Here is a 55,351-nt window from a genome sequence, read left to right as displayed (position 1 = left end):
CGGCGTCCACCGCCCGCTCGCCGGCGCGCTGCTGCGCGACGCGGTGCCTGCCTTCCTCACCCTGGTGATCTGGCCCGCGACCCTGCACCTGTTCACGTGGCTCCCGTGGTTCGCGGGCGAGAACTCCGTGTACCGGCACGCCGTCCCCGAGAAGGTCGCCGACACCTGGCTACCCGACGCACTGCAGTCGTGGCTGTACTACCAGTCGTCGGTCCTGGACTTCCACTCCTCGCTGACCACGTCCGCCGGCAACCGGCACCCCTGGGAGTCCAAGCCGTGGACCTGGCCCATGAGCCTCCGGCCGATGCTCTACTACGTCGAGCAGGGCGAGGGCGTGGTCGGGTGCGGTGAGACCACGTGCGTCCGCGCGATCATGCTGATCGGTACGCCCGCGATCTGGTGGCTGGCGATCCCGGTGCTGGCGTGGGCGTTCTGGCGCGCGGTCGTCTCCCGCGACGGGCGCTACGCTTTTCCGCTGGTCGGCTACATGGCCGGGTATCTGCCCTGGTTCTTCCAACACGACCGGCAGATGTACTTCTTCTACGCCTCCGTCATGGTGCCGTTCTTCGTCATGCTCATCGCGCTGGTGCTCGGCGAGATCGCCGGCAGCGCCACCGACTCCCGCCGGCGCCAACTCATCGGGCGCGGGATCGTGAGCGTGTACCTCGCCCTGGTGATCGTGAACTTCATCTACATGTTGCCGATACTCGCGGGGCTGCCGATCACGCAGACCGAGTGGAATCACCAGCTCTGGTTGCCGTCCTGGCGCTGATCGGCCGCCTCGGCCCGCCCCGGACGTCCTGAGCAGCCGCTGTGCATCGCGCCCGGGCCCCCATTTCGTGGTGACGGACCCGCCGGGCCGTCAGTAGCGTCGCGGAGGTGAACGAGCTACCCATTCCCTTCGCCGATCTCCCGATGAGCGACGTGACCCAGCAGTGGCTGGTCGAGAAACCGGTCACGATCGCCATCTACATCGTGCTGGCCCTGGTGGTGCGCTGGCTGCTGCACCGCGGCATCGACCGGGTCACCGCCCCCTCCGGAGATGGGTCGGTCTCCGGGTGGCGGCGACGCCGCCAGGAGAGGTCCGACCGGCGCGACGACGAGGCCGGATCGGCGCACGACACGGACGGCCACGACGGCGACGTCAGCGCGGACGAGAGCGGGGGCCTCACCGCCGCGAGCCTGAAGAAGCACAACCGCCGCCGCGACGCCGAGCACGTGCGGGCCGAGCAGCGCCGCGCGCAGCGGCGGGCCCAGCGGATGGCGACCATCGGCTCGGTGCTCAAGTCGCTCGTGTCGTTCGTCGTCCTGGTCTGGGTGGTCCTGCAGACCCTGGCGATACTCGGCGTCAACGTCGCGCCGTTCATCGCCTCCGCGGGGATCGTGGGCGTCGCCCTCGGCTTCGGCGCCCAGACCCTCGTCCGCGACTTCCTGTCCGGACTGTTCATGCTCTTCGAGGACCAGTACGGCGTCGGCGACTGGGTGGACCTCGGCGAGGCCGAGGGCACCGTCGAGCACGTCGGCCTGCGCATCACCTCGCTGCGCGACCTGCACGGCACCCTGTGGTACTGCCGCAACGGCGACATCGCCCGCGTCGGCAACTACAGCCAGGACTTCGGCGTGGCGTTCCTCGAGATCCCCGTGTCCTACACCGCCGACGTCGACCGAGCGTGCACCGTGGCGATCGAAACCGCCAAGCAGGCGGCGGCCGAGGAGCCCATCGCCTCGAACCTCATCTCCGGGCCGGAACTGCAGGGCGTCAACGCGCTGGACGCAGATTTCTGGTCGCTGCGGATGACCGCCGTGACGCAGGCCAACGCGCAGTGGGCCACCGAGCGGGAGTTGCGCCGCCGAATCCGCAAGGCCTTCGACGAGGCCGGGATCGACGCGCCCTACCCGGAGGGCCTGCCGGTCTCGGCGATGCGCGCGATGGCGGCCGAGTAAGGCACCGCTGAGCGACCTCCTGCGGCCGCGGCGGCGCCGGCGGCGGCGTCAGCCGCCCAGCACCCTGTCGATACTGAACCTGCCGGCGCCGACCGCGGCGATGAGCAGCGCCCCCACGCCGAGCGCCACGACGAGCTCCCAGCCGTTCTGGGTGACGAACGGGCCGTGGATTGCGTGGACGAAGTACAGGGCGCCGAACATGTCCACTCCGAGGAGGATCCCGGCGAGCGGGGTGAGCAGTCCCGCGACGAGAGCGACCCCGGCCACGAGTTCGACCCCGGCGACGATCGCCGCGGTGACCTCCGGCTGCGGGATGCCGTAGCCCGCGAACTGCTCCCCCACCCGCGCCAACCCGAGTGTGAAGAACTTCTGCCACCCGTGCGCGACGAAGACCACGCCGATGCCCACACGGGCCAGCAGGATGGCGGCGTCGCGGAGGGTCTCCATCCCCCTCACGGGAGGATGCCCTGTCCGACCTTGGTGATCCGGCGGTTGAGAAGCGTCATCGCCAGGTTGTACAGCGGCGGGGCGAACCTCTGGGCCGCGAACCCCACGCGGACGTCCGGCGAGGTGTAGACGATGTAGCGGCCCTTCCGCACCCCCTCGAGCATCTTCTCGGCGGCCTCGTCGGGGGTGACAGCGTGACGCCGGAACTGGTCGACTGTCTTGGCGACCTCAGGGGTGGAGCGGTCGACGCCCGCGATCTCGATAGTCTCGACCAGCGGGGTGTCGACGCCGCCGGGGCAGACCAGGTGGACCCCGATGTCGTAGGGCGCCAGGTCGAAGCGCAGCACCTCGGCGATCCCGCGGATGCCGAACTTGGCGGCGCTGTAGGCGGCGTGCCACGGCAGACCGAGCAGACCGGCGGCCGAGGAGACCAGGGCGAGGGCCGAGGGCTTACCGGCCGTCATCATGGCCGGCACGAACGCCTCCACCACGTGGACGGTGCCCATGAGGTTGACCTCGACCATCGACCGCCACACGCGGTGCTCGAGCAGGTCTGGTCGACCCCATGCCGAGTTGCCCGCGACGTGGAAGACCGCGTCGGGGGCCCCGTGCGCGGCGATGACGCGCTCGCCGAAGACGAGGACCGCGTCGTGGTCGGTGATGTCGAGCGCCTCGGCGGCCAGGACGGGCGCACCCGCGTCGCGGCAGGCCTGCTCGACCGATGCCAGCCCGTCGGCGTCACGGTCGGTGAGGACGAGACGGGCCCTCTCACGGGCGAGCCGGATCGCCGTCGACCGACCGATCCCGCTGGCCGCGCCCGTCACCACGCAGACCTTGCCTCTGTACTCCCTGATGCGTCGCCTCGACATCTGCTCCCCTGTCCCGGCCCGCGTCGTCGGCAGCGGACCGCCTGATGTGCTCACCGTAGCGGCCCGCGGGTGCCGTCGAGGCGGTGTCGGTCGGGCGCGTCCCCTCTCTCGGGCCTCCTCTCAGACCTGCTCTCTCAGGCCTGCGGCGTGAGCTTGGTCGCCTGGAGCGTGTCGTGGCCGCCGCGCGGCGGGATCGGCGGCACGTACTCGCGCAGCACGCACCGGCTCCCGCTGTAGATGGTGGCCATGCACCGGTTGCAGTGGACACACAGCGAGCGACGACGCTCGTCCTCCCTGAGCTTGTTGGGGAAGTCGGGCTCGCGCAGCAGAGCGCGGCCCATGGCGACGAACTCGAAGCCCGCGTTCATCGCCTTGTCGATGGACGGTCGGTCGACGATGCCGCCGAGCAGCATCATCGGCAGGTCGACGGCCTCGCGGATCTGGCGGGCGTCGTCGAACATGTACGCGTCGGTGTAGGGGTACTCCTTGAACATCTTCGGTCCGACGACCTTCATGCCCATCTTGATCACGGGCGGCTGGGTGGCGGCGAACTCCTCCAGCGGCGCGTCACCCTTGAACAGGTAGATCGGGTTGAGCAGGGAGCTGCCGACGGTCATCACCAGCGCGTCGGCCGAGCCGTCCTGCTCCAGCCACCTGGCGACCTGCCGCGCCTCGTCGATCCAGAAGCCGCCGGGCACGCCGTCGTCCATGTTGAGCTTCATGGTGACGGCGATCGTGTCGCCCATGGCGTCGCGGATGGCACGGCCGATGCGGCGGGCGAAGCGGGCGCGGTTCTCCAGCGACCCGCCGTACTCGTCCTTCCGGCGGTTGAGCCTCGGACTGAGGAACTCGCTGACGAGGTAGTTGTGACCGAAGTGCACCTCGATGGCGTCGAAACCGGCCTCGTAGGCGCCGCGCGCAGCCCGGACGTGGTCCTCGACGATCCGGTCGATATCGGCAAGGGTGCACGCCTTGGTGAGGGCCAGGCCGGTGGGCGCGGGGATGCGCGACGGACCGAGCGGGGTCATCCCGTTGGAGGCGCCGTTGGCGACCGCACCGGCGTGGCCGACCTGGGCGGAGATCGCGGCACCCTCGTTGTGGACCGAATCGGTGAGCTTGCGCAGCATCCCGCCGTCGTCCATACCCCAGTGATATTGGTGCTTATCGGTGCGACCCTCGGGCGACGTGGCGAGGTAGGCCACGGTCGTCATACCGACCCCGCCTCGGGCGTACTCGGTGTGGAACTCGATGAGCTCGTCGGTGATCCGCCCACGGGGACACCGGCCCTCGAAGGTGGCGGCCTTGACGATGCGGTTCCGCAGCGTGACGTTGCCGAGCTTTCCGGGGCTGAAGACGTCGGGGGCGGGGGTTCCGGGCGCGAGAGTCATGCGCATACTGTAACCCGTTCTAGTGGCGCAGTCACGGCCTTGGCCTGCGCTTATGCACACCGTGTGCAGGTTTCTCGACGGGCGCGTGCGGCACACCCCGCCTACCTGCGGGGGATAGGGTCGCCTAACCGCGGTCAGGCGTCCGCGCCGAGTTCGACGAGCAGCACGCCGCAGGCGATGAGGACGATCCCGGCACCCATCAGCGGCGTGAGCGGCTCGCGGAACAGCAGGCGGCTGAACACCGCGGCCAGGGCGACACCGGCGGCGGTCCAGATGCCGTAGGCCACGCCGAGCGGCATGCCGGCGGCCAGGGTGAGGGACAGGAACACGAACGCCACCAGGTACCCGGGCACGACGGCGGCGTACCACCGCGCGTCGTCGACGGCCTTGCGGAGGGAGAGGGTCGCCGCGAGCTCACAACAGATGGCGACGACGAGGTAACCCCACGCCATCACGCGGCCCCTACCGCTCGGGCGCGAGCCCGCTGGGATCCGAGTTCGACGCACAGGACGCCGGCGATGATGACCGCGATACCGGCCACCATCAGCGGGGTCAGTGGCTCGGCGAAGATCAGCGCGGACAGGCCCGCGGTGAGCGCGACGCCGGTGGCTCCCCAGATGCCGTAGGCCACGCCCAGCGGCAGCCCCGCCTTCAGGGTCCGGGCGAGGAACACGAAGGCGCCGAGGTAGCCGATCACCACCACGACGTAGAGCGCGGGCCTGTCCAGCGCGCCTTTGAGTGCGAGCGACCCCGCGACCTCGCAGACGATCGCCGCGGCCAGGTTCAGCCACTTACCGGTCGGTCGTCTCCCGGACGCGATAGTCCCCTCGGTCACGGGGGCCAACTGTATCGGCGTCCACCGCGGTCGCCGTCACCGCCGTGCGGATGTGTCCGGCCAGCACGGCGAGCGCCGACGCGCCCTCGGGCGTCCCGGCGACCACGGGGAAGCAGTGGACCATCCCGGGCCACACCCGCAGATCGACGGTCGCTCCCCGCGCGGTGCTCGCGTCGACGAAGCCGCGGACGTCGTCGACCACGAAGTCGTCTCCCCCGCAGACGATCGCGACCGCCGGCGCACTCGCGTCGAGCGGCCGGCGGGCCGGGGAGATCCCCGGGTCGTCGACCGGGGTGTCGCCCGCGTAGGCGTCGCGACAGTCGGCGGCGATGGACGGGGGCATGAGCGGATCGAGGGCACCGCCGGATCGCTCCCCGCCGAGGGGCTCGGTGAGGTCGACCCAAGGGCTGATCAGGGCCAGAGCAGCCGGTCGTTCGCCGCCTCCGCGAAGACGGTCGAGCAGTCCCAGCGCGAGGCCGCCGCCCGCCGAGTCGCCGGCGATCGCGACCCTCTCGGCGCCGCCGACGTGCTCGGCGAGGTGCCGGAACGCGGCCTCCGCGTCGTCGAGTGCCGCCGGGTACCGGTGCTCGGGCGCCAGCCGGTAGTCGGGCACGTACGTGGTCGCCCCGGCGAGGCGGGCCAACGCCTTCGCCATGGTGGCGTGCGTGTCCGACGAGCCGGCGACATAGCCGCCCCCGTGCAGCACGAGCAGGCCGGGCGCGTCGTCCGCCCCGTCGATCCACAGACCCGGCACCGGCGCACCGTGCGCGGGCCGCGTCCGCCGGCGCGCCCCCGTCGCCCGGGACGCGGTCGTCGCGACCGCCCGCAGCGCCCGGATCCACTTCTCGTCGAAGGGCGCGATGGTCAGGACGGGCCGGACGACCAGTTGCAGGCCGGCGCGCTGGAACCGTGCCGGCAGGCTGGGCCGACGGGTGACGGCGATCCGCCGGTCGGCCTCGGTGACGAGCCGCCGCGCGAGCAGTGAGAGGATGGCCCGTAGAACCGGCCGCGGGAGCCCAGCGGTGGGCCGCGCCGGCAGGCTCCACTCGAGTTCTCCGCCGCCGTCGGGACGCGCGCGGACCGTGACGCGGCCCAGGTGCCGGTGCACCCACCAGATCGGGATCGGGCCCGCCCATTCGCGCCACCGTGCGGGGTCGGCGGCGAGTGCGAGGACGTCGGCGGGGTCGGCCGAGAACCGCGCGCGGACCGGAGCCGCCCGGCCGACCGCACTGCCATCTCGACGTGCCACTACCGCACCTCCCCGGATAGCGGAAAGGCCGTCCCCGCTTGCGCGGAAACGGCCTCTGAACTCGAAGTCCTTGGGTGGAGCTAAGGGGAATCGAACCCCTGACCTTCTCGATGCGAACGAGACGCGCTACCAACTGCGCTATAGCCCCTCGCCGCCCTCGCGGGCCGCGATGCCCCTCTTCCGAACTCTTCCAAGAGGCTGTGCCGCCCTCTCGAGCAGCGTGGAATACCTTACCAGCATGGTCGGGCAGCCGACCAAATCGGGGGTCCGATCAGCCCACCGCGCGCCGCAGCGGCTCGCGGTGACGACGCCGCTGATCGTGGTGACCGGGGTCGGTGTCCAGGTCCTCGCGGTGGGTGTCGAGCACGTCGAACGCAGGGTCCTCGTCGTCGATCTCCAGCACCACCGCACCGGGCCGGCGCAGCCGCGGCGGCACGATCGACAGTTCATCGTCCTCGCGGGACTCCACGCCCAGCCGGGCGCGACGCATGCGCTCGATGCGGCGGCGGCGCAGGCTCTCCTCCAGCTTCACCTGACGGCGCAGGTACATGAGGTAGGCAGCGAGCAGCAGGACGGAGCCGCCGGCGAACCACCACACGGCGGGGACGGTGAGAAGGGCCAGGACCACGGCGACCACCGAGAGGCCCACGAGGATGAGGGCCGTACGCTGCCGGGCGTGCGCGCGCTGCTCGGCGGCCTGCCGGTCCGCCATCGGGTCGTAGGCCCCGCGCCCACGACGCCGCTCGGCGAAGTCCAGATCGGCGTCGGTGAGCTCCACCTCGGGCGCGGCGGGCCGCCGACGACCCCGGTGGGTGAGCACGGCCTCCTCGTCGATGCCCGCCGCGTCCTCGGCGTGACCCGTCGGCCCGGCCGGCCGCTCCCCCGCGGAGCGTTCGACCAGCTCGCCGTCGACGACCACGGGCCGCCGCGCGTCCTCGTCCGCGCCCTCGTCCACGCCGGCGTCTCCCGCACGGACGTCGGTTCCGACTCGCACGTCACCGACCTCGGCGGCCACCACCAACGCGCTCTGCTCCGACACGGAGGCCACCGCGCGCACGGAGTCGCTCTCGTCCGCCACCACGACCGCCGGGATCTCCGAGGTGATCTCCTCCGAGGTCTGCTCGCCGCCGTGGGCACGCTCGCCCGCGGTCGCGGCGGCGCGCCGCTCCTCCATGGCGCGGCGCACGGCCTCGCCACGGCGGCCCGCGGCCTCGCGGCGCAGGGTCTGCTCTAGCAGGTGCTCCCACGTCTCGGTGTCGAGCAGCTCGGCGTCCGTCGCGCCGGCCCCGGTCGGCAGTCCGAAAACGGACTCCTCGGATTCGGCCTGCACGGGATCGGCCGCGGCGCGCCCACGACTGGGCACCAGGCGGCGGGAACCGCCGGAGTACAGCGTGCGCGTCTGCGCCAGCGCGTCACCGGTGCGGCGGATGGGATTGCGCGACCGGATGAGCATTGGCGCGAGGACGAACAGCCAGACCACCACCAGCAGGATGATCAGCAGCGAGCTCGACATCGATCAGGCCTCCTCGAGCGTCTACCCCGACTCGGGACGTCGTGGTGAGGATCCAACCGTAACGGCGCGCGAGCCCCGTGAAGCGGCGGCGCGCCGCAGGTCACGATGCTCAGGACATCCTCAGGCGCGCCGGGCCCGGCCGGCCTCGACGAGCGCCGCCACCGCGCCCCGGCCGTGCTCCTCGCGGGTGCGGGCGACCAGGAGATGATCGCGCCACGCGCCGTCCACGTGGAGGTAGCGCCGCAGCAGCCCCTCCTCGCGGAATCCGCACCTCTCGAGCACCACGCGGCTGGCCGTGTTCTCCGGTCGGACGGTCGCGTCCACGCGGTGCAGAGCACCCGGCCCCAGGGCGTGGTCCACGCCCAGTGCCAGCGCCGCGGTGGCCACCCCGCCGCCGACGAACGGGCGGCCGACCCAGTAGCCGATCCACCCGGAGTGCAGGGCGCCGCGGACGATGCCGCCCACGGTGAGCTGCCCGCAGAAGCGGCCGTCGAGCTCGATGGCGGCGGGGAGGGTCGCTCCGGCGCGGGCGTAGCGTCGGAGCTGGGCGTGGATGGGAGGCCAGGCGCGCGGGGAGTTGTTCTCGTGCCACCGGCCCTCGACGGTCGGCTCCCACGGCTCGAGGTAGTCCCGCTCGAACAGCCGCAGCGCCGACCAGGCGCGCGCGTCCCGTCGGCGTACCGGCCTCAGGGTGACGACGCCCGCGGGCACGCGCAGCGGCCCCGCCTCGAGGGGCCACCCGGGGTGGGCGGCCGTGTCGGCGGTCAACGCGTCCCACACGCCGCTCACGCCCCGGTTCACCCCCGCTGGGCGAGGAACATCACGTCGACCTCGTCACCCGCCCTCACGGCGGTGACGCCGGGATCGATCACGACGAGGCAGTTGGCCTCCGCGAGCGACGCGAGCAGGTGCGTCGAGGACCCCTGGGCACCGCCGAGGGCGCGGACCAGGTACTCGCCCGTGTCCGTGTCGCGCATGAGCTGCCCGCGCAGGTAGCCGCGACGCCCCTCGACCGACGAGATCGGCGCCACCGTGCGGGCGCGGACGGTGCGGCGCATGGGCTGACGCTTGCCCAGCGCGATGCGGATGAGGGGCCGCACCATGATCTCGAAGACCACCAGCGCGCTCACCGGGTTGGACGGCAGCAGGAAGGTGGGGACCTCGTCGCGACCGAGCCGGCCGAAGCCCTGCACCGACCCGGGGTGCATGGCGACACGGTTGACCTCGATCTGCCCGAGCTCGGCCATGACCTGGCGGATCCGGGTGGTGGCCTCTCCGCCGGCGGCGCCGGAGACCACGACGAGTTCACTGCGGACGAGCTGACCCTCGAGCACCTCGCGCAGTCGTGACGGCTCGGTGCTGGCGATGCCCACCCGGTGGACGTCGGCACCGGCGTCACGGCCGGCGGCGGTGAGGGCGTAGGAGTTGACGTCGTAGACCTGCCCGGTGCCGGGTCGGCCGTCGACGTCCACGAGTTCGTCGCCCACGGAGATGACCGACATCCGCGGCTTGGGGTGCACGAGCACCTTGGCGCGGCCGACGGAGGCGAGAAGGCCGACCTGGGCGGGACCGATGATGCTGCCGGCGCGGACGGCCACGTCGCCGGGCTGGACGTCGTCGCCGATGCGGCGGACGTAGTCACCGGTGCGGACGGTGCGGGTCGGGACGATCTGCCGGCCGTCGGGGGCGGCCCAGCCGACCGGCAGGACCGCGTCGGCGAGGGTCGGCAGCGGCGCGCCGGTGTCGACGCGCACGGTCTGACCGGGCTGCAGCCGGATGGGCTGGCGGGAGCCGGCGGTGATCTGGCCGACCAAGGGCAGGGCCACGGGGCCGTCCGGCGCGTCACCGCCCCGGTCGCCGGGGCCGTCGGGCCGGACGTCGACGCTGCGCACCGCATAGCCGTCGATCGCGGCCTGGTCGAACGACGGGAGCGGGCGCTCGGCCACGACCTCCTCGGCACACAGCAGGCCCTGCGCCTCGGAGATGGCCACGCGCACGGGGCGCGGGGCGACCGCGGCCGCCGTCACCAGAGCAAGCTGTTCCTCGACGGAGCGCACCAGGTGCTCCTTTCCCGTACCCGTCACCCGCGCGAGCGGGCCCGCCTCACCAGTGAAAAAGGGGTTACGACCCCAGTCTGTCCGCGAGCCACTCGCGGAGGTCGTCCGTGTACGCCGGGTTGTCCAGCGCGAAGTCCACGCAGGCCTTGATGTAGCCGCCCGGGTTGCCCAGGTCGTGCCGCGTACCGTCGTGGACCACCACGTGCACGGGGTGTCCCTCGCCGATGAGCAGGTCGATCGCGTCGGTGAGCTGGATCTCCCCGCCCGCGCCCGGCTCGGTCCGACGCAGCGCGTCGAAGATCGCGCGATCCAGCACGTACCGCCCGGCCGCGGCGAGGTGGGAGGGCGCGTCCTCGGCGGCCGGCTTCTCGACCATCCCGAGCACCTTCTTCACCGACGGGTCGTCGGTGTCCTCCACCTCGAACACGCCGTAGGAGGAGACGTCGTCCGGGTCCACCTCGAACGCGCACAGCACGCTGCCGCCGCGCTCGGCGCGGACGGCGTTCATCCGGCCGAGGATCCCGAACGGCAGGACCAGGTCGTCCGGCAGCAGCACGGCCACGGCCTGCTCCTCGTCGCCGAGGACCGACTCGACTTGCGCGATCGCGTGTCCCAGCCCCAGGGGCTCGTCCTGACGGACGTCGACCACCTCGATGAGCCCGGGCGCGCGCTGGACCTTGTGCAGCAATACATCCTTGCCGCGGCCCTCGAGCGTGTCCTCGAGGACGGAGTCCTCGGCGAAGTGCGCCATCACGCCGACCTTCCGCTCTGAGGTGACGATCGCGAGCCGCCCGGCCCCCGCCTCGGTGGCCTCCTCGGCGATGAGCTCGATCCCCGGCGTGTCCACGACGGGCAGGAGCTCCTTGGGCACCGTTTTGGTGGCGGGCAGGAACCGGGTCCCGAGACCGGCCGCCGGGACGACGGCGGTCCGGAACTGCGGCGCGGGTGAGGTGTCGGACGTCATGGCGACCACCTTAGACCGCGTACCCGGCACCCACGTGTGACGCCACGCGCGGCAGACTGTGGCTCATGTCGCAGGACGACCCCGACGTCGGCGCGGGGCCCACCACCGACGCCACCGTGAAGGCACGGTTGCGCCGGGAGGTCCTCGCGCGCCGCGCTGCCGTGCCCGCGCCGGTGCGCGTCCGGCGGGACCGGGCGATCCTCGACCACCTGGCGGGGATCGTCACCGCGGGGATGGTCGTCTGTGCGTACGTGCCCGACGACGACGAGGCCGGCGGACGGGGTCTGCCGGAGGAGCTGGCGCGCCGCGGTGCGCGGGTGCTGCTGCCCGGCTCCCCGGCGCGCGGCCCGGTGGAGTGGGCGACGTACGCCGGGCCGGCGGACCTGGTCCGGGGCCGGTTCGGCATCCTCGTGCCGTCGGCACCGCCGGAGGGACCCGAGCGCATCGCCGACGCCGATCTCGTGCTGGTGCCGGCCGTGGCCGTCGACCGCTCCGGGACGCGGCTCGGGCGGGGCGGCGGCTACTACGACCGCTCGCTCGCACTGGTCGGCCCCCGCACCCGACTCCTCGCGCTGGCCGACACGGAGAACGTCCTCGAGCACATCCCCGCCGAGGCCCACGACCGCCCCGTACACGGCGTGATCACGCCGGACGGCGTTCTCGACTTCGGAACTTGGCACTCGCCGGAGTAGAGTGCCAATCACAATCCGATACGTCTCGGGAGGCCAGATGCCCACCTACTCCTACCGGTGCCGCGACTGCGACGTCGCCTTCGACATCCAGCAGTCCTTCGACGAGGACTCGCTGACGGTCTGCCCGCAGTGCAACGGCGGCTTGCGCAAGCTCTTCAACACGGTCGGTGTCGTCTTCAAGGGCTCCGGCTTCTACCGCACGGACAGCCGCGGCGCCGGCGAGGGCGGGTCGTCCGGCTCGGCCTCGTCCGGGTCCGGTTCCTCGGGCGGCTCCTCGAACGGCAGCTCCTCGAATGGCTCGTCGAGCGGCGGGTCCTCGCCCTCCGGGTCCTCGGGATCGGGGTCCGGTTCGGGCTCGAGCGCGACCGCCGGTGCCGGCTCGTCCTCGGGCTCGTCCAGCTCGTCGTCGTCCTCGTCGTCGTAACCGGCCTCGAAGTCGACTCCCCCTGCCGGCGGCCGCTCCCGGGCATGGCGCCTCGCTCCTACGCCTGAACACCCGCAACGCAGCCGCTCCCCCGCATGGCGTCTCGCCCGCTCTTCGGGGAGGGCGAGACGCCATGGCGGGGGCGGCTGTGTTCGCGACGTTCTGCATCAAAAGTCCGCTACCCACCTGCCCCGGGCTCGTAGCCCCGCTGCTTCCCGACCCGACGGTCGTGACGGGGCGTTTCTCCACACCCCCGTCCGCCTCCACAGGTCTCTCGCGTGGACGCTCGCGGCGCGGCCGTCGCCCGGAGCCTGCGGCTACGGTCTGACCGACACCGCCGGGCGACGGCGGCATCGCTGTTCGCGCCGCGGGCGCGCCGACCGACGGGGGACCCCATGCGCCGCACCATCGCCTCGGTGACCACGCCCGGGCGATGGCGGCGGCGACGCACGGCCCGGATGGCGTTCGCGGCCGCGCTCGTGGTGGCAGCACCGTTCGTCGGACGGTCCGATCCCGCGGAGACCCCCGGTCCCCCGCCCGACGTCGCCGCCGCGGTCACCGCTGCCCCCGGCGGCGGCCCGGCGCGACCTGTGCGGGTGGTACCCGTCGCCCTCGCCGACCCCGCCGTGGCCGACCTGCTGAAGCCCGGAGACCTTGTGGACCTCGTCTCCACGATCGACGCCGACGCCCACGACCCCGGTGCTCACGCCGCTGCGGCCGATCTCGTCGTCGCGCGGGCGGCCCGGGTGCGCGACACCCCGGCCGGACGGTCGGGCGCCCGGTCCGTGCTGGTCGAAGTCCCCGAGGAGCTCGCCTCCCACCTCGCCGCGACGGCCGCCACGAGCCCACTGGCCGTCGTGGTGCACGGCTGAGCCGCCGCGCGCGGGTATTCCACGGTGGCGTGTCCTGCTAATATCGTCCGTGCCGATTCGGCAGCACGGTGACTACATCTGACAGGGGCGAGCGATGCTCAAGGGTTTCCGCGATTTCATCATGCAGGGCAACGTGATCGACCTGGCCGTGGCCGTCGTGATCGGCACCGCCTTCGCGTCCATCGTCGACGCGTTCACCAGCGCGATCATCAACCCGCTCATCGCCCTGCTCGGCGGGGACAAGGAGATCGGCTTCGCCGTGCAGCTCCTGGAGAACAACCCCGAGACGCTGATGGACTTCGGGGCGCTCATCTCGGCGGTCATCAACTTCCTGCTCATCGCCGCCATCATCTACTTCGTGCTGGTGGGCCCCATGAACAAGATGAAGGAGGCCGCCGCCCGCCGAAAGGGCATCGAGGCCCCCGCCACGGATAACGAACTCCTCGTGGAGATCCGTGACCTGCTCGCCGGGCGGCCGCTCGCCCACCCCTCCGACCCTGATAACCCGACCAACGAGTCCTGACGGCGTCGCTCGGGCGCCGGAGCGGTGGAGCGCCTGAGGGGCGCAGCCGGGCGGGCCGCCGATCCGCGCTGCCGGCCCTGCCGGGTGAGGCCAGTCGCCGCGGGACGGGCTCAGTCGCGGAGGGACGGGCTCAGTCGTGGTGAGGCGGGCGTTGCTCGCGCCACCAGTCGTCCCGGAGTCGGGTGTCGCTCCCGCGCGCCTCGTCCGAGGTGGTCTCCGGCAGCGTGTCGCCGAACACCTCGTCGATGCGCCTGCGGTCCGCGGCGCGGCGGTCGGCGCTCCCGGGAGTGGTCCCCCAGGTGCCGGCCCGCCGATCGCCCTCGGAGCCCCGCGCGCCGGTCACAGACCGTCGAAGCCCGACAGCTGCGCGACCACGTATGACACGAGCGGGCACAGCGTGGCCATCCCGTCACGGATGGCGGCCCGGCTCGGCGCGAGGTTCGCGACCACCGTGCTGCCGGAGACGCCCACGTGCCCGCGGGAGACGATCGAGTCGACGGCTCCCGCGGTGAGGCCGGATGAGCGGATGGCCTCGGCGATGCCGGGCAGTCGCTGGTCGAGGATCTCCTCGGTGACCTCCGGCGTGATGTCGCGGGGGCCGACGCCGGTCCCGCCGATGGTGACGACGAAGTCGAACCCGCCGACGACCGCGGTCTCGAGCGCCTTGCGGACCTCGGACTCGTCGGCCGCCACGCCGACGACGCCGCCCACGAGGAAGCCCTCCTCCTCGAGGAGCTCGGTGACCAGCGGACCGATGAAGTCCTCCCGCTCGGGCATACGGTCCGTAACCACCACGACCATCGCGCGGCCGGCGATCGCCGGCTCCGGCGGCTCTACGGCCGTCGGGTCGAAGTCCACGTTCGTGGGGAGCTTGCGGCCTCCGGGCAGCGCCCTCGGATCGAATCTGGTGCTCATCTGGCCTCTCCCAGTGCAACGTCGACGGTGTTCGGCGGTTCGCCCTCACGAGAAGCATAGGTGACGGACACCGTCTCCCCCGGAGCGCGGGACCGGATCGCCGCGACGAGCGCGTCCCCGTTCTCGATGAGCCGCTCGCCCACCCGCGTGACGATGGCGCCCTCCTCGATGCCCGCACGGTCAGCCGGGCCGCCCGGCTCGACCGACCGCACCAGCGCGCCGTCTCCGGCCGGGGAGTCACTCACCGTCACGCCGAGCACGGCCCGGGTGGCGAAGCCCTGCTTGATGAGCTGGTCGGCGATCCGGCGGGCCTGGTCCACCGGGATGGCGAACCCCAGCCCGATCGAACCCGAGTTGCCCGAGCCCAGTGACGCGATGGCCGAGTTGATGCCGATCAGCTCGCCGTTCATGTTGACCAGGGCGCCACCGGAGTTGCCGGGGTTCACCGCGGCGTCGGTCTGGATCGCGTCGATCACCGTGCTCTGATCGGACTGAGCGCCACCGGCTCGAACCGGGCGCTCCAGTGCCGAGACGATGCCGGTGGTGACAGTCCCGGATAGCCCGAGCGGCGAGCCGATGGCGGCCACGGCCTGGCCCTCGTTCAGGTTGGCGGACGTGCCGAGCGCGATCGGCGTCAGCGGGCGGGGAGCCTCGGCCTTGATGACCGCGATGTCCGTCGCTGGGTCGGTGCCCACGATGCTCGCGGGCGCCTTGGAGCCGTCATCGAAGCGCACCTGGATGCTGCCGCCGGCGCTGGCCATCGCGATGACGTGATTGTTGGTGATGATGAGCCCGTCCGCGGTGAGCACGACCCCGGACCCCTCGCCCCGCCCGGTCTGGGAGCGCACGTCGATCGAGACGACGCTCGGCAGTACCTTGTCGGCGACCGCCTCGACCGTGCCGTCCGGCGCCTGACCCACCGGCTGGGTGGCGCTGATGGGCGAGGACAGTCCTTCTCCCGACCCTCCGGCCACCGTCGCGCCGATCCACCCGCCCAGTCCGCCCGAGACGAGCATCGCGGCCACGATGCCGGCCACGACGAGCCCCCTACCGGACTTGTTTGACGCCGACCCGGGCTCGCCGCCCACGTGCTCCGGTCCACCCGCGAAGGGCGCGCCCGTCGCGGGCCCGGCGCCCGCGGGGCCGGCCTGACCCGGCGCCTGCTGCGGGGGGAACGCCGCGGTGGCGCGGGCGCCGTCGCCCCATCCCTGAGGCCGGCCAGCCGCCCCGGCCGGGCCAGCCGGCCCACCGGGTCCGGGCGGACGCTGCTCGCCGAGGGGAAACCGGCCGGCATTCGGGTCGCGGCCCGTGTACGGGTTCTGTCCTGGCTGCCACTGAGGGGATCCGCCGAGGCCTGCGCGCGATCCGGGCGCCCATTCGTCTCCGGGGCCCCGGTCTCCCGGGCCCCGACCGTTCTCGTTCTCCATGGCCACCATGATCCCCGACCACGCTGTGCTTCCGCTGAACCGCCCTGTGTGTCCGCTGAAACCCACCCGGGCCGGGCGGCGAGAGCATCCGACGTCGGTCAGTTGGGGAACTGCTCGTTGCCCGGCAGGGTGAGGCGCACCTGCGCGCCACCGCCCTCGGCGTCACCGATCTCCACCGTCCCGCCGTGCCGGGTCGTCACCTGGCGCACGATCGCCAGCCCCAGACCGGAACCCGGCATGCCGCGGGCCTCGCGGGACCGGTGGAACCTCTCGAACACGAGCTCCCTGTCCTCCTCGGGGATTCCGGGGCCCTGGTCCGACACCGTCAGCTCCATCACCGCGTCGGACACGAGCCGCATCCGCACGGTCACCGTGCCGTCCGGGGGGCTCCACTTGGCCGCGTTGTCGCACACGTTGAGCACCGCACGCTCGATCCCCGCAGAGTCGCCATACGAATACCAGGGCGTCAACTCGACGTCGAATTCCACGTCGTGCCGACGGCGGCGCACCCTTTCGAGTGCCCGCTCGACGGCCTCCGACACGGCGACCGGCTCCAGCTCGACCTCGCCGGAGTCCTCCCGGGCGAGCTCGACGAGATCCCCGACCAGTTGGCTGAGCTCGGAGATCTGGCCGATCACGTCCACCTCGAGCGCACTGCGATCCGCGTCCGGGATGGACGGCGCGCCGGGGCGGCTCGCGGCGATGAGCAGTTCGACGTTCGTCCGGAGGCTCGTCAGCGGGGTCTTGAGTTCGTGGCCCGCGTCCGCCACGAGGCGGGCCTGGCGTTCGCGGCTCTCCCCCAGGGCCACGAGCATCTGGTTGAAACTGCTCGTGAGGCGCGCGATCTCGTCGTCACCGGCCACGGGGATGGGCCGCAGGTCGTCCGTCCGGGCGATGCGTTCCACCGCCCGGGTAAGGCGCGCGACCGGTGCCAGCCCGGTGCGACCCACGGCCGTCCCGGCCACGGCGGCGAGGGCGATGCCCGCCGCGCCGACGAGCGTCAACACGATCGCCAGTCGGTTGAGCGCCGCGCGCGTGGGGCCGAGATCCTGCGCGAGGATCAGCGTCGAGCCGTCCCGGACGCCGACAGCGTAGATCTGTTTGCCGCCGGAGGTCCGCAGGCTCGAATCGGACTCACCTCGTACCACCGAGATCTCCGGCCCGCCGATCTGGAACGGCTCGCCGGTCGCGGTCCGTACACCGGAGGGGGCCACGATCTGGGCGTCGAGGTTGGGGTTGAACGCACGCAGCGCGATGAGGGTGCTGCGGGACTGCAGTGCGAACTCGGAGGCCAACTGACTGTTCACCAGCTGATCGGCCTGCTGCTGCAGCCGACTGTTGACATCGCTGTACATCGACCCCGACACGACGAAGTAGGCCGCGACGGCCATCAGGGCCACCGCGACCCCGACCGAGCTCGCGGCCAGCAACGTGACCCGCTGGTGCAGAGAGATCGGGGCGGTTCTCGTCCGCATCGCGCGGGCCGGCACTACGGCGTCTCGCGCAACACGTATCCCACACCGCGGACGGTGTGGATCAACCGGCTCTCGCCCTCACCTTCGGTCTTGCGACGCAGGTAGCCGATGTAGACCTCGAGCGCGTTACCCGACGTCGGGAAGTCGTAGCCCCACACCTCCTCGAGGATGTGGCTGCGGGTCAGCACCCGGCGCGGGTGGTGCATGAGCAGCTCCAGCAGGGAGAACTCGGTGCGGGTGAGCTGGATACGACGTTCGCCCCGGCTGACCTCGCGGGTCGCCAGATCCATGCGCAGGTCCTCGAACTCGAGGACCTCGTCGGCTTCCCCGGAGTCGGGGCCTCGGCGACGCAGAAGCGCGCGCAGGCGGGCCAGGAGCTCCTCGAGCGCGAACGGCTTGGGGAGGTAGTCGTCAGCACCGGCGTCCAGACCGGCGACACGTTCGGAGACCGCGTCCCGCGCGGTGAGCATCAGCACGGGGAGGTCGTCGCCGCGGCTACGTAGGATTCGGCAGACCTCGAGGCCGTCGCGACGCGGCATCATGACGTCGAGGATCACGGCGTCCGGCCGGTTGGCGTCGACCCGCTCGATCGCCTCGACCCCGTCGCCCGCCAGCTCCACGTCGTACCCGTTGAACGTGAGAGAGCGTCGGAGCGATTCGCGTACGGCCTGGTCGTCGTCCACCACGAGAATCTTCATGGAGGCAAGTTTCGCCCACCCGCCTGAATCCCGGCTGAGGAACCGCTCAGCCGGACGCGGACCCGCTGTCGACGCGGACGAGCCCGGCAGGTCCGTGGGGACCTGCCGGGCTCGTGACCGGCGTGTGCGTGCGGCGCTTGCCAGCGCCGCAGTAATCGACTGACAGCGCTCAGGGGCGACTCAGCGGTCGAGGTCGATCAGGCCGAGCTTGGCGGCCTTGACCAGCCGACGCGGCAGCGCCACGGGGCGGCCGTCGATCTTGGTCTCCTGGAGGGCGACGTTGTCGGCCTTCCACTGGGAGCGGCGGGAGTGGGTGTTGGCGCGCGAGAGGCGGCGCTTGGGAACTGCCATGGTTATCGTCCTCGGGGTCTAGGAGGTGTACCGGGGCGCGGACGCCCCGCGTCTCACTTGGCGCGACGGGCGCGGTTGCCGTAGCGGCGCTGGAACTTCTCGACGCGGCCGGCGGTGTCCATGACGCGCTGCGCACCGGTCCAGAAGGGGTGCGACTCGCTGGTCACGTCCACCACGATGAGCGGGTAGGTCTGTCCGTCCTCCCACTCCACCGTGCGGGAGCTCGTCGCGGTGGAACGGGTGAGGAACTTGGTGCCCGTGCCCGAGTCCTGGAAGACCACCGGGTGGTAGTCGGGGTGGATGTCGTTCTTCATACTGGATCCCTCTAGCTCGGTAGAAGTCTGTGGGTCTGGCGCTCGCCCCGACAGGGGCGCGCAAGTGCCAGTGGCCGAACCGGGGATTCCGGTGTCAGCACACGCATCGAAAGATCGTACCCGTAGGATGGCCGGGCACCCAATTCGAGCGTCACGCGACGGCATCCCCGGGCGCCGAATGCGGCGCTGACGTGCCGATTACCGTTTCAGGCGGTCGGGCCGTAAACTAGACCATCGCTGTTGTCTGCACGTTTGCTATCGCCCCTCACGGTGTTCGCGACGTGGCGGTACGCCCCCGCACGGCTCAGGCCGTGTCGGGACGCGAACCCCGCCGCGCGCCACCGATGGACGGGGCGGAAGGAGAACCACGCCATGTCGGCGCATTGCCAGGTAACGGGACGGAAGCCGGGTTTCGGCAAGTCCGTCTCGCACTCACACCGCAGGACCAACCGTCGCTGGAACCCGAACATCCAGCGTCGTAGCTACTTCCTGCCCTCGGAGGGTCGTCGCGTCACGCTGACCGTCTCCACCAAGGGCATCAAGACCATCGACCGCGATGGCATCGAGGCCGTCGTGGCCCGCATCCGTGCCCGTGGGGAGAAGATCTGAGATGGCCCGTAACGACATCCGCCCCATCATCAAGCTGAAGTCCACGGCCGGCACCGGGTACACCTACGTGACCCGCAAGAACCGTCGTAACAACCCGGACCGCATCGTCCTCAAGAAGTTCGACCCGGTCGTCCGTAAGCACGTCGAATTCCGAGAGGAGCGCTGACCCGTGGCCAAGAAGTCCAAGATCGCGCGCAACGAGCAGCGCAAGGCCAAGGTCGCCCGGTTCGCCGAGCGCCGCGCCGAGCTCAAGGCAATCATCAAGAACCCGGAGACCACGGACGAGGCCCGTCTCGAGGCCCAGACCGCTCTCAACAAGATGTCGCGTGACGCCTCGCCCGTGCGGGTGCGCAACCGCGACGTCGCCGACGGCCGCCCGCGCGGCTACATCCGCAAGTTCGGCCTCTCCCGCGTCCGTATGCGCGAGATGGCCCACCGGGGCGAGCTCCCCGGTGTCACTAAGTCGAGCTGGTGAGTAGGTAACCATGGCTAAAGCACGTAGCACCCCGTCCAAGAAGATCCGTGCCCAGGAGGGCCGTCGACCCAAGAAGAACCCGTTGAAGGTCGCGGGTATCGAGACGGTCGACTACAAGGACGTCAACACCCTCCGCACGTTCATCTCCGACCGCGGCAAGATCCGTTCGCGCCGCGTCACCGGCCTCACGCCGCAGCAGCAGCGTCAGGTCGCCGTCGCGGTCAAGAACGCCCGCGAGATGGCCCTGCTGCCGTTCACCAGCCGCTGAGTCACAGCTCGGCGCGGTCGAACCGAACCGCCCGTCCCGCCCGCGGCGCCTAGCCGCCGACTCAGGCAACAGCAACCCGATCGGGGTCGTGTCTCCTTTTCGAGAAGGAGCGCACGACCCCGATCGGCGTTACCGCCCCTCCCCCGATCTAGGAGTCCGCCAGTGGCCGGCGTCCTCAACGGCTTCGCTGTCATCGTCGCGCTCGTCGCGCTGGGTTGGTTGCTCGCCCGGACCCTGGTCCTCGGCACGGACGCGCGCCTGGTGCTCAACCGGCTCGTCTTCTTCGTCGCGACGCCGGCACTGTTGTTCGACTCCCTCTCCCGCACCACCCTCGACCAGGTCTTCACCGGCGTGTTCGTGGTGTCCGCGGTCTCGGCGATCATCATCGCCGCCCTCTACATGGTGATCGCCCGGCTCTGGCTCAGACGCCCGGCCTCCGATCTGGTGGTGGGTGCGCTGTCCGCCGGGTACGTCAACTCGGCCAACCTCGGCATCCCGATCGCCCTGTACGTCCTCGGAGACCTGGGTTTCGTCATGCCGCTGCTGCTCTTCCAGGTGGTGGTGCTGCAGCCGATCGCCATCGCGGTGCTGGAGCGGGCCGCCCGCGCGGAGGGCGCGGAAAGCGGGGGCGGTGCACTCGGCGCGCTTCTCCAGTCGGTGAGGTCGCCCATCGTCCTCGCCGCGCTCGCCGGCGTCGTCGTGGCCGCGCTGCCCTGGACGCCGTCCGATTCCCTTCTGGAGCCGGTGCACCTCGTCGGCCAGATCTCCGTACCCGGCGCCCTGCTGGTGTTCGGGATGTCGCTCTACGGCGTCAAGGTCCTCGAGGCCGGCGCCTCCCCGCGGCGGGAGATCTTCCTCGCGAGCGGGCTCAAGCTCATCGCCCACCCGGTGCTGGCGTACGCGATCGGTGTGTGGGTGCTGGGCATGCGGGACCACGAACTCCTCACCGTCGTCGTCGCCGCCGCGCTCCCCACCGCGCAGAACGTGCTGGTGGTGGCCACCCGCTACGGACATGGGACGCTGCTGGCCCGCGACTCCGCGGTGTTGACGACCCTCGGCGCCCTGCCCATCCTGCTGCTCGTCTCCGCTCTCCTCGCCTGAAGGCGCCCGCCGCGGCCAGTCGCGGTCAGGCGGCGCCGGCCGCTGCCAGCACCCCGGCGAACACGGTCGCGTTGTTCACGCCGTGCAGTACCATCCCTGGCACGATCGAGCGGTACCACTCCGCCATCGCGCACAGGGAGACCCCCAGGACGAACAGGTACGGCAGCGCGGGCGGCATCAGATGCACCACCGCGAAGACCGCCCCGGCGAGCGTGATGCCGGCGCCGGCCCGAAGCCTCGCGCGCACGGCGGGCAGCACGACGCCGCGGAAGACGACCTCCTCCGCGACGGGGACGAGCACGGCCACGGTGAGCAGTCCGAGCACCGCGAGGACTGGCCCGCCGGCGATGAAGTCGGCGGCGATCGCGTGTCCGCCCGGGTCGTCCGCCTCGTCCGGCCCGGCGCCGAGCGGGAGGAGCACGAGCATCGACGCGGCGACGCCGGCGGCCGTCACCGCCGGGATCTGCCACGCCAGATGCCACGGCGAGCGGTCCGGCCGCCGCAGCCCCACGTCCGCCCAGGCGAGTCCCCGGCGTCGGAGGAGATGGACCCGCACCGCGCCGAGCGCGGCCACCGCGGTGCCGGCCAGGACGACGAGGGCGAGGCTCGCGGGCTCGGGTCGGCCGGCGCCCGTGGCGCGCACGGCCAGGAGTCCCAGGATGACGACGACGACGAGGACCGCCACGTAGCCGAGCACCCACGCCAACGCCGACAGCGCCACCCGGCCGCGGACCGGTGTGGTCCACAGTCCGGGGGCGCTGTGGCCGCGTGGGGCACGTCCGGGCGGGGGCCCGGTGTGCGGTGGGCGGTGCGGTGGCGTCGTCACTTCAGGTGGTCGGCCACCCTGAACGGGGCGTCGGTGGCGGCGGTGATCTGCTCGAGGGTCACGCCGTCGACCAGTTCGATGAGCGTGAGCCCGTCGGCGTCGCGGTCGAAGACGCCGAGTTCAGTGATGATCCGGTCCACGCAGCCCAGGCCGGTGAGCGGGAGGGTGATCTCGGAGACGATCTTCGACGAGCCGTTCTTGGCGACCTGGTCCATGACGACGACGATGCGGCGCGCGCCCACCACGAGGTCCATGGCGCCGCCCATGCCCTTGACCATCGCCCCGGGCACCATCCAGTTGGCGATGTCACCGGCCGGGTTGACCTCCATCGCCCCGAGGATCGCGACGTCGATCTTGCCGGAGCGGATCATGCCGAAGCTCGTAGCGGAGTCGAAGATCGCCGACCCGGGCAGGGTCGTGACGGTCTCCTTGCCGGCGTTGATGAGATCCGGGTCGACATGGTCGGGGTGCGGGTACGGCCCGATTCCCAGCAGCCCGTTCTCGGACTGGAGGGTCACCGTCACCCCCTCGGGCACGTAGTTCGGCACCAGGGTCGGTAGGCCGATCCCGAGGTTGACGTACTGGCCGTCCTCCAGCTCCAGGGCCGCGCGGGCGGCCATGGCCTTGCGGTCCCGGCCCAGCCGGGTGGGCCGGTTGTCGTGCTGGGAGTCAGGCGTGGCGGCGGTGCTCATCAGCGCTGTCCTTCCGAGGGCGGGTTGGTGGTCATCTTCTCGATCCACTTGGTCTGCGCGACCTGCTCGGGCGTCAGCTCGACCAGTCGGTGGACGAAGATGCCGGGCAGGTGGATGTCGTCGGGCGCGAGTTCGCCGACCTCGACGACCTCCTCGGCCTCGACGATGCACACGCGCCCGGCCATGGCGGCCAGGGGCGAGAAGTTGCGGGCGGTGAGGTGGAACCGCAGGTTGCCGCTGCGATCGGCCACCGCGGCCCGCACCAGCGAGTAGTCCGCCTCGATCGCCTGCTCGAGCACGTACGTCTCGCCGCGGATCTCGCGGGTCTCCTTGGGCGGAGAGGCCACGGCCACACCGCCGTCGGAGTCGTACTTCCACGGCATGCCGCCGTCGGCGACGAACGTGCCGACGCCCGTGCGGGTGTAGAACGCCCCGATCCCCGAGCCGCCGGCCCGCATCCGCTCGGCCAAGGTGCCCTGCGGGGTGAGCTCCACCTCGAGCTCACCGGACAGGTACTGCCGGGCGAACTCCTTGTTCTCCCCCACGTAGGAGGAGACGATCCGCCGAAGCTTGCCGGTCTCCAACAGGATCCCCAGGCCCTTGCCGTCGACGCCGGCGTTGTTGGAGAACACCTCGAAGTCCCCCACGTCACGCGCGGCGAGTGCCTCGATGACGATCTGCGGGATCCCGCACAGGCCGAACCCGCCGGCGGCGATCGACGCCCCGTCGGGGATGTCCGCGACGGCCTCCGCCGCGGTCATGAGTTTGTTGGACATTCACGCACTCCTTGGATTGGACGGGCGGGCGGTCAGGCGATGCCGAGGATCTCGACGGCGGTCTTGCGCATGTCGACCTTGCGGACCTTGCCGGTGACGGTCATCGGGAACTCGTCCACGACGTGGACGTACTTGGGGATCTTGTGCCGGGCGAGCTTGCCGGTGGCGAACTCGCGGACCTCGTCGGCGGTGAGGTCGGCGCGTCCGGGCTTGAGCCGGACCCACGCCATGAGTTCCTCGCCGTACTTGGGGTCGGGCACACCGATCACCTGGGCGTCGAGGATGTCCGGGTGGGTGTAGAGGAACTCCTCCACCTCACGCGGGTAGATGTTCTCGCCGCCCCGGATCACCATGTCCTTGATGCGGCCGGTGATCTTCACGTACCCGTCGGCGTCCATCTCGCCGATGTCGCCGGTGTGCATCCACCCCGCCTCGTCGATCGCCTCGGCCGTCTTGTCGGGCTGTTCCCAGTACCCCAGCATGACGCTGTAGCCCCGAGTGCAGAACTCGCCGGCCTCCCCGCGCGGCAGGGTCTCCCCGGTCGAGGGGTCGATGATCTTGATCTCCAGGTGCGGGCCGACCCGGCCCACGGTGGACACGCGCCGGTCTAGGGAGTCGTCGGCGCGGGTCTGTGTGGACACCGGCGAGGTCTCGGTCATGCCGTAGCAGATCGACACCTCGTCCATGTTCATCCGGTCGATCACCTGGCGCATGGTGGCCTCCGGGCACGGCGAGCCCGCCATGATGCCGGTGCGGAGCGTCGACAGGTCGTAGGAGTCGAAGTCCTCGAGCGCGAGCTCGGCGATGAACATCGTCGGCACGCCGTACAGGCTCGTGCACTTCTCCTGCTCCACCGCCTTCAGCGAGGCGACCGGGTCGAACGCGGGCGCCGGGATGACCATGCACGACCCGTGGGTGGTGCACGCGAGGTTGCCCATCACCATGCCGAAGCAGTGGTAGAAAGGAACCGGGATGCACACCCGGTCGACCTCCGAGTAGCTGATGAGCTCACCGACGAAGTACCCGTTGTTGAGGATGTTCGAGTGCGAGAGCGTCGCCCCCTTGGGGAACCCCGTGGTGCCGGAGGTGTACTGGATGTTGATCGGGTCGTGGTTCGTGAGCCCCGCCCGGATCTCTTCGAGGACGTCGGCGTCGGTGGGCCCGGAGACCATCGACTCCCACTCCTCGTCGCCGAAGAGCACCACCAGCTCGAGGTCCGGGCAGTTCGGCTGCACCTGCGCGAGCATCCCGGTGTAGTCCGAGTCCTTGAACTGCGGTGCCGCGATGACCGCCTTGATCGCTGCCTGCCCCAGGACGAACTCGAGCTCGTGGACGCGGTAGGACGGATTGATGTTGACCAGCACGGCGCCGATCTCGGCGGTGGCGTACTGGACCATCACCCACTCCCACCGGTTGGGCGACCAGATCCCCACCCGGTCTCCGGCGCGGATCCCGAGACGGTGCAGGCCCGAGGCGAGCCGGCGCACGTCGGCGAGGAACTCGCTGTAGGTCCAGCGCCGGCCGGCCTGCACGTCGACGAGCGCGTCGCGGTCGCCGAACTCCTCGACGGTCGCCGCGAGGTTCTCGGGGATCGTCTGGGTGAGGAGAGGGACGTCGGTCTCCCCGCGCGTATGCGACAGCGCGGGGTCGAGTGGGGTGGAATCGAGACTTGAGGTGGTCATCTCGGTGCTCCTCGGAGGCGGGGCCGGATCAGGCCCGGGGGGTTGTCACTTCGGTGGCGGCGGCCGCGCGACGCATCGTCGCCTCGGCCTGGCGGAATACCGGACCATCGACCATGCGACCGTCCAGCTGGAACACGCCCTGGTTGTGCTCCGCGGCGGCGAGGACCTTCCGGGCCCAGGCCACCTCGTCGTCGTCGGGCGCGTAGGCCTGCCGCACAACCGCCACCTGGGACGGATGGATGCAGGCGGTACCCACGAACCCCAACGCCACGGCGTCGAGGGCCTCGGCGCGCTGCCCGGCCTCGTCGGCGATATCCAGGTGCACCGAGTCCACCGCCCATCGACCGAACGCGGCAGCGGCGAGCGCGACCCGCGCGCGGGCGTGACGCGGCACGTCGCGGTACTCGCCCGCCACGCGGGGGCCGCCCGCCTCGGCGGTCGAGAAGCGGCTGGTCGAGCCGCCCATCGCGGCGAGCAGATCCTCGGCGCCCCACATCATCCCGGTGCCCCCGGGCGCGGAGGCGATCTCCTCGGCTCGGACCACACCGAGCGGGGTCTCCACCAGCGCCAACACGGCGGCGCCGGTCGCCGAGTACAGGTCGGTGACCTGCGCGGCGGACTCGGTCTTCGCGAGCATCACGCACCGGTAGCCGGTGGCGGTGAAGGCCTCCAGGTCCGCGGCGTGGTCGGGGGTGTCTACCGGGTTGACGCGTACGATCGTGCGGTCCGGATCCAGCTCCGAGGACCGCAGCGCGTCACGCGCGGCGGCCCGCGCCGCCGGCGCGACCGCGTCCTCGAGGTCCACGATCACCACGTCCGCCCGGTCGGCGGCCTTGCCGTAGCGCTCCGGCCGATCGGCCGGGCAGAACAGCAGCGCCGGCCCGGGCGGGACCCAGGTCGGGGCGGGGGTCATGCCGTCCCCTCCCCCGCCGGCCGCTTGCGCACGAGGGTCTTGCGGACCGCGCGCGCCACGATGTCGCCGTGCTGGTTGCGGCCGATGTGCTCGAGCGTGACGATGCCCTCGCCCGGCCGCGACTTCGACTCGCGCTTGTCCGTGCAGACGGTCTCCGCGTAGAGCGTGTCACCGTGTAGCACCGGCTTGGGAAAGCTCACCTCGGAGAAACCGAGGTTCGCCACGATCGTCCCCTGCGTGAGCTGCGCGACCGACAGGCCGACGAGCGTGGACAGCGTGTGCATGGAGTTCATGAGCCGCTCCCCGCCGAAGCCGGGCTGCTCGGCCGCCCACGCCGCGTCCAGGTGGAGCGCCTGCGTGTTCATCGTCAGCGTGGTGAACAGGACGTTGTCCGCCTCGGTCATCGTGCGGCCCGGCCGGTGGAGGTACGCGGTGCCGACCTCGTACTCCTCGAACCACAGGCCGCGCTGGACGATCTCCTTGCGCTCCGCTCGCTGCGCGCTCATAGCCCGAGCCCCCGGGCGATGAGCATGAGCTGCACCTCGGTGGTGCCCTCGCCGATCTCGAGGATCTTCGAGTCGCGGTAGTGGCGGGCGACCGGGTACTCGTTCATGAAGCCGTAGCCGCCGTGGACCTGCGTGGCGTCGCGAGCGTTGTCCATCGCGGCCTCGGAGGCTACCATCTTGGCGATCGCGGCCTCCTTCTTGAACGGCTTGCCGGCCAACATGAGCCGCGCTGCCTCGTAGTAGGCACAGCGCGCGGTGTGGGCGCGGGCCTCCATGCGGGCGATCTTGAACGCGATCGACTGGAACGAGCCGATCTTCTGACCCATGGATTCGCGCTCGCGCGCGTACTTGACCGACTCGTCCACGCAGCCCTGCGCGGCACCCGTGGCCACGGCGGCGATCGCGATCCGGCCCTCGTCGAGGATCGACAGGAAGTTCGCGTAGCCGCGCCCCTCCTCGCCCAGCAGGTTCTCCACCGGTACCCGCGCGTCGGCGAAGGTCAGCGGGTGGGTGTCGGACGAGTTCCAGCCGACCTTGTCGTACGCCGGCTCGGCCGTGAATCCGGGGGTGTCGGACGGGACGATGATCGTCGAGATGGCCTTCTTGCCGTTCTCGCGCGTCCCCGTGACGGCGGTGACGGTGACCAGCGAGGTGATGTCGGTGCCCGAGTTGGTGATGAACTGCTTGTTGCCGTTGATCACCCACTGGTCGCCGTCACGCTTGGCGGTGGTCTTGGTGGCACCGGCATCCGAACCCGCGCCCGGCTCGGTGAGCCCGAAGCCCGCGAGCTTCCTGCCCGCGGCCAGGTCCGGTAGCCACTTCTGCTTCTGCTCTTCGTTTCCGAAGTGGAAGATCGGCATCGCACCCAGGCCGACGCCGGCCTCGAGGGTCATCGCGGTGGACTGGTCGACACGACCGAGCTCCTCGAGTGCCAGCGAGAGAGCGAAGTAGTCGCCGCCCATGCCGCCGTACTCCTCCGGGAAGGGCAGACCGAACAGGCCCATCTGACCCATCTGGGCCACGACCTCGTACGGGAAGGTGTGGTTACGGTCGTGCTCGGCGGAGGCCGGGGCCACCACCTTGTCGGCGAAGTCGGCGACCGTCGACTTGAGGTCCGCGTAGTGCTCTTCCAACTCAGGCATCGCCTGCTCCTTCGGATTCATCAGTGGAGGGGTGGGGCTCGACGGTCGCGAGCAGATGGTCGGCGGGCACCTGCTCGCCGGTGCCGACGTGCACCCGGACCACGCCGTCGATCGGCGCGGTGAGCGAGTGCTCCATCTTCATGGCCTCGACCGCCAGGATGTTCTGCCCGGCCGTGACCTCGTCGCCGTCGGAGACGAAGCACGCGATCACGGAACCGGGCATGGGGCTGAGGATCTGGCCGTCCGCCGCCCCCGCGTCGTGGATACGCGAGTCGATGAGCGGCAGCAGCCGCAGATCCCAGGTGCCACCGTCACCGGCCACCCAGAACGTGTCCGACGCCTTCGGGTCGCGCGAGCGCACGACGGTCCACCGTTGCTGCGTGCCGTCGACGGTCAGCCTCAGGGAGGCGCCGTCGCGCGCGACCCGGGCGTGATGGCGGGCCGCGACCCTCGGCTCCTCGATGGAACCGATGGTCGCGTCGGTGATGGTCCACTCGGCGTCGTCGGGCGTGCCCTTCAGTCCCACGGTGACGGCCTCGGAGCCGGCCCCGGGATCGAGCCGCGTCCACACCTCGGCGCGACCGCCGATCCGCCAGCCGTTGGGCACGTCCCACGGACCGCGCCGTCGCGCGGGCACCCGGGCCCACCGCTCCTCGGTCCGGTGCATCGCCACGGCGACCAGCGCTCCCTCGGGCGCCGGGGTCGCGACGTAGTCGTCGACCGACCGGTCGAGCAGACCCGTGTCGAGGTCCCCCGCGATCACCTCGGGGCGGGACAGGAGGAAGCGGCAGAAGTCGATGTTCGTCCGCAGGCCCAGCACGTGGGTGCCGGCCAGCGCGGCGTCGAGCCGGGCCAGCGCCTCGGCCCGATCGGCACCGTGAGCGATGACCTTCCCGAGCATGGGGTCGTAGTCACTGCCGACGACCGTGCCGACCCGCAGGCCGGAGTCCACGCGGATCCCGTCCCCGGACGGCTCCTCGAGGCCGAGCACCGTGCCGCCGGTGGGCAGGAAGCCCTTCGCCGGGTCCTCGGCGTACACGCGCGCCTCGATCGCGTGGCCGGTGAGGGTGATGTCGGACTGGCGCAGCGTGAGCTCCTCGCCCGCGGCGATGCGCACCTGCCAGTCGACGAGGTCCACGCCGGTGACCATCTCGGTGACCGGGTGCTCGACCTGGAGGCGCGTGTTCATCTCCATGAAGAAGAACTCGTCCGGGGCGTGCGCCGAGACGATGAACTCGACCGTGCCCGCGCCCACGTAGCCCACCGACCGCGCCGCGTCACACGCCGCCTGGCCGATCCGCTCGCGGGTGGCCTCGTCGAGCAGCGCGCTGGGCGCCTCCTCGATGACCTTCTGGTGGCGCCGCTGCAGCGAGCACTCGCGCTCACCCAGGTGGATGACGTTGCCGTGGGTGTCCGCCAGGACCTGCACCTCGATATGGCGCGGGGTGTCGACGAAACGCTCGAGGAACAGGGTGTCGTCGCCGAACGCGCCCGCGGACTCCCGCCGGGCGGACTCGAGCGCGGCCGGCAGCTCGGCGGGATCGGAGACGCGGCGCATCCCCTTGCCGCCTCCACCCGCAGAGGGCTTGACGAGGACCGGGTACCCGACCGCCTCCGCGCCCGCGATGAGCTCGTCGTCGGTCAGGCCGGGCCTGGAGATCCCCGGCACGGTGGGCACGTCACGCTCCGACACCGCCGCCTTGGCGGTGATCTTGTCTCCCATGGTCTCGATCGCCGACGCCGGCGGCCCGATGAAGATCAGGCCCGCCTCGTCGAGCGCGCGCGCGAACCGCGCGTTCTCCGACAGGAAGCCGTACCCCGGGTGAACCGCCTGCGCACCGGTGCGGCGGCAGGCGTCGATGACCTTGTCGATGTCGAGGTAGGACTGAGTGGCCTGCGCCGGTCCCAGGCGGACCGCGGCGTCGGCCATACGCACGTGCAGCGCGTCGGCGTCGGCATCGGAGTAGACGGCGACCGAACGGATCCCGGCCGCCCGCAGCGAGCGGATCACGCGGCACGCGATCTCACCCCGGTTGGCCACCAGGACGGTGTGGAGTTTCTGTGACAGTTTCTCTGACATGGCGCTGCTCACATCCTGAAGACGCCGTTGTTGACCGGCTCGAGGGGGGCGTTGGCCGCGGCCGCGAGGGCCAGGCCGAGGACGGTACGGGTGTCGGCGGGGTCGATGATCCCGTCGTCCCACAGGCGGGCCGTCGAGTAGTACGCCGTCGACTGCTCGTCGAACTGCTCACGGATCGGGGCCGTGAACTCGGCCTGCTGTTCGTCCGTCCACTCCCCTCCCGCCTTGGTCACCTGCGCGGCGCGCACCGAGGCGAGGGTGTCCGCCGCCTGCGGGCCGCCCATCACGGCGATGCGCGCGTTGGGCCACATCCACAGGAAGCGCGGCGAGTAGGCGCGGCCGCACATCGAGTAGTTGCCGGCGCCGAACGACCCGCCGACGACGACGGTGAACTTGGGCACCCGGGCACACGCGACCGCGGTGACCATCTTGGCGCCGTTCTTGGCGATACCACCGGCCTCGTACTGCCGGCCCACCATGAAACCCGTGATGTTCTGCAGGAAGACAAGAGGGATCTTGCGGCGGTCGCACAGTTCGATGAAGTGCGCGCCCTTGAGCGCGGACTCGGAGAAGATGACGCCGTTGTTGCCGATGATCCCCACCGGGTGCCCGTGGATGTGGGCGAACGCGGTGACCATCGACGTGCCGTAGTTCTCCTTGAACTCCGTGTACTCGCCGCCGTCGACGATGGTGCCGATGATGTCGCGGACGTCGTACGGCTTGCGGGAGTCGACGGGGACGAGGTCGTAGAGGTCGCTCTGGGGGCGCGCGGGCTCGCGGGGCTCGAGCACCTCCCAGTCCGGCTCGGGCGCCGGCGGGCACGTGGCGACGATCTCGCGGACCTTCATCAGCGCGTCGTAGTCATCGTCGGCGAGGTGGTCCACGACGCCCGAGGTCTTGGCGTGCAGGTCGCCGCCGCCGAGCTCCTCGGCCGTGACCTCCTCGCCCGTCGCGGCCTTCACCAGCGGCGGTCCCGCGAGGAAGATGGTGCCCTGGTTGCGGACGATGACGGCCTCGTCGCTCATCGCCGGCACGTAGGCGCCACCCGCGGTGCACGAGCCCATGACCGCGGCGATCTGGGGGATGCCCTCGGCGGACATGGTCGCCTGGTTGTAGAAGATCCGGCCGAAGTGGTCGCGGTCCGGGAAGACCTCGTCCTGCTGCAGCAGCATCGCGCCGCCCGAGTCGACGAGGTAGATGCACGGCAGGTTGTTGGCGAGCGCCACCTCCTGGCCGCGCAGGTGCTTCTTGACGGTCATCGGGTAGTACGTGCCGCCGGAGACCGTGGCGTCGTTGGCGATGATCAGGCACTCACGGCCCGAGACCCGCCCGATCCCGGCGACGACGCCCGCAGCGGGCGCCTTGCCGCCGTACATCTCCTCGGCGGCCAGCGGCGAGAGCTCGAGGAACGGGCTGCCCGGGTCGAGCAGGACGTCCACGCGCTGCCGGGCGAGGAGCTTGCCCCGCTCGAGATGGCGCGCGCGGGCCTTCTCCCCGCCGCCCTGCGCGGCCCGCTCGAGGCGCTCGCGGAGGTCGGCGAGCAGTTCCTCGTGGGCCTGGCGATTGGTGGTCGCGGAAGTCATCAGCGCCGCTCCCTTTCAGTTAAGTCGGATTAACTGAAAACGAAGATAGTGCCGCGGCTCACAAAAGTCCAGACTCGTCGTCGGTCGGTGCCTGGAACACCCTGGCTCGGCCCGTGGGCGGCCGCGCGTCGCGCACCCGGATACAGCCGCGCGCGGCCAGCCCGGATACAGCAGCGCGCGGCCAGCCCGGATACAGCAGCGCGCGGCCATGGCGTCTCGCGCGCGCCGATGCGCAGGCCGGACGCCATGCCGAGGGGCGGCGATGGCTCAGCCATACATCCGCAGGAGCGAGACGCCATACACGGGAGCGGCGGGATCACTACGACGCCCACCGGCAGCGCGGCGGCGAGTTCCGGGCGGATGGAGGGGGGCAAACGGTCCCCGTGACACCACCCCACGAAGGGATCGTGGCGAGCCTGAAACTATGCCATCCGTCGCATACGTGCAGGTAGAGAGTTTAGGCTTGCCTGATTTAGCACAGCCTCAACTTGCTTGCAAGCCCTCGCCGTTCGGTGTTGACTCTGAGGCATACCACCCAGCCACAGCCACACGAGGAGCGATCGTCATGGCCACTCTCACCGGAATCAGCACCTGCACCGTCACCGCGTGCTCGTTCAACAGCGACCAGAGCTGCAGCGCGGGCGCGATCACCGTGGCGGGCGCCCCCGACCACGCCGAGTGCGGCACCTTCATCTCGCTGGACGTCCGCGGCGGCCTGCCCACCGCGAGCGCTCACGTCGGCGCCTGCCAGCGTGTCGAATGCACCTACAACAAGGACCTGCTCTGCTCCGCGGAGTCGGTCAAGATCGGTGCCGGCGCCGACACCGCCGACTGCCTCACCTACACCCCGGCCTGATCAGCGTGATGCCGCGCCGGCGCATCGCCTCTCAGCTGGCGCGGGCCACGTACTGACCCATCTCGCGGACGACGTCGTTGGCGCATTCCGCCCGGGTCACGAACGGCAGGTGGATGATATCGGCATCGGAGCCGAGGGCGGTCAGCAGATGCAAACCCTCCGCATCGACGCCCAGCACGTACGGCGGTTGCGCCGGGTCCCCGGACCCGGCCAGCATCGCCAGGTCGGATCCGAAGCGCGACCGGATCTCGTCCGCGAGACCGGGCGTCTCGCATGCCAGCGGGTCTGACGGGACTGCGTCCAGATGGGTCGCGTCGACCGTGCCCTCATGCCCCAGCCGGCGCACGTCGACCTCCCCGAGCTCGACCTCGATCTCGACGATCCACCCCTCGCCCTGGCGGGCGGCGCGCGCCACCCCGAAGCCGTAGAGGCTCGCCACATGCACCTTGGCCTCGACGATCGGCGCGAACTCGTCGATCATCACCACGACCTCGACCGAGTCGCCTGGCGCGACCATCAGACCGGACCAGGGCGCCGGGGTCCCGGTGACGACGATAGTCCCCTCCCCGATCCAGCGATGCCCCGCCGAGACCATGACGTCCGAGCGATTCTTGGTGCCGCGAACGGCGACGGTGGCGATACCCGATCCGTCGAGAAGACGACGCGCGCCCGTGGTGACCGGATTCGACACGATCGGGTGCGCTGTCATCGATGAGACCTCCAATTTCGGATCCAGATGCGATTGCCGCATTAGGTGACCCTTGCCTTAGTTAGTAACTCCTAAGATCCACGGCCTCGCCGTATCTGTCAAGAGGTGTACCCGACATCTCAGCCCGCCCCGCCCTACAGTGGGGGCGTGACCGACGCCATAGATACTGCCGATCGGGCAGCCGACCCGTCCGTCGGCCCACTGCGACTGCACGCCTTCCGCGACGACGCGCTCGGCTACGACGACGCCACGGCCCTGGCCGAGAGGGTTCGCCGGCGCGAGGTCTCGCCGACCGAACTTCTCGAGGCGGCGATCGAACGCTGCGCAGCGGTGGACCCATCGCTCGGCGCTCTCGTCCACACCGACTTCGACCGCGCCCGCGCCCGCGCCGCCTGGCACGATTCCTCGGAGTTGTCCGCCCCACTGGCCGGCGTCCCGAGCGCGTTCAAGGACGCAGTCCGGGTGGCCGGTTCGCCCATGCGGATGGGCTCGCTCGCCGTGCCCGTCACCCCGGCCCTACGGGACGGCCCCTACGCGCCACTGTTCCGCGCGACGGGACTCAACCCGGTCGGAACCACCGCGATGCCACCGTTCGGCTGGACCGCCGCCACCGAGAGACAGGGCGGGCTGGTCACCCGGAACCCCTGGAACACCGGCCGGACCAGCGGCGGCTCCTCGGGCGGATCATCAGCCCTCGTCGCCGCCGGCGCGCTGCCGATCGCCCACGCCAACGACGGCGGCGGGTCGATCCGTATCCCGGCCGCGGTCACCGGACTCGTCGGCTTCAAACCGAGCCGGGGCCGGCACCCCGACGAGTCGTTCTCCGCCTCCATGCCCATCAAGCTCATCTCCCAGTCGGTCGTCACCCGGTCGGTGCGGGACACCGTCGCCTTCCTCACGGCGTTCGAGTCCGCGTATCGCCCGGTCGGCGTCCCGCCGATCGGGCACGTCCGTCGCGCGCCGCGGCGCCGCCTGCGGATCGGGATGGTCGAAGCGAGCCCCGCTGGCGGGCCACCCGACGCCGCGGGCCTCGCGGTCTTGCGGCAGACCGCCGAGAGACTGTCCGCACTCGGGCACGAGATCATCCCCGCGGGGGCGCCCGTCGCCGAGACGTTCCGCGATGACTTCATCGCCTACTGGGGACTACTCGCGCTGAGCACCGCCGCGGGCGGGAAGCGCCTGTTCGATCCGCTGTTCGCCCACGACCGGCTCGACCCGTTCACCCTCGGACTGGCCGCGATGGCCCGGCGGAACCTGCCGACCCTGCCCCTCCGACTCGCGCGGCTGGCCAGAGTCCGCCGCCGGTTCGACGCGAGCTTCGGCGATGTCGACATCTACCTCAACCCGGTGGTGGCACACGAGACCCCGGAGGTCGGGTTCCTGGACGCCGACCAGCCGTTCGAGACCCACCTCGAGCGGGTGTCCGACTGGGTCACCTTCACCCCGCTGCAGAACGTCGCCGGCTCCCCCGCCGTAGCGCTGCCCACGGGTCGGGCACCGGACGGCATGCCGATCGGCGTCCACCTCTCGGCACGCCGCGGGCAGGACCGCATCCTTCTCGAACTGGCCTCCGAGTACGAGGCGGCCCACCCCTTCGCTCGCATCTGGGACTGACGGGCCCGCCCGGCGGCTCCTCGCCGGTCACATGGTTCACCAGTTCAGTAGCTACCCCACCAACCAGAGGCGGCCAACCGGAGTACAGCGCAGCCTCCCCAGTCCGCAATCTGGACGCTGGAATTCATGGCCGCCTACACGGTCACCCGGACCATGTCGTTCGCCAAGGCGTTGACCTTCTTCCGACGCACGTTCGTGCGCCTGACCCTCATCGGATTCTGGACCGCGGTGATCGCGGTCGTCGCGGGGCTCGCCGTCCCGCTGCTGCTGGCCGTGCAGAACATCGGCTGGCCGTGGCGACTGAGCCGTCGGGCCCGCCGGGCGCCGCGGCTCAGTCGCCGAGGAGCTGCGTGGCGCGCGGCCCCACGCGCTGACGCAGGATCACCTCGGTGCGCGTGCGGAGAACCCCCGGGGTCGAGATGATCGCGCTGAACAACTCCTCCAGGTGAGCGTGGTCGCGGGCCACCACGCGGCAGACGAGGTCGAACTCCCCCGCCACGCTCATCACCTCGAGCACTTCCCGGACCTTCGCCAGGCCAGCGCACGTCGACTCGAGCTCCGCCTGCGCCAGCTGGATGTGGACCAGCGCGCCGAGCGGGTAGCCGAGGGCGGCGGGGTCCAGCCTGGGCGCCCAGGAGGCGAGGACGCCGCGGGCCTCCAGCTTGTCGAGCCGCGCCTGCGCGGTGCCCCGGGCCACCCCGAGCCGTCGGGAGAACTCGCGGACGCCGACCCGGGGGTCGGCCATGACCACCCGGAGAAGGCGCCGGTCCGTATCGTCCAACTGGGGTGCGTGTTCCATGTGTCCACGGTAGACGACGACGAGAGGGCAACTGGCCCAGTTAGTTCAGGAACCGACGCTTCCGGTTGTGCAGAGTGTGCGCCCGATCGATGACCGCGTGACGCGCCTCACATTCCGTCCTAGCCTGAGGGAGAGACCCACGACGTCACACAGGCCAGGTGTTGATCATGACCTCTCTTCTCGGCCCCTCGAGCGGCACCCACGACGACCTCCCCCGGTTCGGGCGGGCGGACGCCGGATCGTTCTCCCTCTCCGACCGCTACACGCGCGAGAGCGGCACCATCTACCTGACGGGAATCCAGGCGCTCGTCCGGACGGTCCGGGACCGCGCCCGGCTGGACCGACGCCAGAACCTGCTCACCGCGAGCCTGGTGAGCGGCTACGAGGGTTCCCCTCTCGCCGGCTACGACCTCGAGCTGGCCCGGCGTGCGGAGTTCCTCGACCCGTTCGACATCGTGCACCGTCCGGCCCTCAACGAGGAGGCCGGCGCGACGGCGGTGATGGGCTCGCAACTGGCGCGCCGCACCGGCACCCTGCGCGCGACCGCCCACACCCGCGGCACCCCGCTGCAGGGCGTGGTGGGTTACTGGTACGGCAAGGCGCCCGGCCTGGACCGGGCCACCGACGCCCTCCGGCACGCCAACCTCATCGGCACCGACCCCAACGGGGGGGCCGTGGTGATGGTGGGCGACGACCCGGGGGCCAAGTCGTCGACGGTGCCGTGCGCGTCTGAGCTCGCTCTCGCCGACCTCTACATGCCCACCCTGTATCCCGCTGACTCGCAGGACGTGTTGGACTTCGGCGTACATGCGGCGATCCTCTCCCGCGTCTCCGGACTGTGGTCGGCGCTGAAGATCTCCGCGCACGTGGCGGACGCCTCGTCGACCGCGCTCGTGGACCCTGACCGGATCCTGCCGGTCTACGGCGATCTCGGCACCAGTCCGCACGTGCCCTCGGGGCACCTCCTTGGCTCGAACCTCATGGAGCTCGAGCAGAACCAGCTCACCATCCGCCTTCCCCGCGCTCTGGAGTACGCACGCCTCAACCGGCTCAACCAGATCGTGCAGTCGACCGCCGACGACCGGATCGGAATCGTCGCGGCGGGCAAGACGTACCTCGACGTGCGGGAGTCGCTGCGCAGGCTCGGGATCGGCGACGACGAACTGGGCCGACGGGGGATCCGGATCCTCAAGCTCGGGATGATCTACCCGCTCGAGCGCACGATCCTCGACGAGTTCATGTCCGGGCTCGACGAGGTGATCGTCGTGGAGGAGAAGCGGGACTTCATCGAGACCATGATCCGGGACATCCAATTCCGTAAACCCGGGGTGGCGAACGTCGTCGGCAAGGCACACGAGGACGGGGCGACGCTGTTCAGCCGCTTCGGCGAGCTCGATGTGGACTCGGTGACCCGCGGACTCGCGCAGCGGCTCGGCACCGTCCACGGGATCACCTCCGCCGGCGCCTGGCTCGACGGCCCGGGCCGCGCCCGCACCCGCATAGCGCTGCCGCTCGCGGCGTCGCGCACCCCGTATTTCTGTTCGGGGTGCCCGCACAACAGCTCGACCAAGGTCGCCGACGGGACGCTCGTCGGCGGCGGGATCGGCTGCCACGCGATGGTTCTCATGATGGACGAGCAGCAGGTCGGCCACGTCACCGGCGTCACCCAGATGGGCGGCGAGGGGATTCAGTGGACGGGGATGGCGCCGTTCCTCGACGAGCGGCACATGGTGCAGAACGTCGGTGACGGCACATTCATGCACTCGGGGTCGCTGGCCCTGCGGGCGGCGGTGGCCTCCGGGGACAACATCACCTACAAGCTGCTCTACAACGGCACGGTCGCCATGACCGGCGGGCAGGACCCGGTCGGCGAGATGAGCCTGCCCGAGATCGTGAGCCTGCTGCAGGCGGAGAAGGTCGCGAAGATCGTCGTCACCACCGACGATGTCAAGGCGACCCGGGCCCGCGGACTGCCGCGCGGCGTGGAGGTCCGCGACCGCACGGAGACCCTCGAGGTCCAGCAGGAACTCGCCGCGGTGCCCGGTGTGACGGTGCTGGTCCACGATCAGTACTGCGCCGCGGAGAAGCGCCGCCACCGCAAGCGCGGCGACTACCCCACGCCGGAGCGGCGCGTGGTGATCAACGAGCGCATCTGCGAGGGGTGCGGCGATTGCGGCAAGAAGTCCAACTGCCTGTCCGTCCACCCGGTCGACACCGAATTCGGGCGTAAGACCCAGATCGACCAGTCGACGTGCAACTTCGACTTCTCCTGCCTGCAGGGCGACTGCCCTGCGTTCGTCACCGTCGTGCCCGGCGCCCGCACCGAACGGGTGGCCACTGCGCCGTCCCTGGGCGGGGCGGACCTTCCCGAACCCGAGCCGGCCGACATCGACGCGGGGCGCGGATTCTCACTGCGGCTGACGGGCATCGGCGGGACCGGGATCGTCACCGTATCGGCGGTGCTGGCCACCGCGGCCGTACTCGACGGCAACTCTGCCAGGACACTCGACATGACCGGCCTCGCCCAGAAGGGCGGCGCGGTCGTCTCGGACGTCCGCGTCTCCCGGTCGCCCGTGGAGCAACCCCCCAAGATCGGCGCCGGCGACTGCGACCTCTACCTGTGCTGCGACGGGCTCGTGGGTGCGGACGACAAGCACCTCGAGGTCGCCCACCCCGAGCGAACGACGGCGGTCGTGTCGACCACGCGGATTCCCACCGGGAAGATGGTGATCGACACCTCCGAGCACTACCCCGCTACCTCGGACATCCAGTCCGCGATCGACCGGGCCTGTGCACGCGGCATCTACCTGGACCCGGGTGAGCTCGCCGAGAAGCTCTTCGGCTCCACGCAGACGGCCAACATGTTCATGGTGGGCGCGGCGTACCAGAGCGGTGCCCTGCCCATCTCGGCCGAGTCGGTCGAGCGCGCCGTCGAACTCAACGGCGTCGCGGTCGAGTCGAACCTCCAGGCGTTCCGCCGCGGCCGGCAGTCCGTCGCGGACCCGCAGGCCCTGTCCGCGCTGCTCGACACGCTCCACCGCCCGGCGGCCGCCGCCACCTCCGGGCCGCACCAGCCCTCCCCCGCCGCCGCGCGCGTGCTCGACGGGCTCGGCGCGGAGGCCTCAGACGAACTGCGCGCCGTGGTGGCCCGGCGGGTCGACGAGCTCATCGGGTACCAGGACGAGGCGTACGCCGCCGACTACGTCCGGCGGGTGGAGGCGGTGCGCGATGCCGAGTCACTGCAGGTCGAATCACTGCAGGACGGCATCGCGACGGGCCCGGCGTCCGAGCAGCTCACGCTGGCCGTGGCCCGGAACCTGTTCAAGCTCATGGCGTACAAAGATGAGTACGAGGTGGCCCGCCTGGCGATCGATCCGGAGTTCGCGGCGCAGCTGGACGAGGACTGGGGCGAGGGAGCGGTGGCCAGGCTGCAGCTCCACCCGCCGGCTCTGCGGGCCCTGGGGATGAAGAAGAAGATCTCGTTCGGCCCGAAGGCCATGCCGGCGATGCGGGCGCTGGCCCGGATGAAGCGGCTGCGCGGCACCCCGCTGGACGTGTTCGGCTACGCCGTGGTCCGCCGGGTCGAGCGGAAACTGCTGGACGAGTACCGCGCCCTGGTCGACGAGCTCGTGGACGACCTGCGGCGGACCGGCCCCGCGGGTCGGGACGCGACCTGGCGCGGCACCGCCGTGGCGCTGGCCGAGCTGCCGGACATTGTCCGCGGCTACGAGGAGGTCAAGCTGGCGAACGTCGAGCGCTACCGCGAGGAGATGGCCCGCCTCCGGCTCGCCCTGGGCTGACGCCCGACCCGCCGCCGCGCCCCACCCCGCGGTCACGACCGCAGGGCCGCCGACGCCATCGTGGTGAGGACGGCGCGCAGGTCGGCCTCGGCCATCGCCGGCAGGCGCGGGCTCGAGTTGAGCAGCCCGAACACCGCGTGCACGTGCGCGCGCGCCTGCGTGGAGGACAACTCGGGCCGCAGGCGCACGAGAGCGTCGACCCACAGTTCGGCGTACTCACGCTGCAGGGTCCGCACCTCGTGCCTGGGCGCGGCCGGGAGTGATCCGAGGTCTCGGAACTGGACGCTGATGAGGTCGGGCTCGGTGGCCACGAAGTCGACGTGGACGGCGAGCAGGGCGTCGAGGACCCGGTCCGGGTCGCCGCCGCGCTCCACCGCCGCGCGACCGCCGTCGCGCAGCCGCCGGGAGATGTCGAGCAGCATCTCGGCGAGCACGTCCTCTTTGGAGGAGAAGTAGCGGTACATGCCGGGGCCGGAGATTCCCACTTCGGCGCCGATGTCATCGAGGCGCACGGCGTGGAATCCGCGGCGGGCCATGAGTCGGGCCGCGGCGGCGAGGATCTCGCCCCGCCGTCGCGCCTTGGCCTGGGCGCGCGGGGTCAGCGGGGCCGCACCGACTGCCCCGTCGACTGCCCCGCTGCCGCCCGCCCCGCTGCCCGCCGCACCGGTGCCCGCCATGTCAGTGGAAGAAGTGCCGGGCGCCGGTGAAGTACATGGTGATCCCGGCCTTCTCGGCGGCCTCGATCACCTCCGCGTCGCGCACGGAGCCGCCGGGTTGGACCACCGCGCGGACGCCGGCCTCGGCGAGCACCTGGAGCCCGTCGGCGAAGGGGAAGAACGCATCCGAGGCGGCCACGGAACCGGTGACCCGCTCCCCCGCGCGCTGCACGGCGAGCCGCGCCGAGTCGACTCGGTTGACCTGGCCCATGCCCACGCCGACGGTCGCGCCGGACTGGGCGAGCAGGATGGCGTTGGACTTGACCGCCCGGCAGGCGCGCCACGCGAACAGCAGGTCGCGGAGGGTCTGCTCGTCGGCGTCGACGCCGCAGGCCTTGGTCCAGCCGGCCACGACGTCGCCGTCGGCGTCGAGGGCGTCGCGCTGCTGCACGAGCACGCCGCCGGAGATCTGCTTGCGCTCGATCTCCTCACCGACGGGCGGCTGCGCTTCGAGGATCCGGATGTTCTTCTTGCGCTGGAGGATCTCCACGGCGCCGTCGGCGTACGACGGCGCGATGATCACCTCAGTGAATATCTCGGCGACCTGCTCAGCCATTTCGACGCTGACCTCGCGGTTCGCGGCGATCACACCGCCGAAGGCGCTGACCGGGTCGCACTCGTGAGCGGCGCGGTGAGCGGCGGCGATGTCGGTGCCGATCGCGATGCCACACGGGTTGGCGTGCTTGATGATCGCCACGCACGGCTCGGCGTGATCGAAGGCGGAGCGCCACGCGGCGTCGCCGTCGACGTAGTTGTTGTAGCTCATCTCCTTGCCGTGCAGCTGGCTGGCCTGCGCGAGGCCCGGCGCGGCAGCGGCGTCGGTGTAGAGGGCGGCACTCTGGTGCGGGTTCTCGCCGTAGCGCAGGGTGGCCACGAGGTCGAGGCTCTGGCCCTGCCAGACCGGGTAGCCCTCGTCCGCGCCGGTGGTCTGCTCGGTCATCCAGGTGGCCACGGCGACGTCGTAGGCGCCGGTGTGCCGGAACGCGGCGGCGGCGAGGCGGCGGCGCTGCTCGAGCGTGAACCCGCCCGCGGCGACGGCCTCCAGCGCGTCGCCGTAGCCGGCGGGGTCCACCAGGACCGCGACGGAGGGATGGTTCTTGGCCGCCGCGCGGACCATGGACGGTCCGCCGATGTCGATCTGCTCGACGCAGGCGTCGTAGTCGGCGCCGGAGGCGACGGTGTCGGTGAAGGGGTAGAGATTGACGACGACGAGCTCGAACGGTTGCACGCCGAGGCCCTCGATCTGCTCGAGATGCTCGGGCTTGCGGGTGTCGGCCAGGATGCCGGCGTGGACCCGCGGGTGCAGGGTCTTGACCCGACCCTCGAGGCATTCCGGGAACCCGGTCAGCGCGTCGACGGGCGTCACGGCGATCCCGGCGTCCGCGATGCGCTGGGCGGTAGAGCCGGTGGAGACGATCTCGACCCCGGCGTCGGCAAGCCCCCGGGCGAGTTCTTCCAGCCCGGTCTTGTCGTAGACGCTGATGAGGGCACGGCGGACGGGCCTGCGGGAGTCGGTCACTTCAGGTGCACCTTTCGACCTTCGATGTGGAGTCGGCCGCGGGCGGCGGCCGCGAGGACGTCGACGAGCAGTTCGCGCTCGACGACCTTGATGCGTTCGTGGAGGGTGGGCTCGGTGTCGTCGGGGAGGATCTCGACGGCGCGCTGGGCGATCACCGGGCCCGTGTCGACCCCGACGTCGACCAGGTGCACGGTGCAGCCGGTGACCCGTACCCCGTACGCGAGCGCGTCGCGGACGGCGTGCGCGCCGGGGAACGACGGCAGCAGCGCGGGGTGGATGTTGACGACGCGGTCGGCGAAGCGACCCAGGAACTCGGCGCCGAGGATGCGCATGAACCCGGCCGACACGACCCAGTCGGGCGCGAACCGTGCCACGGCCTCGGCGAGGGCGAGGTCCCAGGCGGCGCGGTCCGGATGGTCACCGGGACGGAGGACGGCGGTGGGTATGCCGGCGCGGTCGGCGCGGGCGACGGCCTCGCAGGCGCGGTCGGAGACCAGCGCGATGACGCGGTACGGGCAGTCGCCCGCCGCGGCGGCGTCGAGGACACTCTGGGCGAGGGTGCCGGAGCCGGAGGCCAGCAGCACGATCCCGCAGGACCCGTCGCCGGAGGACTCGGTACCCGCCACCTGCTGCGCTCCCGCCCGTCGATCCGGCGGCCCGCCGGTCGCGCGGGCCTCGTCAGGGCAGTCTAGTCGGCCGGTCTCGGCTCCTCGTCAGGCAGACCGGCCGAATCGTCCGCGGCGGGCTCGGCGTCGGGCTCCTCAGCGGGCCCCGGCTCCTCACTCGACTCCCCTGCCGTCTCCCCTTCCTGCTCGTCTTCCGTCTCGTCCGCGACAGGCGGGTCCTCGGCTGCCGCACCCGATGGCGGGTCCGTCTCCACCGCGGTGTCGGATCCCGTGGCCCCGTCGAGGTCGGCCTCCACGTCCTCGGGGTGATCGGTGCCGGCTCGGAAGTGATCGACCTCGTCGTCCTCGTCGTCGTCCTCATCGGCGCCGGACGGGTCGACCACATCGTCGGACATCGTCCCCGCACGGCGGCGGCGACGCTCGAGCTCGCTCTCCGCGCGCTCCCGGCGCCGCGTCAGGCCCGCCAGCGACAGGGCGATGGTCGCCGACCCGATGATGCCGAACAGCAGCAGGCCCATCGCCGCCGCGATGAGCGACCCCGTGCCCACCGTGCCGAGAACACCGAGCTCGCCCCCGGCCACGACCGGACTCAGAGCGATCACCAGGGCCACGATCGCGGCGGCCAGCCACGCCGCCTTCACCGCGTCGCCGGTCGTCCGGAACCAGTGCGCAACCGACCGCGCTAACGCCGCCGCCACGACAACCGTCACCAGCAACAGACCCTGCACCGCCCAGTGCGGGTTGGTGGTGGGCAGCACGGCCGCCAGCGGGACGTCCGGCATCGGTCCGCGCGACACCGCGAAGACGCTGTACGAGGCCTGGCCAAGGTGAGCTTCTCCGCCCACGAGCACGGACACCGCGCCGATCACCACGTTGGGCAGATACGCCGCCGAGATCGCGGTGAGCGCAGCCGTCCCCACGACGTCCTTTCCGATCCCCAGCGCCGCCGCGACGGGCTCCCACGCCGCCACGAGGCCGACAAGGACCAGCAGGGTCGCGACCGCCGAGGCCGCGGCGACGAACGCCGCGCCCAGGTGGACGCCGCCGCGAACCCACAGCGGAACGACCTCGCGCAGGCCGCGCCGGAAGTACAGCCACACCCCCAGGCCCGCCCCGGCGATCGCCACGGCCGCCGTCCACCCCAACGCCGACGGCAGGGACGACTCCCGCACCGCGAAGTCCGACGCCGCGGAGCCCACGAGTAGCGTCGCCAGCCCGGTGAGCAGCAGACCCGCCACCGTCACGCCGGCCACCGCCGCTCCGGCCTCGCGCGCGCCCGGCTGCTCCACGTCCGCCAGCACCGCGCGGGTCTGCCGCGCCAACACCGCCACGTAGAGCACCGGCGGCAGCAGCGGGAGGAATCCTAATTCGATGGTGTCCACCACCAGCGGGACGCGGTTGAGCACCAACCACTCCACCGCGACCACCGGGAACAACGAGTCGAACCCGTCGGAGGTGAACACCAGAGTCGCCAGGGTCGAGGCGGCCAACACGAGCACGGTGACGATGACGGGAAGTGCCGCAGCCGCCGCCGTCCACAGCAGCGAACGGGCGCCCGCGGGAGACCGTCGGGCGGCGGGCCGGATGACGCGTGGGGGACTCACGCTGACCACCGTAGAGAGCCGGTCCGACATGCCCACCCCCGGCACGCCGCGACCCCCGCCATCCGGGGATGACGGGGGTCGCGGGAACCCTCACGCACGGCCGCCCCTCACGGGGCCGCCGCGGGTGGATCACAGGGCGTCGAGGATCTCCTTGGCGAGCTGGGCGGTCTCGGACGGCGTCTTGCCGACCTTCACGCCCGCGGCCTCGAGGGCCTCCTTCTTGGCCTGCGCGGTGCCGGCCGAGCCGGACACGATCGCGCCGGCGTGGCCCATCGTCTTGCCCTCGGGGGCGGTGAAGCCCGCAACGTAGCCGACGACCGGCTTGGTGACGTTGCCCTTGATGTAGTCGGCCGCACGCTCCTCGGCGTCGCCGCCGATCTCGCCGATCATCACGATGACCTTGGTCTCCGGGTCGTTCTCGAAGGCCTCGATGCAGTCGATGTGCGTGGTGCCGATGATCGGGTCGCCGCCGATGCCGATGGCGGTCGAGAAGCCGTAGTCGGCCAGCTCGTACATCATCTGGTAGGTCAGGGTGCCCGACTTGGACACGAGACCGACCGGGCCCTTGCCGGTGATGTTGGCCGGGGTGATGCCGACCAGCGACTCACCCGGTGTGATGATGCCCGGGCAGTTGGGGCCGATGATGCGGGTCTTGCCGCCCTTGGCGAGGTTGTAGTTCCACGCGGTGGCGGTGTCCAGGACCGGCGCGCCCTCGGTGATGACCACGGCGAGCGGGATCTCCGCGTCCACGGCCTCGATGATGGCGTCCTTGGTGAACGGCGGCGGTACGAACAGGATCGTCGTGTCGGCACCGGTGGCCTCCATGGCCTCCTTCACGGAACCGAAGACGGGCAGCTCGATGTCGTTGCCGTCGGCGTCCTTGTGGGACACGGTGGTGCCGGCCTTGCGGGCGTTGACGCCACCGACGATCTGGGTGCCGGCCGCGAGCATGCGGGCCGTGTGCTTGGTGCCCTCGCCGCCGGTGATGCCCTGGACGATGACCTTGCTGTCCTTGTTGAGGAAGATCGACATGTGTGTAAGGTCCTCTGCTTCTTACTTGGCGGCCAGCTCGGCGGCCTTGTCGGCGCCGGAGTCCATATTGTCGGCCAGGGTGACGAGCGGGTGGTTCGCCTCGGCGAGGATCTTGCGACCCTCCTCGACGTTGTTGCCGTCCAGACGCACGACGAGCGGCTTGTTGGCCTCGTCGCCCAGGATCTCCAGGGCCTTGACGATGCCGTTCGCCACCGCGTCGCAGGCGGTGATGCCGCCGAAGACGTTGACGAACACGCTCTTCACCTGCTCGTCGCCGAGGATGACGTCGAGACCGTTGGCCATGACCTCGGCGGACGCGCCGCCGCCGATGTCGAGGAAGTTGGCGGGCTTGACGCCACCGTGGTTCTCGCCTGCGTAGGCGACGACGTCGAGGGTCGACATGACCAGGCCGGCGCCGTTGCCGATAATTCCGACCTCGCCGTCGAGCTTGACGTAGTTGAGGCCGTTCTCGGCGGCCTTCTGCTCGAGCGGATCGGTGGTGCCCGCATCGGCGAAGTCGGCGAAGGTGTCCTTGTGACGGAACTCGGCGTTCTCGTCCAGCGTCACCTTGCCGTCGAGCGCGAGGATCTCGTCGTTCGGCGTGCGCACGAGCGGGTTGACCTCAACCAGGGTGGCGTCCTCCTTGACGAAGACCTCGTACAGCTTGGCGATGGTCACCGCGGCGGCGTCCAGCACCTCCTCCGGCAGGTGGCCGGCCTTCGCGATCTCGCGGGCCTTGGCCACGTCGACGCCCTCGGTGGGGTCGATGTTGATCTTCGCGAGCCGGTCCGGGGACTCCTCGGCGACCTGCTCGATCTCGACGCCGCCCTCGACCGAGCACATGGCCAGGTAGTTGCGGTTAGCGCGATCGACAAGGAAGGAGATGTAGTACTCCTCCGCGATGTCACTGGCCTCGGCGACCAGCAGCTTCTTGACGATGTGGCCCTTGATGTCCAGGCCCAGGATGTCCTCGGCCCGGGCTCGAGCCTCCTTGGCATCCTCTGCCAGCTTCACGCCGCCGGCCTTACCACGGCCACCGACCTTCACCTGGGCCTTGACGACAACAGGCTTGCCGATCTCGGCCGCGACCTTCTCGGCCTCCTCCGCGGTCTCCGCGACGCGCCCCGGGGTGGTGGGCACGTCATGCTTCGCGAAAAGAGCCTTTGCCTGGTATTCAAAGAGATCCATCAGCTCACCATCTTGACGTGGGTAGATTCGCCCGGCCCCGTTGTAAAGCCGAGTCCTGCCTCATCCTAGGCGCGCGGTGTGTCGCCCGTCGCACCCCGGGGGTATGTGTGTGTATGTATGTGCACTGAATCACAGCGCGCGTCAGCCCGGGCGCGATCGCCGACGCTCTCTGGGCCCCCTCGGGATCCTTCAAACCCCTCGAACCACGCGAGTCACACCGGTGTGATGCACTCCGCTCCCGCGGGGCGGTCGCCGCCTTGCGAGGCCGTTGCCGGTCCGTTACCTTGGACGACGTTCATCACGAAAAGATCACGGCGCGACGACAGAGGGGAAACGACCACGGTGAGAGAGTCGCATCAGGAAGTAGCAGCGACTCCTGTCGTCATTCCTCCGGCCGGTGCGCATCGCGTCGGCCGCCACCGGATGCCCGCGCCGCCGACCGCCCTGCGCGGTCGCGCCGCCGTCCTCGCCGTGGCCGCGGGCGCCGCGGTCTCCGCCGCCTCGGCGGGCTCCGCGCTCAACGCTACCGGCACGCACTCGGCCGAGGCCGGCGACATCGCCCTGCTGGCCAACGGCGAGCCGGCCCCCGCCACCACGAGCCCCGCGGCGCCCGGCACCTCCACGCCGGCGACACCGTCCGCACCCGCGCCCGTCGTGGTCCCCGCCTCCGTCGGGGAAACCGACACCGAGAACATCCAGTCGGCCATGCTCTACGCGGGCACGGAGATCAACGCGCAGCGTGAGATCGCCGAGGAGCAGGCCCGGCGGCCGAAGGTCTCCCTCCCCGCGTTCGGCTCGTTCACCTCGCCGTACGCGATGCGCTGGGGCACGATGCACCAGGGCATCGACATCGCCAACGTCAACGGGACGCCGATCCTGGCGGCGACCGACGGCGTCGTGATCGACGCTGGTCCCGCCCAGGGCTTCGGCAACTGGATCCGCATCATGTCCGACGACGGCACGATGACCGTCTACGGCCACATGGAGCGGCTCGACGTCCAGAAGGGCCAGCGCGTGTACGCCGGCCAGCAGATCGCCGGAATGGGTAACCTCGGGTTCTCCACCGGCACCCACCTGCACTTCGAGGTCCTGGTCAACGGCGGCAAAGACTACGTCGACCCGGTCGTGTGGCTCGCCCAGCACGGTCTCGACCTGGCCACGGGCAGCCTCGCCGGCTCCCACGACCACGCCCACGGCTCGCTCGGCAACTGAGCACACCCGCCCTCGCTGCCCGGCTACCACCGCCTCACCGGGCCCGCGATCCGCTGAGCAGTAGGTCGACCAACGCGTCCACCTCGGGCGCGTCCATCGGGCGGCGCATCGCCAGGGGCGTGAAGATGATCGGCGCGAGGAGTGTGTCGACCACCGTGCGCGGGTCGAGCCCCTCCGCGACCTCGCCCCTCTCCGCGGCGACGTGCACCAGTCGATGCCACGACTCCATCGCCGGCCGCCACAGATCCAGCACCGTCTGGTTGAACTCCGGATGCTGGCCGCCCGCCATGATCGCGGCGATCGCGCCCTCGACCGGCCCCGCGGCGAACTCAGCGAGCCGGTGCGCGAGCGCCCGGAGATTCTCCTCCCACGAGCCGGAGGCTTCGACGACCGGCGCCCGCCGCCCATGGGTCCGCAGGGCCTCGACGAGCAGATCGTGACGAGTCGGTCACCACCGGTAGACCGTCCGCCGACCCACCCCCGCTCGCGCCGCGACGTCGACGATACTGAAGGTCAGATGCCCCTCAGCCAGGTAGCCGAGTGTCGCCTCCCCCACCGACTGACGCACCTTCTCGCTGCGCCCACCTGCGCGTACCCGCGCCCGTCCTTTCTCGGTCTCCACCCGGCCGCACCTCCGCCCCCGATCGAGTGATAAAAGCGTTTACACATTCTTATCGACACAATCCGGGCTTCCAAAACCACCTGCATGACATTCTCCGCTAGGACAGGTCACCGGCGCACCGGGAGGGGAACCCGCTCACGAGGACACGACTCATCCCGACGTCGCCGTGGTCGGCGCGGGCCCGATCGGCGCCGCGACCGGTCGCCATGACCAGCGTCGGCTCCACCGTCGTCCTCGCGGAGGTGGAGGGCGCGCAAAGCCTGGACATGCGACCCTGGTGCTGCTGAAGTACCGCGACGGTGAGCGCCCGGTGGTCCCCCTTCCGCGTCAGAGCTCCTGCGGCGCTCAGAGCTTCTGCATGGGGACGCCCCCGATGAGCATGAGCCGCACCTTCCCGGAGGCACCGAAGTCGATGGTCGCCGTGGCGCGCGGACCGCTGCCGTCGCAGGAGAGCACCTTGCCGAGGCCGTACTTGTCGTGCGTGACCCGGTCACCCGGCGCCAACTCCAGCGCGGGCGCGGACGGCTTCGCGCGCGGGATCCCGGGCGACCGTCCACCGGAGCCGCCGCCGGAACTGAATCCACCGGAGCTGCCGCCGAAGCGCCGCCGCGGGGCGTACGAGTCGTCGTCCCCGAACCCGGCCCCGCCGGCGGGCTCCTCCCGCTGCCACTCGATCGCCTCGGAGGGGATCTCCTCCAGGAACCGCGACCCCGGGTTGGTCATGGGCTGGCCCCACGACGAGCGCATCATGGCCCGCGTCAGGTACAGACGCCGCCGGGCGCGGGTGATGCCGACGTAGGCCAGCCGCCGCTCCTCGGACAGCTCCGCTGGATCGCCCAGCGCCCGCATGTGCGGGAACAGTCCGTCCTCCATACCGATGAGGAACACCACCGGGAACTCCAGGCCCTTTGCGGTGTGCAGGGTCATGAGTGTGACCTGCCCCTGATCGTCGTCGGGGATCTCGTCCGCGTCGGCCACCAGCGACACGCGCTCCAGGAACGCCGCCAGCGACCCCGGCTCGGCGAGACCCTCGTCCAGGTCCGGGTCCGCGTCGGCCTCCTCCACGAAGCCCTGCTCGCGGGCGGAGCGTTGGAGCGCCGCCTCGGACGAGAACTCCCGCCCCACGCCCACCAGCTCGTTGAGGTTGTCGAGTCGCGCCGCGTCCTGCGGATCGTTGGACGCCTCCAGCTCGGCGCGGTAGCCGGTGCGCTCGAGTACCGCCTCCACGAGCGCGCCCACGTCGGGCGCGGAGTCGTGCCCGCCGGCGTGGTCGTCGCCGTCGAGGCGCCCGCGCAGGTCGTCGAGCATCTCGACGAACCCGGCGATCGCCTTGACCGAACGCGAAGGCAGCAGCGAGACCTTCCCCTCCGCCGCGTCGCGCAAGGCCTGCGCGAAACCGATCCCGCGCTGCTCGGCGTGGACCACGACGCACGCCTCGGCCCGGTCGCCGATTCCGCGCCGCGGGGTGTTGAGGATACGCCGGATCGCCACCGCGTCGTCCGGGTTGTTCAGCACCTTGAGGTAGGCGACCACGTCGCGCACCTCCTTACGCTCGTAGAAGCGCGTACCGCCGACGACCTTGTACGGCAGGCCGAGGCGGACGAACACGTCCTCGATCACGCGTGAGGAGTTGTTGGTCCGGTAGAACACAGCGACGTCGGAGTACGAAGCCTCCCCCGCGTCCACCAAGCGGTCGATCTCCCCGGCGATGAACCTCGCCTCGTCGTGCTCGTTGTCCGCGACGTACCCCACCAGCAGCTCGCCGGCACCCTCGGCGGTCCACAGGTTCTTCTCGCGCCGCCCGGCGTTCCGCGCGATCACGGCGTTGGCGGCCGAGAGGATGGTCTGGGTGGAGCGGTAGTTCTGCTCCAACAGGATGGACCGGGCGTCGGGGTAGTCGTGCTCGAAGTCCTCGATGTTCCGGATCGTGGCCCCGCGGAACGCGTAGATCGACTGATCCGCGTCACCCACCACACAGAGTTCGGCCGGGGGGACGCCCACCTCGTCGTCGTCGGACGCCGTGCCGCCCACGAGGGTGCGGACCAGGACGTACTGCGCGTGGTTGGTGTCCTGGTACTCGTCCACCATGACGTGGCGGAACCGCCGCCGGTAGTACGCGGCGACCTCCGGGTGCGCGCGTAACAGGGCGACGGTCTCACCGATGAGATCGTCGAAGTCGAATGCGTTGGCCGCCTGCAGCCGCGCCTGGTACTCGGTGAACACGGCGGCCACGGTCTGCGCGGTGCGGTCCGAGTCCTCGAGCGCCCGGTCCATGGCCTCAGCCGGGTCGCGCAGCTCGTTCTTGTGGCTGGAGATGGCCGAGGCGAGCATGCGCGGGGTGAACTTCTTGACCTCGAGCTGCTGCTCCTTGGCGATCATCCCCAGCAGACGCCGGGAGTCGTCCGAGTCGTAGATCGTGAAGTTCGAGTTGCGGGTCCCGAGCAGCGCGGACTGGGCCCGGAGGATGCGCACGCAGATCGAGTGGAAGGTGGCCACCCACATCCGCTCGGCGTGCGGGCCGACCAGCGCCGCGACGCGCTCCCGCATCTCCGCCGCGGCCTTGTTGGTGAACGTGATGGCCAGGATCTGCCCCGGGTGCGCACCGCCCTCGGCCAGCAGGTAGGCGATCCGCCGCGTGAGCACGCTGGTCTTGCCCGACCCCGCGCCCGCGACGATCAACAGCGGGCCGCCGCGGTGGGTGACCGCGGCGGCCTGCTGTGGGTTGAGCCCGTCAAGGAGGGCTGAGTGGGCCGAGTGGGCCGAGTGGGGCGAGTGGGGCGAGTGCTGGCGGGCGGGGGCGGAGGCGGTGTCGGTCATCGTGGGTCCAATCTACCCACCCGGTCCGACACGGCCCGTGGTCAGCGCGTGCGGGCCCCCATGAACTCCTCGACCTGCGAGGCAGTGGCGTCCAGACGCGGGTCATTGTCCAGGTAATGACGCGTCTCGCGGACGATCAGCCCGGACAGTACGAGCAGGCCGATGAGGTTCGGGATGGCCATGAGGCCGTTCATCACGTCGGCGAAGTTCCACACCACCTCGAGTTCGGTGACGGCGCCGATGAACACCACGCAGGTGAAGACCATGCGGTACGGGATGACGCCGCGCGCGCCCACGAGCCGCTCCATGCACCGCTCGCCGTAGTACGACCAGCCGAGGATGGTGGAGAAGGCGAAGAACGCGATGGACACCGCGACGAGCTTGTCGCCCTCGGGGATCGCCGAGGCGAAGGCGTCGGCGGTCATCGTGCCCGCGACGTCACCGCCTCCCTGCCACACGTCGGTGGTGACCAGGACCAGGCCGGTGAAGGTGACGACGATGATCGTGTCGATGAACGTCTGCGTCATCGAGACCAGACCCTGCCGGGTGGGGTGGGTGGTCCGGGCCGCCGCGGCCGCGATCGCCGCCGAACCCATGCCTGACTCGTTGGAGAAGATTCCGCGGGCGACGCCCATCTGGATGGCGTACAGGATCGCGGAGCCGGCGAAGCCACCGACGGCCGCGGTGCCGGTGAAGGCGTCGGTGAACACCAGGGCGAACGCGGCAGGGATCTGCTCGGCGTTGACGACCAGCACCACGAGCCCGCCGATGATGTAGAGCAGGATCATGAGCGGGACGAACCCGGCGGTGACCCGGCCGATCGACTTGATGCCGCCGAGGAGCACGGCGCCCGTCAGGACGAAGAGGACGATGCCGGTGGTCACGTGGGAGACACCGAACGAGTTCTCCAGCTGGGTGGCCACGGCGTTGCCCTGGGTCATGTTGCCGATGCCGAAGCTGGCCAGGACGGCGAACACCGCGAACACGATTGACAGGACCAGGCCGACCCGCCCGCCGGTACGGCCGAAGATCTCGGCGAAGCCACGGTGGAGGTAGTACTGCGGGCCGCCGGATTGCTCGCCGCGCGCGTCGGTGACGCGGTAGCGCACGCCCAGGAAGGCCTCGGAGTATTTGGACGCCATGCCGACGAGCGCGGTGATCCACATCCAGAACAGCGCACCCGGCCCGCCGAGCGCGATCGCGGTGGCGACGCCGACGATGTTGCCGACGCCGACCGTGGCCGCCAGCGCCGTGGTGAGCGCCTGGTACTGCGAGATGTCGCCCTCGCCGCCGTCGTCCTTCCGCTTGACCAGGCCGAGCCGCAGCGCGGGGGCGAGCTTGCGGAACTGCAACGCCCGCAGTCGGATGGTGAGGAAAAGGCCGGTGCCCAGCAGCAGCGGGATGAGGACGAACGGCCCCCAGATCACCGATCCGATGTCGGCGAGAAACGAGTTGATTTCTTCCACGGGCGCAAACATTAGACGGTTGTTCGGTCGCTCCGGGGTGCAGTGGGATAATTCGCTCCATGAGCACCGACCCCGCCGGCACCGACGATCCGCTGTCCGAGGCCGAGATCCAGGAACTGCGGCTGGAGATCGACCGTCTGGACGCCGAGATCCTCGACGCCATCACCCGCCGCAGCGAGATCTCCCGCCGCATCGGCCGCACGCGTATGCAGTCGGGCGGCACCAAGCTCGTGCACACGCGCGAGCTCAAGGTCTACGAGCGCTTCGCATCCCTCGGCGAGGAGGGCCAGACGCTCGCCGGGATGCTCCTCCGCCTGGGCCGCGGCCGGTTGGGGTACTAGGCGACCCGCCTATTGAACCGGTCCCCGCCTGCCGGACGTCGACGCGAAGCCCAGCCATGTGTGGTGGTTGCCCGCCCAGCACCACCCCACCTTGGGCGCGCCCTTGTTCTCCTTGCCGTCGCGTCCGGTGCCGCCGCTGATCCACAGCGCGGGAGTGCGGGAGTCGAGCCCGCCGGTCGGCTTGGGTTTGCGCGAGCCGATGCACATGAAGCACGCGCCCGGCTCGAGCGCGTCGGGTTGCTGCAGGACCCAGCTGATCCCCTCGGAGACGGTCAGCGGTGTGCGTCCGCGGGCGGTCAGTTCCGCGTGCGCGTCGGTGGGGGTCCAGTCCAGCATGTCGTCACCGCGGGTGACGTCGCCGAGAAGGTACAGCGGCGCGTCGGGGAGTGTGATGTCGTCGGTGGGTGTGAAGTCGGCGAGGTCGGTCATGTCGACGACGACGAAGCCCGCCTTCCCGTCGCGGCGCATGAGGGCGGCCAGTCGCGCGGCCGACAGGAGTGAGGGGTGGACGGCCAGAACTGCTCCGCCTTCGTCCCGCCCGTCACCGGATTCGGCGACCAGCGTGCGGGCGTGGTCCCGCAGCTGATCGGCACCGATCCCGGCGAACTCCGGCACGCGGAATGCGACGAGGCGCTCGGCCTGCGCGGTAACAGAGGAGGCGATGGGGAAGGCCGGTGCAGAATCGGCTGGAGTTACGGGGGTCACATCCCCTGAACAGTGGGCAGCGCGTTCGTATTCCCGGCTAATCTCGCAGCCATGACCGACATCAGCACGACGGAGCAGTGGGCAGCGGTCGAGGGTCTGGTCCCCTCGATCGGCGAGGTGACGTTGCGCGAACTGTTCGACGCCGATCCCGAACGCGGTCGCCGGATGTCGGTCACGGCGGGCGACCTGCACGTGGACCTGTCCAAGCACCTGGTCACCGACGAGATCCTGCACGCCCTCACCGAACTGGCCCACGCCGCCAGGCTTCCGGCGCAGCGAGCGGCAATGTTCCGGGGCGACCGCATCAACACGACCGAGGACCGGTCCGTCCTCCACACGGCGCTCAGGCTCCCGGCCGATGCCGAGCTCGTCGTCGACGGCTCCGACGTGGTGGCCGACGTCCACGCGGTCCTGGCGCGCATGACCGATCTCGCCGACCGCGTCCGCTCGGGCGAGTGGACCGGGTACACGGGCGAGCGGATCGACACGGTGGTCAACATCGGCATCGGCGGCTCGGACCTCGGCCCGGTGATGGTGGACGCCGCGCTACGCGATCTCCAGACCGCCGGGATCCGCGCGCGCTACGTCTCGAACGTCGACCCTGCGGACCTCACCGCCACCCTCGCCGAGATCAATCCGGCCACCACACTGGTCGTGGTCGCCTCCAAGACGTTCACCACGCAGGAGACGATGGCCAACGCGCATGCGGCGCGGCGGCACTTCATCGAGGCCCTGAGGTCGGAGGACGCGATCGCCTCTCACTTCGTCGCTGTGTCGACCGCCGCGGACAAGGTGGCCGACTTCGGCATCGCCCCGGACAACATGTTCGGTTTCTGGGACTGGGTCGGCGGCCGCTACTCGGTGTCTTCCGCGATCGGTCTGTCGGTGATGATCACGGCGGGCCCGGCGGCGTTCGTCGAGATGCTCGAGGGCTTCCACACCATGGATCTGCACTTCGCCACCGAGGCGCCCGAGCACAACGCGCCGGTCCTCATGGCGCTGCTCGGGATCTGGTACACGTGCTTCCTCGGCGCGCAGTCCAAGGCCGTCATCCCCTACTCCCAGGACCTCCACCGGTTCCCCGCCTACCTGCAGCAGCTCACCATGGAGTCCCTCGGCAAGTCCGTGCGCCTCGACGGTTCGGACGTTACTTATCCGACCGGCGAGGTCTACTGGGGCGAGCCCGGCACGAACGGACAGCACGCCTTCTTCCAGCTGCTCCACCAGGGCACCCAGCTCGTGCCCGTCGACTTCATCGGCGTGGCACGGCCGGCCGCGGACCTGGCCGCCGACGTGCCCGGCTCAGCGGAACCCGTCTCGATGCACGACATGCTCATGGCCAACCTCTTCGCCCAGTCGCGGGTCCTGGCGTTTGGCAAGACCGAGGAGGAGGTCCTCGCCGACGGCGTCGATCCCGCCCTCGCCCCGCACAAGGTCATGCCCGGCAACCGGCCCTCGACGACGATCCTCGCGCCGTCCCTGTCCCCGAGCGTCGTGGGCCAGCTCATCGCGCTGTACGAGCACATCGTGTTCACCCAGGCGGCGATTCTCGGCATCAACGCGTTCGACCAGTGGGGCGTCGAACTGGGCAAGGCACAGGCCGGTGAGCTCCTCTCCGCCCTCACCGCCGAGACCCACCCCGAGCCGGGCTTCGACTCCTCCACGGACTCACTCGTCGAGATCTACCGAGAGGCCCGCGGGCGGCGCTGACGCCGGCCCGGCCGGCGCTGCCGTGGGCCCGGCCGGCGGACCCGATCACTGCCCAGAGTCTCCCGGCGCACTGCCGCCGCCTCCGCCTGACACGTACCCCTTGTGGTGTCGAACACGTGGACGTAGAATAGAACACGTATTCGAGGCATAGCGCGGCACGGCCGCACGGTCGACCACGGGGGGTGGGGCATGGACGGCGATCCCGAGCGCACGGCCGGTGGCTCCGCGTCCTCTTCCGGCCCTGCCGGCTCCACTGGCTCGTCGGGCCCTGCTGACTCTCCCGGTGGCGGCCCGGCGGCGTTGACGGGGTTGACGGCGGCGGCGCGGGACGGCTGGGCGACCGAGAACCGCGCGGCCGCGCAGCGCCTGGTCGCCTGCTACGCCCTGCTGCAGGAGTGCTGGCGC

At 71.0% G+C, this 55,351-nt stretch carries 58 protein-coding genes and 1 tRNA gene (1 of these 59 cut by a window edge); 18 read left to right on the top strand and 41 right to left on the bottom strand.

Going from position 1 to position 55,351, the window contains the following annotated elements; all coding sequences use genetic code 11:
• A protein-coding gene (locus DPA01S_RS02600) for a dolichyl-phosphate-mannose--protein mannosyltransferase (protein ID WP_061913822.1) crosses the window boundary here: on the top strand, nucleotides 1-772 show its 3' portion. The gene continues 740 nt to the left of window position 1, outside the view; the window shows 772 of its 1,512 coding nt (coding positions 741-1,512); the start codon falls outside the window, past its left edge; its stop codon occupies nucleotides 770-772.
• Between the two features lie 143 nt (nucleotides 773-915).
• Nucleotides 916-1,944, top strand: coding sequence for a mechanosensitive ion channel family protein (locus DPA01S_RS02595; RefSeq protein WP_061229789.1), 1,029 nt, complete (start codon nucleotides 916-918; stop codon nucleotides 1,942-1,944).
• 48 nt (nucleotides 1,945-1,992) lie between these two features.
• Here DPA01S_RS02595 and DPA01S_RS02590 read toward each other — a convergent pair whose 3' ends face one another.
• The 11 genes from DPA01S_RS02590 to DPA01S_RS02540 form a co-directional block, all read right to left on the bottom strand.
• Nucleotides 1,993-2,391: a DoxX family protein gene (locus DPA01S_RS02590; RefSeq protein ID WP_061229790.1), complete on the bottom strand. Its 399-nt coding sequence runs from the start codon at nucleotides 2,389-2,391 to the stop codon at nucleotides 1,993-1,995.
• A gap of 5 nt (nucleotides 2,392-2,396) precedes the next feature.
• The gene (locus tag DPA01S_RS02585) at nucleotides 2,397-3,260 is read right to left on the bottom strand and encodes an SDR family oxidoreductase (RefSeq protein ID WP_061229791.1); all 864 of its coding nucleotides are present in this window, start codon (nucleotides 3,258-3,260) and stop codon (nucleotides 2,397-2,399) included.
• 134 nt (nucleotides 3,261-3,394) lie between these two features.
• A complete protein-coding gene (locus DPA01S_RS02580; RefSeq protein WP_439950978.1) occupies nucleotides 3,395-4,654 on the bottom strand; it encodes an NADH:flavin oxidoreductase in 1,260 nt (419 codons plus the stop codon).
• Between the two features lie 128 nt (nucleotides 4,655-4,782).
• Nucleotides 4,783-5,100, bottom strand: coding sequence for a DMT family transporter (locus DPA01S_RS02575; RefSeq protein WP_061913818.1), 318 nt, complete (start codon nucleotides 5,098-5,100; stop codon nucleotides 4,783-4,785).
• Nucleotides 5,100-5,483, bottom strand: coding sequence for a DMT family transporter (locus DPA01S_RS02570; protein WP_082767725.1), 384 nt, complete (start codon nucleotides 5,481-5,483; stop codon nucleotides 5,100-5,102). The genes DPA01S_RS02575 and DPA01S_RS02570 overlap by 1 nt, the downstream gene beginning before the upstream one ends.
• Nucleotides 5,440-6,732, bottom strand: a complete 1,293-nt coding sequence (locus DPA01S_RS02565; protein WP_061229029.1) for an alpha/beta hydrolase fold domain-containing protein — start codon at nucleotides 6,730-6,732, stop codon at nucleotides 5,440-5,442. The genes DPA01S_RS02570 and DPA01S_RS02565 overlap by 44 nt, the downstream gene beginning before the upstream one ends.
• Before the next feature lie 75 nt (nucleotides 6,733-6,807).
• Nucleotides 6,808-6,880: transfer RNA gene (locus DPA01S_RS02560), tRNA-Ala, on the bottom strand.
• A 123-nt stretch (nucleotides 6,881-7,003) separates the two neighbouring features.
• The gene (sepX, locus tag DPA01S_RS02555; protein ID WP_061913816.1) at nucleotides 7,004-8,245 is read right to left on the bottom strand and encodes a divisome protein SepX/GlpR; all 1,242 of its coding nucleotides are present in this window, start codon (nucleotides 8,243-8,245) and stop codon (nucleotides 7,004-7,006) included.
• Nucleotides 8,246-8,365: 120 nt separating this feature from the next.
• Nucleotides 8,366-9,025, bottom strand: a complete 660-nt coding sequence (locus DPA01S_RS02550) for a GNAT family N-acetyltransferase (protein WP_082767729.1) — start codon at nucleotides 9,023-9,025, stop codon at nucleotides 8,366-8,368.
• Between the two features lie 17 nt (nucleotides 9,026-9,042).
• Entirely contained in the window at nucleotides 9,043-10,302 is a 1,260-nt protein-coding gene (gene glp, locus DPA01S_RS02545) for a molybdotransferase-like divisome protein Glp (RefSeq protein ID WP_061229031.1), read from the bottom strand.
• Between the two features lie 64 nt (nucleotides 10,303-10,366).
• Nucleotides 10,367-11,266, bottom strand: coding sequence for a UTP--glucose-1-phosphate uridylyltransferase (locus DPA01S_RS02540; RefSeq protein WP_061229032.1), 900 nt, complete (start codon nucleotides 11,264-11,266; stop codon nucleotides 10,367-10,369).
• Nucleotides 11,267-11,331: 65 nt separating this feature from the next.
• Between DPA01S_RS02540 and DPA01S_RS02535 the strand changes: the two genes are divergently transcribed.
• From DPA01S_RS02535 to mscL, 4 genes are all read left to right on the top strand, one after another.
• Nucleotides 11,332-11,958 carry a 5-formyltetrahydrofolate cyclo-ligase gene (locus tag DPA01S_RS02535; protein WP_061913813.1) on the top strand — a complete coding sequence of 209 codons (627 nt, stop codon included), beginning with the start codon at nucleotides 11,332-11,334 and terminating at the stop codon, nucleotides 11,956-11,958.
• Between the two features lie 37 nt (nucleotides 11,959-11,995).
• Complete coding sequence (locus tag DPA01S_RS02530) at nucleotides 11,996-12,382, top strand: FmdB family zinc ribbon protein (RefSeq protein ID WP_061229034.1); 387 nt, start codon at nucleotides 11,996-11,998, stop codon at nucleotides 12,380-12,382.
• A gap of 395 nt (nucleotides 12,383-12,777) precedes the next feature.
• A complete protein-coding gene (locus tag DPA01S_RS02525) occupies nucleotides 12,778-13,254 on the top strand; it encodes a hypothetical protein (protein ID WP_061229035.1) in 477 nt (158 codons plus the stop codon).
• Between the two features lie 94 nt (nucleotides 13,255-13,348).
• Entirely contained in the window at nucleotides 13,349-13,777 is a 429-nt protein-coding gene (mscL, locus tag DPA01S_RS02520; RefSeq protein ID WP_007632160.1) for a large conductance mechanosensitive channel protein MscL, read from the top strand.
• Nucleotides 13,778-13,907: 130 nt separating this feature from the next.
• Here mscL and DPA01S_RS02515 read toward each other — a convergent pair whose 3' ends face one another.
• The 7 genes from DPA01S_RS02515 to DPA01S_RS02485 all read right to left on the bottom strand — a co-directional run bounded on the left by DPA01S_RS02515 (nucleotide 13,908) and on the right by DPA01S_RS02485 (nucleotide 18,957).
• Nucleotides 13,908-14,120, bottom strand: a complete 213-nt coding sequence (locus DPA01S_RS02515) for a hypothetical protein (RefSeq protein ID WP_061229036.1) — start codon at nucleotides 14,118-14,120, stop codon at nucleotides 13,908-13,910.
• Nucleotides 14,117-14,692 carry a MogA/MoaB family molybdenum cofactor biosynthesis protein gene (locus tag DPA01S_RS02510; RefSeq protein ID WP_061229037.1) on the bottom strand — a complete coding sequence of 192 codons (576 nt, stop codon included), beginning with the start codon at nucleotides 14,690-14,692 and terminating at the stop codon, nucleotides 14,117-14,119. The genes DPA01S_RS02515 and DPA01S_RS02510 overlap by 4 nt, the downstream gene beginning before the upstream one ends.
• Nucleotides 14,689-15,780: a S1C family serine protease gene (locus DPA01S_RS02505; protein WP_232302969.1), complete on the bottom strand. Its 1,092-nt coding sequence runs from the start codon at nucleotides 15,778-15,780 to the stop codon at nucleotides 14,689-14,691. The genes DPA01S_RS02510 and DPA01S_RS02505 overlap by 4 nt, the downstream gene beginning before the upstream one ends.
• A 437-nt stretch (nucleotides 15,781-16,217) precedes the next feature.
• Nucleotides 16,218-17,594 (bottom strand): HAMP domain-containing sensor histidine kinase, encoded by a 1,377-nt coding sequence (locus DPA01S_RS02500; protein WP_232302968.1) that lies wholly within the window; start codon nucleotides 17,592-17,594, stop codon nucleotides 16,218-16,220.
• Between the two features lie 14 nt (nucleotides 17,595-17,608).
• A complete protein-coding gene (locus DPA01S_RS02495; RefSeq protein ID WP_061229039.1) occupies nucleotides 17,609-18,292 on the bottom strand; it encodes a response regulator transcription factor in 684 nt (227 codons plus the stop codon).
• A 180-nt stretch (nucleotides 18,293-18,472) separates the two neighbouring features.
• Nucleotides 18,473-18,643, bottom strand: a complete 171-nt coding sequence (rpmF, locus tag DPA01S_RS02490) for a 50S ribosomal protein L32 (protein ID WP_007632786.1) — start codon at nucleotides 18,641-18,643, stop codon at nucleotides 18,473-18,475.
• A gap of 53 nt (nucleotides 18,644-18,696) precedes the next feature.
• Entirely contained in the window at nucleotides 18,697-18,957 is a 261-nt protein-coding gene (locus DPA01S_RS02485) for a type B 50S ribosomal protein L31 (RefSeq protein WP_007632787.1), read from the bottom strand.
• A 372-nt stretch (nucleotides 18,958-19,329) separates the two neighbouring features.
• Here DPA01S_RS02485 and rpmB point away from each other — a divergent pair, with 372 nt between their 5' ends.
• The 5 genes from rpmB to DPA01S_RS02460 all read left to right on the top strand — a co-directional run bounded on the left by rpmB (nucleotide 19,330) and on the right by DPA01S_RS02460 (nucleotide 21,410).
• Nucleotides 19,330-19,566, top strand: coding sequence for a 50S ribosomal protein L28 (rpmB, locus tag DPA01S_RS02480; RefSeq protein ID WP_007632788.1), 237 nt, complete (start codon nucleotides 19,330-19,332; stop codon nucleotides 19,564-19,566).
• Between the two features lies 1 nt (nucleotide 19,567).
• On the top strand, nucleotides 19,568-19,732 hold the full coding sequence (gene rpmG, locus DPA01S_RS02475; RefSeq protein WP_007632789.1) for a 50S ribosomal protein L33: 165 nt from the start codon (nucleotides 19,568-19,570) through the stop codon (nucleotides 19,730-19,732).
• A 3-nt stretch (nucleotides 19,733-19,735) separates the two neighbouring features.
• Nucleotides 19,736-20,041, top strand: coding sequence for a 30S ribosomal protein S14 (rpsN, locus tag DPA01S_RS02470; protein ID WP_061229040.1), 306 nt, complete (start codon nucleotides 19,736-19,738; stop codon nucleotides 20,039-20,041).
• A 10-nt stretch (nucleotides 20,042-20,051) separates the two neighbouring features.
• On the top strand, nucleotides 20,052-20,309 hold the full coding sequence (gene rpsR, locus DPA01S_RS02465) for a 30S ribosomal protein S18 (RefSeq protein WP_007632792.1): 258 nt from the start codon (nucleotides 20,052-20,054) through the stop codon (nucleotides 20,307-20,309).
• A 162-nt stretch (nucleotides 20,310-20,471) separates the two neighbouring features.
• Entirely contained in the window at nucleotides 20,472-21,410 is a 939-nt protein-coding gene (locus DPA01S_RS02460) for an AEC family transporter (RefSeq protein WP_061229041.1), read from the top strand.
• 25 nt (nucleotides 21,411-21,435) lie between these two features.
• Here the strand turns inward: DPA01S_RS02460 and DPA01S_RS02455 are convergent, their stop codons facing one another.
• From DPA01S_RS02455 to DPA01S_RS02415, 9 genes are all read right to left on the bottom strand, one after another.
• The gene (locus DPA01S_RS02455; RefSeq protein ID WP_232302967.1) at nucleotides 21,436-22,131 is read right to left on the bottom strand and encodes a CPBP family intramembrane glutamic endopeptidase; all 696 of its coding nucleotides are present in this window, start codon (nucleotides 22,129-22,131) and stop codon (nucleotides 21,436-21,438) included.
• A gap of 101 nt (nucleotides 22,132-22,232) precedes the next feature.
• Entirely contained in the window at nucleotides 22,233-22,928 is a 696-nt protein-coding gene (locus DPA01S_RS02450) for a 3-oxoacid CoA-transferase subunit B (RefSeq protein WP_269747520.1), read from the bottom strand.
• On the bottom strand, nucleotides 22,928-23,704 hold the full coding sequence (locus DPA01S_RS02445) for a CoA transferase subunit A (protein WP_061229042.1): 777 nt from the start codon (nucleotides 23,702-23,704) through the stop codon (nucleotides 22,928-22,930). The genes DPA01S_RS02450 and DPA01S_RS02445 overlap by 1 nt, the downstream gene beginning before the upstream one ends.
• 32 nt (nucleotides 23,705-23,736) lie before the next feature.
• On the bottom strand, nucleotides 23,737-25,386 hold the full coding sequence (locus tag DPA01S_RS02440; protein WP_061229043.1) for an AMP-binding protein: 1,650 nt from the start codon (nucleotides 25,384-25,386) through the stop codon (nucleotides 23,737-23,739).
• 28 nt (nucleotides 25,387-25,414) lie between these two features.
• Nucleotides 25,415-26,299, bottom strand: coding sequence for an HpcH/HpaI aldolase/citrate lyase family protein (locus DPA01S_RS02435; RefSeq protein WP_061229044.1), 885 nt, complete (start codon nucleotides 26,297-26,299; stop codon nucleotides 25,415-25,417).
• Nucleotides 26,296-26,805, bottom strand: a complete 510-nt coding sequence (locus DPA01S_RS02430; protein WP_061229045.1) for a MaoC family dehydratase — start codon at nucleotides 26,803-26,805, stop codon at nucleotides 26,296-26,298. Before DPA01S_RS02430 ends, DPA01S_RS02435 begins: the two co-directional genes overlap by 4 nt.
• A complete protein-coding gene (locus DPA01S_RS02425; protein ID WP_061229046.1) occupies nucleotides 26,802-27,947 on the bottom strand; it encodes an acyl-CoA dehydrogenase family protein in 1,146 nt (381 codons plus the stop codon). The genes DPA01S_RS02430 and DPA01S_RS02425 overlap by 4 nt, the downstream gene beginning before the upstream one ends.
• Nucleotides 27,940-30,027 carry an acetyl/propionyl/methylcrotonyl-CoA carboxylase subunit alpha gene (locus tag DPA01S_RS02420; RefSeq protein ID WP_061913811.1) on the bottom strand — a complete coding sequence of 696 codons (2,088 nt, stop codon included), beginning with the start codon at nucleotides 30,025-30,027 and terminating at the stop codon, nucleotides 27,940-27,942. The genes DPA01S_RS02425 and DPA01S_RS02420 overlap by 8 nt, the downstream gene beginning before the upstream one ends.
• Before the next feature lie 8 nt (nucleotides 30,028-30,035).
• Nucleotides 30,036-31,610, bottom strand: a complete 1,575-nt coding sequence (locus DPA01S_RS02415) for a carboxyl transferase domain-containing protein (RefSeq protein ID WP_061229048.1) — start codon at nucleotides 31,608-31,610, stop codon at nucleotides 30,036-30,038.
• A 565-nt stretch (nucleotides 31,611-32,175) separates the two neighbouring features.
• Between DPA01S_RS02415 and DPA01S_RS02410 the strand changes: the two genes are divergently transcribed.
• Entirely contained in the window at nucleotides 32,176-32,466 is a 291-nt protein-coding gene (locus tag DPA01S_RS02410; protein WP_061229049.1) for a DUF1540 domain-containing protein, read from the top strand.
• Between the two features lie 31 nt (nucleotides 32,467-32,497).
• On the opposite strand, the gene DPA01S_RS02405 is transcribed toward DPA01S_RS02410, so the two are convergent.
• A complete protein-coding gene (locus DPA01S_RS02405; RefSeq protein WP_061229050.1) occupies nucleotides 32,498-33,175 on the bottom strand; it encodes a hypothetical protein in 678 nt (225 codons plus the stop codon).
• 147 nt (nucleotides 33,176-33,322) lie between these two features.
• On the opposite strand from DPA01S_RS02405, the gene DPA01S_RS02400 reads away from it, so the two are divergent.
• The gene (locus DPA01S_RS02400; RefSeq protein WP_061913809.1) at nucleotides 33,323-34,789 is read left to right on the top strand and encodes an amidase; all 1,467 of its coding nucleotides are present in this window, start codon (nucleotides 33,323-33,325) and stop codon (nucleotides 34,787-34,789) included.
• Between the two features lie 331 nt (nucleotides 34,790-35,120).
• Here DPA01S_RS02400 and DPA01S_RS02395 read toward each other — a convergent pair whose 3' ends face one another.
• Nucleotides 35,121-35,588, bottom strand: coding sequence for an Lrp/AsnC family transcriptional regulator (locus DPA01S_RS02395; protein WP_061913807.1), 468 nt, complete (start codon nucleotides 35,586-35,588; stop codon nucleotides 35,121-35,123).
• A gap of 167 nt (nucleotides 35,589-35,755) precedes the next feature.
• On the opposite strand from DPA01S_RS02395, the gene DPA01S_RS02390 reads away from it, so the two are divergent.
• Entirely contained in the window at nucleotides 35,756-39,388 is a 3,633-nt protein-coding gene (locus DPA01S_RS02390) for an indolepyruvate ferredoxin oxidoreductase family protein (protein ID WP_061913806.1), read from the top strand.
• A gap of 32 nt (nucleotides 39,389-39,420) precedes the next feature.
• Here DPA01S_RS02390 and DPA01S_RS02385 read toward each other — a convergent pair whose 3' ends face one another.
• From DPA01S_RS02385 to sucC, 6 genes are all read right to left on the bottom strand, one after another.
• A complete protein-coding gene (locus DPA01S_RS02385) occupies nucleotides 39,421-40,065 on the bottom strand; it encodes a TetR/AcrR family transcriptional regulator (RefSeq protein WP_082767727.1) in 645 nt (214 codons plus the stop codon).
• 1 nt (nucleotide 40,066) lies between these two features.
• The gene (purH, locus tag DPA01S_RS02380; protein WP_061913804.1) at nucleotides 40,067-41,623 is read right to left on the bottom strand and encodes a bifunctional phosphoribosylaminoimidazolecarboxamide formyltransferase/IMP cyclohydrolase; all 1,557 of its coding nucleotides are present in this window, start codon (nucleotides 41,621-41,623) and stop codon (nucleotides 40,067-40,069) included.
• On the bottom strand, nucleotides 41,620-42,249 hold the full coding sequence (purN, locus tag DPA01S_RS02375) for a phosphoribosylglycinamide formyltransferase (RefSeq protein ID WP_061913802.1): 630 nt from the start codon (nucleotides 42,247-42,249) through the stop codon (nucleotides 41,620-41,622). Before purN ends, purH begins: the two co-directional genes overlap by 4 nt.
• Nucleotides 42,250-42,311: 62 nt before the next feature.
• Nucleotides 42,312-43,853, bottom strand: coding sequence for a cell division protein PerM (locus DPA01S_RS02370; protein ID WP_232302966.1), 1,542 nt, complete (start codon nucleotides 43,851-43,853; stop codon nucleotides 42,312-42,314).
• A gap of 129 nt (nucleotides 43,854-43,982) precedes the next feature.
• On the bottom strand, nucleotides 43,983-44,885 hold the full coding sequence (gene sucD, locus DPA01S_RS02365) for a succinate--CoA ligase subunit alpha (protein WP_061913798.1): 903 nt from the start codon (nucleotides 44,883-44,885) through the stop codon (nucleotides 43,983-43,985).
• Nucleotides 44,886-44,906: 21 nt separating this feature from the next.
• Nucleotides 44,907-46,073 carry an ADP-forming succinate--CoA ligase subunit beta gene (gene sucC / locus DPA01S_RS02360; protein ID WP_061913796.1) on the bottom strand — a complete coding sequence of 389 codons (1,167 nt, stop codon included), beginning with the start codon at nucleotides 46,071-46,073 and terminating at the stop codon, nucleotides 44,907-44,909.
• 423 nt (nucleotides 46,074-46,496) lie between these two features.
• On the opposite strand from sucC, the gene DPA01S_RS02355 reads away from it, so the two are divergent.
• Complete coding sequence (locus tag DPA01S_RS02355) at nucleotides 46,497-47,285, top strand: M23 family metallopeptidase (protein WP_061913794.1); 789 nt, start codon at nucleotides 46,497-46,499, stop codon at nucleotides 47,283-47,285.
• 34 nt (nucleotides 47,286-47,319) lie between these two features.
• Here the strand turns inward: DPA01S_RS02355 and DPA01S_RS16215 are convergent, their stop codons facing one another.
• The 5 genes from DPA01S_RS16215 to DPA01S_RS02340 all read right to left on the bottom strand — a co-directional run bounded on the left by DPA01S_RS16215 (nucleotide 47,320) and on the right by DPA01S_RS02340 (nucleotide 52,190).
• Nucleotides 47,320-47,703 carry a TetR-like C-terminal domain-containing protein gene (locus DPA01S_RS16215; protein WP_232302978.1) on the bottom strand — a complete coding sequence of 128 codons (384 nt, stop codon included), beginning with the start codon at nucleotides 47,701-47,703 and terminating at the stop codon, nucleotides 47,320-47,322.
• A gap of 30 nt (nucleotides 47,704-47,733) precedes the next feature.
• On the bottom strand, nucleotides 47,734-47,907 hold the full coding sequence (locus tag DPA01S_RS16675) for a hypothetical protein (protein ID WP_157076953.1): 174 nt from the start codon (nucleotides 47,905-47,907) through the stop codon (nucleotides 47,734-47,736).
• A gap of 97 nt (nucleotides 47,908-48,004) precedes the next feature.
• Entirely contained in the window at nucleotides 48,005-48,175 is a 171-nt protein-coding gene (locus DPA01S_RS16670) for a hypothetical protein (RefSeq protein ID WP_157076952.1), read from the bottom strand.
• Between the two features lie 77 nt (nucleotides 48,176-48,252).
• Entirely contained in the window at nucleotides 48,253-50,724 is a 2,472-nt protein-coding gene (locus DPA01S_RS02345; protein ID WP_061913790.1) for a UvrD-helicase domain-containing protein, read from the bottom strand.
• Between the two features lie 41 nt (nucleotides 50,725-50,765).
• On the bottom strand, nucleotides 50,766-52,190 hold the full coding sequence (locus DPA01S_RS02340; RefSeq protein ID WP_438356735.1) for an alanine/glycine:cation symporter family protein: 1,425 nt from the start codon (nucleotides 52,188-52,190) through the stop codon (nucleotides 50,766-50,768).
• Nucleotides 52,191-52,249: 59 nt separating this feature from the next.
• Between DPA01S_RS02340 and DPA01S_RS02335 the strand changes: the two genes are divergently transcribed.
• Nucleotides 52,250-52,531, top strand: coding sequence for a chorismate mutase (locus tag DPA01S_RS02335; RefSeq protein WP_061229061.1), 282 nt, complete (start codon nucleotides 52,250-52,252; stop codon nucleotides 52,529-52,531).
• Between the two features lie 9 nt (nucleotides 52,532-52,540).
• On the opposite strand, the gene DPA01S_RS02330 is transcribed toward DPA01S_RS02335, so the two are convergent.
• Nucleotides 52,541-53,236, bottom strand: coding sequence for a DUF5701 family protein (locus DPA01S_RS02330; RefSeq protein WP_061913788.1), 696 nt, complete (start codon nucleotides 53,234-53,236; stop codon nucleotides 52,541-52,543).
• Between the two features lie 51 nt (nucleotides 53,237-53,287).
• On the opposite strand from DPA01S_RS02330, the gene pgi reads away from it, so the two are divergent.
• Entirely contained in the window at nucleotides 53,288-54,946 is a 1,659-nt protein-coding gene (pgi, locus tag DPA01S_RS02325; RefSeq protein ID WP_061229063.1) for a glucose-6-phosphate isomerase, read from the top strand.
• Between the two features lie 189 nt (nucleotides 54,947-55,135).
• Nucleotides 55,136-55,351: hypothetical protein (locus DPA01S_RS17175; protein WP_232302965.1), on the top strand; the 216-nt coding region annotated here is incomplete at its 3' end.

It is taken from the genome of Dietzia papillomatosis NBRC 105045 (assembly GCF_001570845.1).
Taxonomy (GTDB): domain Bacteria; phylum Actinomycetota; class Actinomycetes; order Mycobacteriales; family Mycobacteriaceae; genus Dietzia; species Dietzia cinnamea.
Note: the sequence above shows the minus strand (reverse complement) of the source record. Positions and strands in the feature narration are given on the sequence as shown.

Excerpts from the sequence above, each read along its gene's own strand:
- DPA01S_RS02450 (WP_269747520.1), bottom strand. The coding sequence starts at position 22,928 with ATGAGCACCGCCGCCACGCCTGACTCCCAGCACGACAACCGGCCCACC.
- DPA01S_RS02575 (WP_061913818.1), bottom strand. The coding sequence starts at position 5,100 with ATGGCGTGGGGTTACCTCGTCGTCGCCATCTGTTGTGAGCTCGCGGCG.
- DPA01S_RS02430 (WP_061229045.1), bottom strand. The coding sequence starts at position 26,805 with ATGAGCGCGCAGCGAGCGGAGCGCAAGGAGATCGTCCAGCGCGGCCTG.
- DPA01S_RS02415 (WP_061229048.1), bottom strand. The coding sequence starts at position 31,610 with ATGACTTCCGCGACCACCAATCGCCAGGCCCACGAGGAACTGCTCGCC.
- DPA01S_RS02355 (WP_061913794.1), top strand. The coding sequence starts at position 46,497 with ATGCCCGCGCCGCCGACCGCCCTGCGCGGTCGCGCCGCCGTCCTCGCC.
- DPA01S_RS02445 (WP_061229042.1), bottom strand. The coding sequence starts at position 23,704 with ATGTCCAACAAACTCATGACCGCGGCGGAGGCCGTCGCGGACATCCCC.
- sucC (WP_061913796.1), bottom strand. The coding sequence starts at position 46,073 with ATGGATCTCTTTGAATACCAGGCAAAGGCTCTTTTCGCGAAGCATGAC.
- DPA01S_RS02485 (WP_007632787.1), bottom strand. The coding sequence starts at position 18,957 with ATGAAGAACGACATCCACCCCGACTACCACCCGGTGGTCTTCCAGGAC.
- rpsR (WP_007632792.1), top strand. The coding sequence starts at position 20,052 with ATGGCTAAAGCACGTAGCACCCCGTCCAAGAAGATCCGTGCCCAGGAG.
- DPA01S_RS02345 (WP_061913790.1), bottom strand. The coding sequence starts at position 50,724 with ATGACCGACACCGCCTCCGCCCCCGCCCGCCAGCACTCGCCCCACTCG.
- DPA01S_RS02510 (WP_061229037.1), bottom strand. The coding sequence starts at position 14,692 with ATGAGCACCAGATTCGATCCGAGGGCGCTGCCCGGAGGCCGCAAGCTC.
- mscL (WP_007632160.1), top strand. The coding sequence starts at position 13,349 with ATGCTCAAGGGTTTCCGCGATTTCATCATGCAGGGCAACGTGATCGAC.
- sucD (WP_061913798.1), bottom strand. The coding sequence starts at position 44,885 with ATGTCGATCTTCCTCAACAAGGACAGCAAGGTCATCGTCCAGGGCATC.
- DPA01S_RS02390 (WP_061913806.1), top strand. The coding sequence starts at position 35,756 with ATGACCTCTCTTCTCGGCCCCTCGAGCGGCACCCACGACGACCTCCCC.
- DPA01S_RS02385 (WP_082767727.1), bottom strand. The coding sequence starts at position 40,065 with ATGGCGGGCACCGGTGCGGCGGGCAGCGGGGCGGGCGGCAGCGGGGCA.
- rpmF (WP_007632786.1), bottom strand. The coding sequence starts at position 18,643 with ATGGCAGTTCCCAAGCGCCGCCTCTCGCGCGCCAACACCCACTCCCGC.
- DPA01S_RS02395 (WP_061913807.1), bottom strand. The coding sequence starts at position 35,588 with ATGGAACACGCACCCCAGTTGGACGATACGGACCGGCGCCTTCTCCGG.
- rpmB (WP_007632788.1), top strand. The coding sequence starts at position 19,330 with ATGTCGGCGCATTGCCAGGTAACGGGACGGAAGCCGGGTTTCGGCAAG.
- DPA01S_RS02435 (WP_061229044.1), bottom strand. The coding sequence starts at position 26,299 with ATGACCCCCGCCCCGACCTGGGTCCCGCCCGGGCCGGCGCTGCTGTTC.
- DPA01S_RS02495 (WP_061229039.1), bottom strand. The coding sequence starts at position 18,292 with ATGAAGATTCTCGTGGTGGACGACGACCAGGCCGTACGCGAATCGCTC.
- DPA01S_RS02440 (WP_061229043.1), bottom strand. The coding sequence starts at position 25,386 with ATGACCACCTCAAGTCTCGATTCCACCCCACTCGACCCCGCGCTGTCG.
- DPA01S_RS02500 (WP_232302968.1), bottom strand. The coding sequence starts at position 17,594 with ATGCGGACGAGAACCGCCCCGATCTCTCTGCACCAGCGGGTCACGTTG.
- DPA01S_RS02425 (WP_061229046.1), bottom strand. The coding sequence starts at position 27,947 with ATGCCTGAGTTGGAAGAGCACTACGCGGACCTCAAGTCGACGGTCGCC.
- DPA01S_RS02530 (WP_061229034.1), top strand. The coding sequence starts at position 11,996 with ATGCCCACCTACTCCTACCGGTGCCGCGACTGCGACGTCGCCTTCGAC.
- pgi (WP_061229063.1), top strand. The coding sequence starts at position 53,288 with ATGACCGACATCAGCACGACGGAGCAGTGGGCAGCGGTCGAGGGTCTG.
- DPA01S_RS02595 (WP_061229789.1), top strand. The coding sequence starts at position 916 with ATGAGCGACGTGACCCAGCAGTGGCTGGTCGAGAAACCGGTCACGATC.
- DPA01S_RS16670 (WP_157076952.1), bottom strand. The coding sequence starts at position 48,175 with ATGTCCAGGCTTTGCGCGCCCTCCACCTCCGCGAGGACGACGGTGGAG.
- DPA01S_RS02525 (WP_061229035.1), top strand. The coding sequence starts at position 12,778 with ATGCGCCGCACCATCGCCTCGGTGACCACGCCCGGGCGATGGCGGCGG.
- DPA01S_RS02410 (WP_061229049.1), top strand. The coding sequence starts at position 32,176 with ATGGCCACTCTCACCGGAATCAGCACCTGCACCGTCACCGCGTGCTCG.
- DPA01S_RS02590 (WP_061229790.1), bottom strand. The coding sequence starts at position 2,391 with ATGGAGACCCTCCGCGACGCCGCCATCCTGCTGGCCCGTGTGGGCATC.
- DPA01S_RS02335 (WP_061229061.1), top strand. The coding sequence starts at position 52,250 with ATGAGCACCGACCCCGCCGGCACCGACGATCCGCTGTCCGAGGCCGAG.
- DPA01S_RS02405 (WP_061229050.1), bottom strand. The coding sequence starts at position 33,175 with ATGACAGCGCACCCGATCGTGTCGAATCCGGTCACCACGGGCGCGCGT.
- DPA01S_RS02580 (WP_439950978.1), bottom strand. The coding sequence starts at position 4,654 with ATGCGCATGACTCTCGCGCCCGGAACCCCCGCCCCCGACGTCTTCAGC.
- rpmG (WP_007632789.1), top strand. The coding sequence starts at position 19,568 with ATGGCCCGTAACGACATCCGCCCCATCATCAAGCTGAAGTCCACGGCC.
- sepX (WP_061913816.1), bottom strand. The coding sequence starts at position 8,245 with ATGTCGAGCTCGCTGCTGATCATCCTGCTGGTGGTGGTCTGGCTGTTC.
- DPA01S_RS02535 (WP_061913813.1), top strand. The coding sequence starts at position 11,332 with ATGTCGCAGGACGACCCCGACGTCGGCGCGGGGCCCACCACCGACGCC.
- DPA01S_RS02540 (WP_061229032.1), bottom strand. The coding sequence starts at position 11,266 with ATGACGTCCGACACCTCACCCGCGCCGCAGTTCCGGACCGCCGTCGTC.
- DPA01S_RS02420 (WP_061913811.1), bottom strand. The coding sequence starts at position 30,027 with ATGTCAGAGAAACTGTCACAGAAACTCCACACCGTCCTGGTGGCCAAC.
- DPA01S_RS02585 (WP_061229791.1), bottom strand. The coding sequence starts at position 3,260 with ATGTCGAGGCGACGCATCAGGGAGTACAGAGGCAAGGTCTGCGTGGTG.